This is a genomic window from Pseudomonas sp. O39 (genome assembly GCF_045447295.1).
Classification (GTDB): Bacteria; Pseudomonadota; Gammaproteobacteria; order Pseudomonadales; family Pseudomonadaceae; genus Aquipseudomonas; species Aquipseudomonas antarctica_A.
Window position 1 is genome coordinate 1 of sequence record NZ_JBJGXV010000003.1, and the last position, 56852, is coordinate 56852.

General features: G+C 60.5%; 53 protein-coding genes and 1 pseudogene (1 of these 54 running past the window's edge). 34 read left to right on the plus strand and 20 right to left on the minus strand.

What is annotated here, in order from left to right; all coding sequences use genetic code 11:
• Nucleotides 1-74 precede the first annotated feature (74 nt).
• The 6 genes from recC to ACI77D_RS04825 all read left to right on the plus strand — a co-directional run bounded on the left by recC (nt 75) and on the right by ACI77D_RS04825 (nt 11730).
• Entirely contained in the window at nt 75-3527 is a 3453-nt protein-coding gene (gene recC / locus ACI77D_RS04800; protein WP_407016153.1) for an exodeoxyribonuclease V subunit gamma, read from the plus strand.
• Nucleotides 3524-7198: an exodeoxyribonuclease V subunit beta gene (gene recB / locus ACI77D_RS04805; RefSeq protein ID WP_407016154.1), complete on the plus strand. Its 3675-nt coding sequence runs from the start codon at nt 3524-3526 to the stop codon at nt 7196-7198. Before recC ends, recB begins: the two co-directional genes overlap by 4 nt.
• On the plus strand, nt 7195-9264 hold the full coding sequence (recD, locus tag ACI77D_RS04810; RefSeq protein WP_407016155.1) for an exodeoxyribonuclease V subunit alpha: 2070 nt from the start codon (nt 7195-7197) through the stop codon (nt 9262-9264). Before recB ends, recD begins: the two co-directional genes overlap by 4 nt.
• Before the next feature lie 144 nt (nt 9265-9408).
• On the plus strand, nt 9409-9975 hold the full coding sequence (locus ACI77D_RS04815) for a YfiR family protein (protein WP_064454143.1): 567 nt from the start codon (nt 9409-9411) through the stop codon (nt 9973-9975).
• The gene (locus tag ACI77D_RS04820) at nt 9972-11234 is read left to right on the plus strand and encodes a diguanylate cyclase domain-containing protein (protein WP_064454142.1); all 1263 of its coding nucleotides are present in this window, start codon (nt 9972-9974) and stop codon (nt 11232-11234) included. The genes ACI77D_RS04815 and ACI77D_RS04820 overlap by 4 nt, the downstream gene beginning before the upstream one ends.
• A 4-nt stretch (nt 11235-11238) precedes the next feature.
• Nucleotides 11239-11730 (plus strand): OmpA family protein, encoded by a 492-nt coding sequence (locus ACI77D_RS04825; protein WP_064454141.1) that lies wholly within the window; start codon nt 11239-11241, stop codon nt 11728-11730.
• Nucleotides 11731-11960: 230 nt separating this feature from the next.
• Here ACI77D_RS04825 and ACI77D_RS04830 read toward each other — a convergent pair whose 3' ends face one another.
• The 4 genes from ACI77D_RS04830 to ACI77D_RS04845 form a co-directional block, all read right to left on the minus strand.
• Nucleotides 11961-12320 (minus strand): hypothetical protein, encoded by a 360-nt coding sequence (locus ACI77D_RS04830; RefSeq protein WP_407016156.1) that lies wholly within the window; start codon nt 12318-12320, stop codon nt 11961-11963.
• Nucleotides 12321-12361: 41 nt separating this feature from the next.
• Nucleotides 12362-12721 carry a hypothetical protein gene (locus tag ACI77D_RS04835; protein ID WP_407016157.1) on the minus strand — a complete coding sequence of 120 codons (360 nt, stop codon included), beginning with the start codon at nt 12719-12721 and terminating at the stop codon, nt 12362-12364.
• A gap of 47 nt (nt 12722-12768) precedes the next feature.
• Nucleotides 12769-13059 carry a DUF3077 domain-containing protein gene (locus ACI77D_RS04840; RefSeq protein WP_064454136.1) on the minus strand — a complete coding sequence of 97 codons (291 nt, stop codon included), beginning with the start codon at nt 13057-13059 and terminating at the stop codon, nt 12769-12771.
• Between the two features lie 331 nt (nt 13060-13390).
• The gene (locus ACI77D_RS04845) at nt 13391-14338 is read right to left on the minus strand and encodes a LysR family transcriptional regulator (protein WP_064454135.1); all 948 of its coding nucleotides are present in this window, start codon (nt 14336-14338) and stop codon (nt 13391-13393) included.
• 129 nt (nt 14339-14467) lie between these two features.
• Between ACI77D_RS04845 and ACI77D_RS04850 the strand changes: the two genes are divergently transcribed.
• The gene (locus tag ACI77D_RS04850; protein WP_221295643.1) at nt 14468-15985 is read left to right on the plus strand and encodes a CoA-acylating methylmalonate-semialdehyde dehydrogenase; all 1518 of its coding nucleotides are present in this window, start codon (nt 14468-14470) and stop codon (nt 15983-15985) included.
• Between the two features lie 15 nt (nt 15986-16000).
• Nucleotides 16001-16888 (plus strand): 3-hydroxyisobutyrate dehydrogenase, encoded by an 888-nt coding sequence (gene mmsB, locus ACI77D_RS04855; RefSeq protein WP_064454133.1) that lies wholly within the window; start codon nt 16001-16003, stop codon nt 16886-16888.
• 48 nt (nt 16889-16936) lie between these two features.
• Here the strand turns inward: mmsB and ACI77D_RS04860 are convergent, their stop codons facing one another.
• Entirely contained in the window at nt 16937-17281 is a 345-nt protein-coding gene (locus tag ACI77D_RS04860) for a cupin domain-containing protein (RefSeq protein WP_003230905.1), read from the minus strand.
• A 365-nt stretch (nt 17282-17646) separates the two neighbouring features.
• On the opposite strand from ACI77D_RS04860, the gene kynB reads away from it, so the two are divergent.
• Both kynB and kynA read left to right on the plus strand, forming a co-directional pair.
• Nucleotides 17647-18297: an arylformamidase gene (gene kynB, locus ACI77D_RS04865; protein ID WP_407016158.1), complete on the plus strand. Its 651-nt coding sequence runs from the start codon at nt 17647-17649 to the stop codon at nt 18295-18297.
• Nucleotides 18294-19151 (plus strand): tryptophan 2,3-dioxygenase, encoded by an 858-nt coding sequence (gene kynA / locus ACI77D_RS04870; protein ID WP_407016159.1) that lies wholly within the window; start codon nt 18294-18296, stop codon nt 19149-19151. The genes kynB and kynA overlap by 4 nt, the downstream gene beginning before the upstream one ends.
• Nucleotides 19152-19297: 146 nt before the next feature.
• On the opposite strand, the gene ACI77D_RS04875 is transcribed toward kynA, so the two are convergent.
• The 4 genes from ACI77D_RS04875 to antA all read right to left on the minus strand — a co-directional run bounded on the left by ACI77D_RS04875 (nt 19298) and on the right by antA (nt 23682).
• Entirely contained in the window at nt 19298-20701 is a 1404-nt protein-coding gene (locus ACI77D_RS04875) for an amino acid permease (protein WP_078827307.1), read from the minus strand.
• Between the two features lie 72 nt (nt 20702-20773).
• The gene (gene antC / locus ACI77D_RS04880) at nt 20774-21781 is read right to left on the minus strand and encodes an anthranilate 1,2-dioxygenase electron transfer component AntC (protein WP_407016160.1); all 1008 of its coding nucleotides are present in this window, start codon (nt 21779-21781) and stop codon (nt 20774-20776) included.
• An 18-nt stretch (nt 21782-21799) separates the two neighbouring features.
• On the minus strand, nt 21800-22291 hold the full coding sequence (antB, locus tag ACI77D_RS04885; RefSeq protein ID WP_064454128.1) for an anthranilate 1,2-dioxygenase small subunit: 492 nt from the start codon (nt 22289-22291) through the stop codon (nt 21800-21802).
• A complete protein-coding gene (gene antA / locus ACI77D_RS04890) occupies nt 22291-23682 on the minus strand; it encodes an anthranilate 1,2-dioxygenase large subunit (RefSeq protein WP_221295640.1) in 1392 nt (463 codons plus the stop codon). The genes antB and antA overlap by 1 nt, the downstream gene beginning before the upstream one ends.
• Nucleotides 23683-23995: 313 nt before the next feature.
• Between antA and ACI77D_RS04895 the strand changes: the two genes are divergently transcribed.
• Complete coding sequence (locus ACI77D_RS04895; protein WP_064454126.1) at nt 23996-24988, plus strand: helix-turn-helix domain-containing protein; 993 nt, start codon at nt 23996-23998, stop codon at nt 24986-24988.
• Between the two features lie 133 nt (nt 24989-25121).
• Here the strand turns inward: ACI77D_RS04895 and ACI77D_RS04900 are convergent, their stop codons facing one another.
• Nucleotides 25122-25997, minus strand: coding sequence for a LysR family transcriptional regulator (locus ACI77D_RS04900; RefSeq protein WP_064454125.1), 876 nt, complete (start codon nt 25995-25997; stop codon nt 25122-25124).
• Nucleotides 25998-26111: 114 nt separating this feature from the next.
• Between ACI77D_RS04900 and ACI77D_RS04905 the strand changes: the two genes are divergently transcribed.
• The 3 genes from ACI77D_RS04905 to catA are packed head-to-tail and all read left to right on the plus strand — an operon-like array spanning nt 26112 to nt 28513.
• The gene (locus ACI77D_RS04905; protein WP_407016161.1) at nt 26112-27239 is read left to right on the plus strand and encodes a muconate cycloisomerase family protein; all 1128 of its coding nucleotides are present in this window, start codon (nt 26112-26114) and stop codon (nt 27237-27239) included.
• Between the two features lie 12 nt (nt 27240-27251).
• On the plus strand, nt 27252-27542 hold the full coding sequence (gene catC / locus ACI77D_RS04910) for a muconolactone Delta-isomerase (protein WP_064454123.1): 291 nt from the start codon (nt 27252-27254) through the stop codon (nt 27540-27542).
• A gap of 41 nt (nt 27543-27583) precedes the next feature.
• Nucleotides 27584-28513, plus strand: a complete 930-nt coding sequence (gene catA, locus ACI77D_RS04915) for a catechol 1,2-dioxygenase (RefSeq protein WP_407016162.1) — start codon at nt 27584-27586, stop codon at nt 28511-28513.
• A 156-nt stretch (nt 28514-28669) separates the two neighbouring features.
• Here catA and ACI77D_RS04920 read toward each other — a convergent pair whose 3' ends face one another.
• Nucleotides 28670-29143: an Lrp/AsnC family transcriptional regulator gene (locus tag ACI77D_RS04920; protein ID WP_003176072.1), complete on the minus strand. Its 474-nt coding sequence runs from the start codon at nt 29141-29143 to the stop codon at nt 28670-28672.
• A 144-nt stretch (nt 29144-29287) separates the two neighbouring features.
• Between ACI77D_RS04920 and kynU the strand changes: the two genes are divergently transcribed.
• Entirely contained in the window at nt 29288-30538 is a 1251-nt protein-coding gene (gene kynU / locus ACI77D_RS04925; RefSeq protein ID WP_064454121.1) for a kynureninase, read from the plus strand.
• A gap of 162 nt (nt 30539-30700) precedes the next feature.
• Nucleotides 30701-32107: an amino acid permease gene (locus tag ACI77D_RS04930; protein ID WP_262666268.1), complete on the plus strand. Its 1407-nt coding sequence runs from the start codon at nt 30701-30703 to the stop codon at nt 32105-32107.
• Here the strand turns inward: ACI77D_RS04930 and ACI77D_RS04935 are convergent.
• Complete coding sequence (locus tag ACI77D_RS04935) at nt 32053-32949, minus strand: LysR substrate-binding domain-containing protein (RefSeq protein ID WP_407016163.1); 897 nt, start codon at nt 32947-32949, stop codon at nt 32053-32055. The genes ACI77D_RS04930 and ACI77D_RS04935 overlap by 55 nt on opposite strands.
• 182 nt (nt 32950-33131) lie before the next feature.
• On the opposite strand from ACI77D_RS04935, the gene ACI77D_RS04940 reads away from it, so the two are divergent.
• From ACI77D_RS04940 to ACI77D_RS04960, 5 genes are all read left to right on the plus strand, one after another.
• Entirely contained in the window at nt 33132-33896 is a 765-nt protein-coding gene (locus ACI77D_RS04940; RefSeq protein ID WP_064454118.1) for a sulfite exporter TauE/SafE family protein, read from the plus strand.
• Nucleotides 33897-34020: 124 nt separating this feature from the next.
• Nucleotides 34021-34611, plus strand: coding sequence for an NAD(P)H-dependent oxidoreductase (locus tag ACI77D_RS04945; RefSeq protein ID WP_262666266.1), 591 nt, complete (start codon nt 34021-34023; stop codon nt 34609-34611).
• A 30-nt stretch (nt 34612-34641) separates the two neighbouring features.
• Nucleotides 34642-35538, plus strand: a complete 897-nt coding sequence (locus tag ACI77D_RS04950) for a LysR family transcriptional regulator (protein WP_128590090.1) — start codon at nt 34642-34644, stop codon at nt 35536-35538.
• Between the two features lie 103 nt (nt 35539-35641).
• Entirely contained in the window at nt 35642-36535 is an 894-nt protein-coding gene (locus ACI77D_RS04955; RefSeq protein WP_407016164.1) for an NAD-dependent epimerase/dehydratase family protein, read from the plus strand.
• A gap of 206 nt (nt 36536-36741) precedes the next feature.
• Nucleotides 36742-38187 carry a SulP family inorganic anion transporter gene (locus ACI77D_RS04960; protein ID WP_064454114.1) on the plus strand — a complete coding sequence of 482 codons (1446 nt, stop codon included), beginning with the start codon at nt 36742-36744 and terminating at the stop codon, nt 38185-38187.
• A 69-nt stretch (nt 38188-38256) separates the two neighbouring features.
• Here ACI77D_RS04960 and ACI77D_RS04965 read toward each other — a convergent pair whose 3' ends face one another.
• Nucleotides 38257-38649, minus strand: coding sequence for a lysozyme inhibitor LprI family protein (locus ACI77D_RS04965; RefSeq protein WP_407016165.1), 393 nt, complete (start codon nt 38647-38649; stop codon nt 38257-38259).
• 248 nt (nt 38650-38897) lie between these two features.
• Between ACI77D_RS04965 and ACI77D_RS04970 the strand changes: the two genes are divergently transcribed.
• The 4 genes from ACI77D_RS04970 to ACI77D_RS04985 are packed head-to-tail and all read left to right on the plus strand — an operon-like array spanning nt 38898 to nt 42984.
• Entirely contained in the window at nt 38898-40247 is a 1350-nt protein-coding gene (locus ACI77D_RS04970) for a GntP family permease (protein ID WP_262666263.1), read from the plus strand.
• A 12-nt stretch (nt 40248-40259) separates the two neighbouring features.
• Nucleotides 40260-41120 (plus strand): MurR/RpiR family transcriptional regulator, encoded by an 861-nt coding sequence (locus ACI77D_RS04975; protein ID WP_064454112.1) that lies wholly within the window; start codon nt 40260-40262, stop codon nt 41118-41120.
• Between the two features lies 1 nt (nt 41121).
• Nucleotides 41122-42585: an amidohydrolase family protein gene (locus ACI77D_RS04980; RefSeq protein ID WP_407016166.1), complete on the plus strand. Its 1464-nt coding sequence runs from the start codon at nt 41122-41124 to the stop codon at nt 42583-42585.
• Nucleotides 42586-42615: 30 nt separating this feature from the next.
• The gene (locus tag ACI77D_RS04985; RefSeq protein WP_407016167.1) at nt 42616-42984 is read left to right on the plus strand and encodes a glyoxalase superfamily protein; all 369 of its coding nucleotides are present in this window, start codon (nt 42616-42618) and stop codon (nt 42982-42984) included.
• Nucleotides 42985-43613: 629 nt separating this feature from the next.
• Here the strand turns inward: ACI77D_RS04985 and ACI77D_RS04990 are convergent.
• Nucleotides 43614-44477 carry a methyl-accepting chemotaxis protein gene (locus tag ACI77D_RS04990; RefSeq protein WP_371317720.1) on the minus strand — a complete coding sequence of 288 codons (864 nt, stop codon included), beginning with the start codon at nt 44475-44477 and terminating at the stop codon, nt 43614-43616.
• A pseudogene (locus ACI77D_RS04995) lies at nt 44469-45722 on the minus strand (methyl-accepting chemotaxis protein); the annotation flags it as partial. The gene ACI77D_RS04990 and the pseudogene ACI77D_RS04995, both read right to left, overlap by 9 nt.
• An 87-nt stretch (nt 45723-45809) precedes the next feature.
• On the opposite strand from ACI77D_RS04995, the gene ACI77D_RS05000 reads away from it, so the two are divergent.
• Nucleotides 45810-46427, plus strand: a complete 618-nt coding sequence (locus tag ACI77D_RS05000) for an FKBP-type peptidyl-prolyl cis-trans isomerase (RefSeq protein ID WP_053257950.1) — start codon at nt 45810-45812, stop codon at nt 46425-46427.
• A gap of 147 nt (nt 46428-46574) precedes the next feature.
• On the opposite strand, the gene ACI77D_RS05005 is transcribed toward ACI77D_RS05000, so the two are convergent.
• The 3 genes from ACI77D_RS05005 to ACI77D_RS05015 form a co-directional block, all read right to left on the minus strand.
• Entirely contained in the window at nt 46575-46832 is a 258-nt protein-coding gene (locus ACI77D_RS05005; protein WP_407016168.1) for a hypothetical protein, read from the minus strand.
• A gap of 158 nt (nt 46833-46990) precedes the next feature.
• Entirely contained in the window at nt 46991-47332 is a 342-nt protein-coding gene (locus tag ACI77D_RS05010; RefSeq protein ID WP_017254008.1) for a zinc ribbon domain-containing protein YjdM, read from the minus strand.
• A 171-nt stretch (nt 47333-47503) separates the two neighbouring features.
• Nucleotides 47504-48472, minus strand: coding sequence for a polyprenyl synthetase family protein (locus ACI77D_RS05015; protein WP_053257947.1), 969 nt, complete (start codon nt 48470-48472; stop codon nt 47504-47506).
• Nucleotides 48473-48871: 399 nt separating this feature from the next.
• Here ACI77D_RS05015 and rplU point away from each other — a divergent pair, with 399 nt between their 5' ends.
• From rplU to ACI77D_RS05050, 7 genes are all read left to right on the plus strand, one after another.
• Complete coding sequence (rplU, locus tag ACI77D_RS05020) at nt 48872-49186, plus strand: 50S ribosomal protein L21 (RefSeq protein WP_003176051.1); 315 nt, start codon at nt 48872-48874, stop codon at nt 49184-49186.
• A 34-nt stretch (nt 49187-49220) separates the two neighbouring features.
• Complete coding sequence (rpmA, locus tag ACI77D_RS05025; protein ID WP_003176049.1) at nt 49221-49478, plus strand: 50S ribosomal protein L27; 258 nt, start codon at nt 49221-49223, stop codon at nt 49476-49478.
• Between the two features lie 192 nt (nt 49479-49670).
• Entirely contained in the window at nt 49671-50894 is a 1224-nt protein-coding gene (gene cgtA, locus ACI77D_RS05030) for an Obg family GTPase CgtA (protein ID WP_064454107.1), read from the plus strand.
• 136 nt (nt 50895-51030) lie between these two features.
• Complete coding sequence (gene proB, locus ACI77D_RS05035; protein WP_064454106.1) at nt 51031-52149, plus strand: glutamate 5-kinase; 1119 nt, start codon at nt 51031-51033, stop codon at nt 52147-52149.
• Nucleotides 52150-52165: 16 nt separating this feature from the next.
• Entirely contained in the window at nt 52166-52630 is a 465-nt protein-coding gene (locus ACI77D_RS05040) for a CreA family protein (RefSeq protein WP_064454105.1), read from the plus strand.
• Between the two features lie 101 nt (nt 52631-52731).
• Nucleotides 52732-53214: a glutathione peroxidase gene (locus tag ACI77D_RS05045; protein ID WP_064454104.1), complete on the plus strand. Its 483-nt coding sequence runs from the start codon at nt 52732-52734 to the stop codon at nt 53212-53214.
• Between the two features lie 164 nt (nt 53215-53378).
• Nucleotides 53379-54482, plus strand: a complete 1104-nt coding sequence (locus tag ACI77D_RS05050) for an NADH:flavin oxidoreductase (protein ID WP_407016169.1) — start codon at nt 53379-53381, stop codon at nt 54480-54482.
• 38 nt (nt 54483-54520) lie between these two features.
• Here the strand turns inward: ACI77D_RS05050 and ACI77D_RS05055 are convergent, their stop codons facing one another.
• Together ACI77D_RS05055 and cysZ are read right to left on the minus strand one after the other, a co-directional pair.
• Entirely contained in the window at nt 54521-55699 is a 1179-nt protein-coding gene (locus ACI77D_RS05055) for a glycosyltransferase family 4 protein (RefSeq protein ID WP_407016170.1), read from the minus strand.
• Between the two features lie 54 nt (nt 55700-55753).
• The gene (gene cysZ, locus ACI77D_RS05060; RefSeq protein WP_221295629.1) at nt 55754-56518 is read right to left on the minus strand and encodes a sulfate transporter CysZ; all 765 of its coding nucleotides are present in this window, start codon (nt 56516-56518) and stop codon (nt 55754-55756) included.
• A gap of 293 nt (nt 56519-56811) precedes the next feature.
• Between cysZ and trxB the strand changes: the two genes are divergently transcribed.
• Nucleotides 56812-56852 carry the start of a thioredoxin-disulfide reductase gene (gene trxB, locus ACI77D_RS05065; RefSeq protein WP_025858049.1) on the plus strand. The gene runs 922 nt beyond the window's last position, so the window shows 41 of its 963 coding nt (coding positions 1-41); its start codon is at nt 56812-56814; its stop codon lies off the right edge, out of view.

The window sequence follows — 56852 nt, forward strand, 5'->3', positions numbered from 1 at the left end:
ACAAAGGGGCTTATTGCGGCCGCCTACAGTGCTAAAGTCCATGCCTCGATTTTGCTTTTCCCAAGGAAGCCGTTATGCCGGATGCGACGTCCCTCAGCGCTGGATTTATGGTGGTTCACGGCAACCGTCTGGACGAACTGCGCAGCCTGGTCGTCAGCTGGATGCGTCGTTATCCGCTGGCCCCCCTGGAAAACGAAATCGCGCTGGTCCAAAGCAACGGCATTGCCCAATGGCTCAAGTTGGCTTTGGCCGAAGATCCCGAAGAAGATGATATGGGCGGCTGCGGCATCGCCGCCGCTATCGACGTGCAACTTCCCGGCAGCTTTATGTGGCAGCTCTATCGCATGGTCCTGGGTAAGGATGAAATCCCGCCCAAGTCTCTGCTTGATAAAGCCCCCCTGACCTGGCGCCTGATGCGCCTTCTACCAGAGCTCATCGATCAAGCGCATTTCGAGCCGCTGCAGCGTTTCCTCACCCACGACACTGACCTGCGCAAACGCTATCAACTCGCAGAGCGATTGGCCGACTTGTTCGACCAGTACCAGGTCTACCGCGCCGACTGGCTGGAAGACTGGGCCGCCGGCCGTCACCAACTGCGCAACGGTCGAGGCGAGTCCAAGCCACTAAACCCAGCGAACTGCTGGCAAGCAGAGTTATGGCGTGCACTGCTACTGGATGTAGGTGAAGAGGGCATGGCTGAAAGCCGCGCCGGTGTTCATCAGCGTTTCATTGAACGGATCAACACCCTCGAAAAAGCCCCCCAAGGCCTGCCGTCCCGTGTGATTGTTTTCGGCATTTCCTCTTTGCCCGCACAAGCGCTGGAAGCGCTCGCAGGCCTGGCGAGATTCAGCCAAGTCTTGCTGTGCGTACACAACCCTTGCCGCCACCATTGGTCTGACATCGTCGCCGACAAAGACCTGCTGCGTAACGAGTACAAACGCCAAGCGCGCAAAGTCGGAATGCCGGTCACCATCGACCCGCAAACCCTGCACCAGCACGCGCACCCGCTGCTCGCCGCCTGGGGCAAACAGGGCCGTGACTACATCAGCCTGCTGGACAGTTACGACGACCCCAACAGCTACCGCGCCGCCTTCCGCGACGGGCGCATCGACCTGTTCAGCGAAAGCGAACCGACCACGCTGCTCAACCAGTTGCAGGATGACATTCTCGAACTGCGCCCACTCAACGAAACGCGTGAGCTGTGGCCCGGCGTCGACCTCAATAACGACAGCTCCATCCGCTTCCACATTGCCCACAGCGCCCAACGCGAAGTGGAAATTCTCCACGACCAACTGCTCCAACGCTTCAGTGCCGACCCTACGCTGCGCCCGCGCGACATCATCGTCATGGTCCCCGACGTTGACAGCTACGCACCGCATATTCGCGCCGTGTTCGGCCAACTGGAAAGAACTGACCCACGCTTTATCCCCTTCACCCTTACCGACCAGGGCCAGCGCGGCCGCGACCCTCTGCTGATCGCCGTCGAACACTTGTTGAAACTCCCGGACAGCCGCTTCCCGGTGAGCGAAATTCTCGACCTGCTCGACGTTCCTGCATTGCGCGAACGTTTCGCGATCAAGGAGCGCGACCTGCCCACACTGCACCGCTGGATCGAAGGCGCCGGCATCCGTTGGGGCCTTAACGCCGAGCAACGTGCCGGCCTGGGCTTGCCAAACGAGCTGGAGCAAAACAGTTGGCGATTCGGCTTGCGCCGCATGTTGTTGGGCTATGCCGTCGGCACCGGCGCGGCCTGCGATGGTATCGAGCCCTATGATGAAATCGGTGGTCTCGATGCCGCATTGATTGGCCCGCTGGTCGCCTTGCTGGATGCATTGAATGACGCGCATCAAGCCTTGTCCCAACCAGCGCCTCCAATAGAGTGGGGCGCGCGCCTGCAGCGCCTGATGCAGTTATTCTTCCTGCCCAGCAGTGAACATGACGACTACCTCCTGGGCCAACTCGAACAACTCAGAGAGGCTTGGCTAGAGACCTGCGAGTCCGTCGGCCTGCAAGACGAGTTACCTCTCACCGTAGTCCGCGAAGCCTGGCTGGCCGGTCTGGACCAAGGCCGCCTGTCCCAGCGCTTCCTCGCAGGCGCTGTCAATTTCTGCACACTGATGCCTATGCGCGCCATCCCGTTCAAGCTTGTCTGCCTGTTGGGTATGAACGACGGCGACTACCCGCGCGCCCAACCGCCGTTGGACTTCGACCTGATGGGCAGCGACTACCGCCCCGGCGACCGTTCACGCCGTGAAGACGACCGCTACCTGCTGCTCGAAGCCCTGCTGTCAGCCCGCGACCAGCTGTATATCAGTTGGGTCGGCCGCAGCATCCGTGACAACAGCGACCGCCCGGCCTCCGTACTGATTGGCCAACTGCGCGATCATCTCGCCAGCGGATGGCACAACGCACAAGCAGAAGAACCGCTGCTGGAAGCGATGACCCAGGAGCACCCACTCCAACCGTTCAGCGCACGCTACTTCCATGCCGGCGACCCACTGTTCAGCTACGCACGTGAGTGGCAGTTGCTCCACGAAGCGTCCGATGTCCCCACACAAGAACACGAACTGGCGCCACACCAACAAGAAGAACCTTTGAGCCTTGGCCAGTTGCAGGATTTCCTACGCAACCCAGTCAAACATTTCTTCAGCCAGCGTCTGAAAGTGTTCTTCGAAGCCGCTGAAGTGCCTCTGGCCGATGAAGAGCCCTTCGTCCTCGACGCGCTGCAACGCTACAGCCTCAGCGACAGCCTGCTGAACGCCGCGCTGACCCAGCCCGATCACGTGGATCAGGCCCTACACGCCCAGGCGCTGCGCCTGCAAGGCAGTGGCCTGTTGCCAATGGTCGGTTTTGGCGAGTGCCTGCGTAACGAACTGATCGAGCCATTGCCCGATTTGCTGCAGCGTTATCAACACTTACTGGCGCTGTGGCCTACTCCACAAACAACCGCCGAGCCGATCAGTTTTGAGCACCAAGGTCTGCAGCTGGAAGGCTGGATTAGTGGCCTGCATGGGCGCAGTGATGGCGGGTTGTTAAGTGTGACCACCATTCCCAACAGCATTGGCTCAATCAAGACCCGCAAGTGGCATCGCCTGATTCGCCCATGGGTCAATCACGTCGTTGCCTGCGCCTGCGGCCTGCCACTCAGCACCGGCTTGGTCGCGAGTGACGACACCTTGTTACTGGGCCCACTGGATACATCCAATGCTCAGGAAATCCTCGGCAACCTACTGCTGGCCTGGCACACCGGCATGCGAAAACCGCTCCCCGTGGCCGTGAAAACCGCCTTTGCCTGGCTCGGCCAAACCGACCCCGTCAAGGCCCAGGCCGCCGCGAGCAAAGCCTACGAAGGCGACGGCCTGACCACCGACGGCGAACGACGAGAAACCCCGGCGCTCACCCGCCAGTTCCCCGACTACGCCACCCTGGTAGCCAGCGAAGAATTCGAAGGTTGGTGCGAAACCCTGTATCGCCCGTTGCTCAACGCCCCCTGGCGATCGCTCACCCGTGAGGAGGCCAGCGCATGATCGGCAAACCTTTAGCCCTGGCCTTCCCGCTAAAAGGCAGCCAGCTGATTGAAGCCAGCGCCGGCACCGGCAAGACCTTTACCATTTCCGCCCTGTATTTGCGCCTGGTACTTGGCCATGGGGGTGATGAGTCCGGCTTCGGTCGCGAGCTGCTGCCACCGCAAATCCTTGTGGTGACCTTCACCGACGCGGCCACCAAAGAGCTGCGCGAGCGCATCCGTATCCGCCTCGCCGAAGCGGCGCGTTTTTTCCGCGACGAAATCGACCAGCCTGACGCCCTGATCGCCGACCTGCGCGATCAATACCGCCCCGAGCAATGGCCTGCCTGCGCCAACCGTCTGGACATCGCCGCCCAATGGATGGACGAAGCGGCCGTCTCGACCATCCACAGTTGGTGCCAGCGCATGCTGCGCGAACACGCGTTCGACAGCGGCAGCCTGTTCACCCAGACCCTGGAAACCGACCACAGCGACCTGCTCGGCGAAGTGCTGCGCGACTACTGGCGGCTGTTCTGCTACCCGATGCATGACGACGCACTCAATTGGGTACGCAAAAACTGGAGCGGCCCCGCCGCGCTGATGCCGCGCGTGCGTGCGCTGTTCGGCAGCGAACGGCCTACTGACGAAACCCGCGAGCCAGCCGAGCTGATCAACGCTTGCCTGCAAGAGCGCCGCGAAGCGCTGGTCACCCTCAAGGCACCCTGGCAACAATGGGCCGCCGAGCTGCGTGATATCTGCCTGCAGGCCGTGGCCGCCAAAGCCGTCGACGGCCGCAAGATGCAAGCGCGTTACTTCGAGCCCTGGTTCGAAAAGATCAGTGCCTGGGCCGCTGACGAAACCCTCGAGCAGTTGGACATCGGCACCGGCTTCACCCGCCTCACGCCCGACGGCATGGCCGAAGCCTGGAAGGGCGAACCGCCGCGCCACCCTGGCATTGACGCCATGGCCAGTCTCAAAGCCAGCCTCGATGCCTTGCCAACGCCCGACGCTGCGGTGTTGCAACACGCCGCCGGCTGGGTGGGTAAACGTTTCGAAGAAGAAAAACGCCGTCGCGCCGAAATGGGCTTCGACGACATGCTGATTCGCCTCAACGCCGCCCTGCAAGCCGAAGGCGGCGAGCGTCTGGCCAGTGTGATCCGCGAGCAGTTCCCCGTGGCGCTGATCGATGAATTCCAGGACACCGACCCGGTGCAATACAGCATCTTCGACAGCATCTACCGCATCGAAGAAAACCACCTCGACAGTGGCCTGTTCCTGATTGGTGACCCCAAGCAGGCGATCTACGCTTTCCGCGGTGCCGACATCTACACCTACTTGCGCGCCCGCCAGTCCACCGCTGGCCGCCATCACACCCTGGGCACCAACTTCCGCTCCAGCCATGCGATGGTCGAGGCGGTGAACCACGTGTTCCAACGCGCGGAAACCGGCCGTGGTGCGTTCCTGTTCCGCGAGCCGAATGGCGACAACCCGGTGCCGTTCCACTCGGTGTTATCCCAAGGCCGTAAAGAGCAACTGCAGGTCGATGGTCAAACGCTGCCGGCGATGAACCTCTGGCACCTGCCCACCGACCAGCCGATTTCCAACGCGGTGTATCGCCAGCAACTGGCTGCCGCCTGCGCCACGCAAATCGTCGCGTTACTCAATGGCGGACAGCAACGCACTGCCGGTTTCCTACAAGAGGATGGCAGTTTCAACGGCGTACTCCCGTCAGACATCGCCATCCTGGTGCGCGACGGCAAGGAAGCCCAAGCCGTGCGCGCCGAGTTGGCCGCCCGTGGCGTGCGCAGCGTGTACCTGTCCGACAAAGACTCCGTCTTCGCCGCCCAGGAAGCCCATGACCTGCTGGCCTGGCTCAAGGCCTGCGCCGAACCGGACGTCGAGCGCCCGCTGCGCGCCGCCCTGGCCTGCGTCACCTTGAACCTCTCATTGCCGGAACTGGAACGTCTGAATCAGGACGAACTGGCGTGGGAAACCCGCGTGATGCAGTTCCGTGGCTACCGTGCAATCTGGCGCACCCAAGGCGTGCTGCCGATGCTGCGGCGCCTGCTCCACGATTTCAAATTGCCGCAAACCCTGATCGCCCGCAGTGATGGCGAACGTGTGCTGACCAACCTGCTGCACCTCAGCGAACTGCTGCAACAGGCCGCGTCGGAACTGGACGGCGAACAAGCGCTGATCCGCCATTTGGCCGAACACTTGGCGCTGTCTGGTCAGGCCGGTGAGGAACAGATCCTGCGCCTGGAAAGCGATGAGCAACTGGTCAAAGTGGTCACCATTCACAAGTCCAAAGGCCTGGAATACGACCTGGTGTTTTTGCCCTTTATCTGCTCGGCCAAACCGGTGGATGGCAGCCGATTGCCGCTGCATTACCACGACGAACACGGCAAATCCCACGTCAGCCTGCGGCCCAGCGCCGAGTTGATCGCCCAGGCCGACGATGAGCGCCTGGCCGAAGACCTGCGCTTGTTCTACGTTGCACTGACCCGCGCCAAACACGCTTGCTGGCTCGGCATTGCCGACCTTAAGCGTGGCCATACCAACAGCTCCGTCTTGCACCTGTCAGCGCTGGGTTATCTGCTCGGCGCCGGCGCATCGCTCGGCGAATCCGCCGGCCTGGCGCGCTGGCTGCTGGACTTGCAGGAAGGCTGCGCAGCCACCCACTACGCCCACGTGCCCGACGCGCTAGACATCCTGTTTCACCCGCCGCGCAACGAAGCCACCTTGCTCGCGCCCTTGCTGCCCAAGCGCAAGGCTGCCGAGAACTGGTGGATCGCCTCCTACAGTGCATTGCGCATTGGCGACAGCATGAGCGCCGCCCCCCTCGAAGCGCCGGAAAACCCACAGGCCCAGAAGCTGTTCGATGACGAACGCCTCGACCCTGATGCTCCGCGCGAAGTGGCGGCGTCTGGCGGTGACATTCACCGTTTCCCACGTGGCCCTAATCCGGGGACTTTCCTCCACGGCCTGTTGGAATGGGCGGGTGAGGAGGGCTTCAACGTGACACCCGAGGCCATCGAAAAAGCCGTGGGCGCGCGCTGCAATCGGCGCAATTGGGAAGGTTGGATCGTCACCCTCAGCGGTTGGCTCGGCCATCTGCTGCAAACCCCGCTGCCTGTGGATAACGACCACGTCACCCTGAGCAGCCTGCAGCAGTACCAGATTGAAATGGAGTTCTGGTTCGCCAGCCACAAGGTCGACGTGCTCGCCCTCGACAAGTTGGTATGCCAGCAGACCCACAATGGTGTGTCCCGGGTCGCCGCCGAACCGGTGTTGCTCAACGGCATGTTCAAGGGCTTTATCGACCTGACCTTCGAACACGACGGCCGCTATTACGTGGCCGACTACAAATCCAACTGGCTCGGCCCCGACGATTCGGCCTACACCCAAGACGCGATGGAACAGTCGATCCTCGAGCATCGGTACGACCTGCAATATGTACTTTACCTGCTGGCTCTGCACCGCCAGCTCAAGGCACGCCTGCCGGATTACGACTACGACCGTCACGTCGGCGGTGCGCTGTACCTGTTCCTGCGCGGCACTCAGGCGGCCAGCCAAGGCGCGTATTTCACTCGGCCACCACGTGAACTGATCGAAGGCTTGGACCTGCTGTTCCAGGGCAAACCCATACCGCCCAAAGTCGAACCTGCCTGGGAACAAGGAGTGCTGCTATGAGCCTGTCGCCGTTACCGCTTGAGGAACTGCTGCCGCTCAGCCGCGCTGCCGACTTGCTGCAACTGCTGGAACGTTGGGTCGACCGAGGCTGGCTGCGCGCCTTGGACAAAGCCTTCGTCGGCTTCCTCCACGAACTCGACGCGCAAGCCGATCCGTTGGTGCTGCTGGCTGCGGCATTGACCAGCCATCAATTGGGCCATGGCCACGTGTGCCTCGACCTGTTCGAAACCCTTAAGGCGCCGGACTTTGCGTTGTCACTGCCACCCGAAGGCGACGTGCAAACCGGTGCCATGCTGTTGCCGTCGCAACTGCTCACCGGCCTCGACGGTGCGCATTGGTGCCAAGCGTTGGCCGCCAGTCACCTGGTCGCCCTGGCGGTTGATGGCAGCGAAGCCGCTCACAGCCGGCCATTGGTGCTGTCTGGCAAACGTCTGTACCTGCGCCGTTACTGGACTTACGAGCGGCGTATCGACACGGCGCTGCGCCTGCGCCTGGCGACCCCGGAAAACGTCGCCGCCGATTTGCCCCAGCGCCTGAACCGTCTGTTTGACCAACCGCCACCCGACGGCGTCATCGACTGGCAAAAACTCGCCTGCGCCCTGGCCACTCGCGGTGCATTCAGCATCGTCACCGGCGGCCCCGGCACTGGCAAAACCACCACCGTGGTGCGCCTGCTCGCCCTGTTGCAGGCCCCCGCTGTGGAAGCCGGCAGCCCGTTTCGCATCCGCCTCGCCGCGCCCACCGGTAAAGCCGCCGCACGCCTCACCGAATCCATCAGCCAGCAAGTGCTGTCGCTGAACGTGCCTGACAGCGTGCGGGAAAAAATCCCGACCCAGGTCACCACGGTTCACCGCCTGCTCGGCAGTCGCCCGGGCACGCGGCACTTCCGTCATCACATTGGCAACCCTTTGCCTTTGGATGTGCTGGTGGTGGACGAAGCCTCGATGATCGACCTGGAAATGATGGCCAACCTGTTGGACGCCTTACCGCCCCACGCCCGCTTGGTGTTGCTGGGCGACAAGGACCAACTCGCCTCGGTGGAGGCCGGCGCCGTGCTCGGCGATTTGTGCCGCGACGCTGAAGCCGGTTGGTACAGCCCCGACACACGCCAATGGCTGCAAGCCGTGAGCGGCGAAGACCTCAGCACCAGCGGCCTCCACGAAGACCTCGACGGCAGCCATCCGCTGGCTCAGCAAGTGGTGATGCTGCGCTACTCGCGACGTTTTGGCGAAGGCAGCGGTATCGGCCAACTGGCGCGTTGGGTCAACCAGCAAAACGCCGAAGAGGCGCGCAAACTGCTGGCCGCTCGCAGCCACAGCGACCTCTTCTGCCTCAGCCTCAAGGGCGAACACGACCAGGCCCTGGAGCGGCTGGTGCTGGATGGGCAGGGCGACGACGCCCAAGGTTATCGCTATTACCTCAACCTGCTGCAAAGCGCGCGCCCGGCCCTCGACACCCCGCGCGAAGACGCGGCCTGGACGCACTGGGCGCAACAGCTGCTGCAAGCGTTCGACGCCTTCCAACTGCTTTGCGCCGTGCGCAAAGGCCCTTGGGGCGTGGAAGGGCTGAACCTGCGCATCACCGCCGCCTTGCGCAAAGTGCGGCTGATCGAGGGTGACGACCAATGGTACGAAGGCCGCCCGGTGCTCATGACCCGCAACGATTACGGCCTGGGCCTGATGAACGGCGACATCGGCATCGCGCTTAAACTGCCCGAAAGCGACGATGGCCCACAGGTCTTGCGCGTAGCCTTCCCACGCAACGATGGCCAAGGCGGTGTGCGTTTTGTACTGCCCAGCCGTCTGAACGATGTGGAAACCGTGTACGCCATGACCGTGCACAAATCCCAGGGTTCGGAGTTCACCCACACCGCGTTGATCCTGCCGGACGCGCTGAACCCGGTGCTGACCAAGGAGCTGATCTACACCGGCATCACCCGTGCCAAACGGTGGTTCAGCCTGATCGAGCCGCGGGGGGGCGTCTTTGAGGAAGCCGTGCGCCGCAAGGTCAAGCGCCTGAGTGGTTTGATGTTGGAGCTGCACGCTGCGGATAAAAAAACTGACTGATCGGTCATGAAATATTTCTGATTCGATCGTCTGATTTTTCTGAAAAAATAGCAGGCCTCGCGAAAGCACGCTTTCCCGGGGCTTTGCGCCGCTGTGCTATCGTTGCGGCATCACCTTGAAAAAATACCTGAAGAGAATTGCTGCATGAACGTGGCTGTCTCGCCCACAGAGCGCAGTTTGAGCTGGAGACGCATGTTACTGGTGGCGCTTGTGTGCGTGCTCGCGCCGCGAGCATTTGCCCAGGCACCCAGCCCGGCGGACCAACGCGCCCAGGCGGTGACTCAGGTGGTGCTCGGTATTCTCAGTTATGCACGCTGGCCCGTAGAGCCTGCGCAATTGCGCCTGTGTATTGTCGGGCCGACCCAATACACCGACGACCTGGTCAAGGGCACGACCCAGGCGACCGGCCGTCCGGTTGTGGTGCAGCGCCTGCTGGCCGATCACCCCGATATTGTCAGTGCGTGCGACGCCGTGTACATCGGCAAACTCAGCGCCGATGAGCGCACCCGGCTGTTTACCTCATTGATTGGTCACCCGGTGCTCAGCATCAGCGAAGGTGGCGACCAATGCACTGTGGGCAGCCTGTTCTGCCTGCGCGTGGGTGATCAGCAGGTGTCGTTCGAGGTCAACCTGGATTCCGTTGCCCGCAGTGGCGTGCGCATCCACCCCAGCGTGTTGCAGTTGTCCCGCCGTCGAGCGACGGTGCCATGAGGGCTCATAAAGCGCGCCCCACCCTGCGTTCAGTCATCGGCCGAGGGCATCTGATCCTGGCGCTGGTAGCCGTGACCCTGGCCAGCGTGTCCCTGACCCTGCTCGGCGTGTTGGCGCTGCGCGTGTATGCCGATCACAACCTGCACCTGATCGCGCGCTCCATCAACTACACCGTGGAAGCCGCGGTGGTGTTCAACGACAGTGCCGCCGCCACCGAAGCCCTCAGCCTCATCGCCTCCACCGAGGAAGTGGCCCAGGCCGAAGTGTTCGATGCCAACGGCAAGCTGTTGGCCCAATGGTCACGGCCGGAAACAGGCATGTTGTCCCAGGTCGAACTGGCGCTGGCGCATGCTTTGCTCGAACAGCCCATCAGCCAGCCGATTTTGCGTCAAGGGCAAACGGTCGGCAGCATTCACGTGGTCGGCCATGGCGGCAGCCTGTTGCGCTTCCTGCTCAGCGGCCTGGCCGGCATCGTGATTTGCACGGCCCTCAGCGCCTGGGTAGCGTTGTACTTGGCGCGGCGCCTGTTGCTGGGCATCACCAAACCGTTGCAAAGCCTTGCCGCCGTAGCCCACGCCGCCCGCAGCGAGCGCGATTTCGACCGGCGCGTACCCCCGGCGCAGATCGCCGAGCTCGACAGCCTGGGCAGTGACTTCAATGCCCTGCTCGGCGAGATGGAAGCCTGGCAAAGCCACCTGCAAAGCGAAAACGAAACACTCGCCCACCAGGCCAGCCACGACAGCCTGACGGGGCTGCCCAATCGCGCGTTTTTCGAAGGCCGGCTGATCCGCGCCCTGCGCAGCGCCGCCAAGATCAATGAGCGAGTCGCCGTACTGTTCCTCGACAGCGACCGTTTCAAAGACATTAATGACAACTTCGGCCACGCCGCCGGTGATGCCGTGTTGGTGGCCGTTGCCGAGCGCGTGCGCGCGCAATTGCGTGAAGATGACTTGGTGGCGCGCCTGGGCGGCGATGAATTCGCGATCCTGCTCGCGCCCCTGCACAAGGTGGAGGACGCCCAGCGTATCGCCGACAAGATCATTGCCAGCATGGACAAGCCGATCCCACTGCCCGGCAACACCCAGGTTGTGACCTCCCTCAGTATCGGCATTGCCGTTTATCCCGATCATGGCGCCACTCCCGGCACCTTGCTCAATGCCGCTGATGCGGCGATGTACCAGGCCAAACGCTTATCCCAGGGCGGCCAGCAAACGGCGGAATCGGAGCCCACCGCCGCAAATGTTAACCACAGGAGTTGATCCCTTGTTCTCGAACGCGCGTTTTATGTTTATCACTTTACTGGTGGCCTTCCTTGCCCTCGGCGGCTGCCAGACAGCCCCACCCAAAGGCCTGACACCGGCGCAAGTCGCAGTGCTCAAACAGCAAGGTTTCGAACTCACCGACGAAGGCTGGGCGTTCGGGCTCTCGGGCAAAGTGCTGTTCGGCAGCGACGTTGAAAGCCTCAACAAAGCCAGCACCGACATCGTCGAACGTATCGGCAAGGCCCTGGTGGGCGCGGGCATCGAACGCGTGCGCGTCGACGGCCACACCGACGCCTCGGGCAAAGAGAGCTACAACCAGCAACTGTCCCTGCGCCGCGCCAAAAGCGTGGGCAAAGTGCTGACGGGTGTGGGCATGAAGGAAGAAAACATTAAGCTGCGCGGCTTGGGCAGCAGCGAACCGGTGGCGTCTAACACCACGGTGGCGGGGCGCACGGAGAATCGTCGAGTGTCGATTGTGGTGATCGCGGACTAACCGCTTAACCCGTTCCAATGCTGCAATGCGGTCAAATGTGGGAGCTGGCTTGCCAGCTCCCACACTTATTTGTGCATGACCAAAGTTCTGCGTCCTTCGCAGTTCAAATGTGGGAGCCGGGCTTGCCCGCGATGGCGGTGTATCAGCAGCAGATAAGCTGCCTGACCCACCGCCATCGCAGGCAAGCCAGCTCCCACACTTATCTGTGTCTGACCACAGTTCTGCACCCGTCACAGCTCAAAAATGTGGGAGTGGGCTTGCTCGCGAAAGCGGTGTATCAGCAGCAGATAAGCTACCTGACCCTCCACCATCGCAGGCAAGCCAGCTCCCACACTTATCTGTGTCTGACCAGAATTCTGCGCCTGCCACAGCTCAAAAATGTGGGAGCGGGCTTGCTCGCGAAAGCGGTGTATCAGCAGCAGATAAGCTGCCTGACCCACCGCCATCGCAGGCAAGCCAGCTCCCACACTTATCTGTGTCTGACCAAAGTTCTGCGCCTGCCACAGCTCAAAAATGTGGGAGCGGGCTTGCTCGCGAAAGCGGTGTATCAGCAGCAGATAAGCTGCCTGACCCACCACCATCGCAGGCAAGCTCCCACACTTATCTGTGTCTGACCAGAATTCTGCCCCCGTCACAGCTCAAAAATGTGGGAGCGGGCTTGCTCGCGAAAGCGGTGTATCAGCAGCAGATAAGCTACCTGACCCTCCACCATCGCAGGCAAGCCAGCTCCCACACTTATCTGTGTCTGACCAGAATTCTGCGCCTGCCACAGCTCAAAAATGTGGGAGCGGGCTTGCTCGCGAAAGCGGTGTATCAGCAGCAGATAAGCTGCCTGACCCACCGCCATCGCAGGCAAGCCAGCTCCCACACTTATCTGTGTCTGACCAAAGTTCTGCGCCTGCCACAGCTCAAAAATGTGGGAGCGGGCTTGCTCGCGAAAGCGGTGTATCAGCAGCAGATAAGCTGACTGATCCACCGTCATCGCAGGCAAGCCAGCTCCCACATTTATTTTTGCAGCGTGCTCGCTACAGTGTTCGCTTAACTGCCCGGCGTCATCGCCTGCGTCAAGTCATCCACCACGGCCTTGCCCATCTCACACAGGTAATGCGCAGCCCACGCGTATTGCTCGCCGCGCACATCCATGGCGGCTTCCATGGCGAGTTTCTTGGAGTAAAAAAGCAGGGTGGAGGCGTGTTCCAGGGCTTGCTCAATCGGCATACCGGAATTGACCCGGAACAGGGGTTTTTGGTTTTCGCCGTAATCGCCGAAGGTGACGACGCCGAGGGTGGTGATGGAGGAAAGCGGTGGATCGGGGACGATTTTGCTCATGACGATTGCTCTCTGCTGAAGTAGAGCCGCCACATCACATCGCTAAACATGAAGAGGGTGGCAGCTGTGTGCAGGTTAGCGATCCGGGCCAGAGCGCATCCCGGGTAGACTCGAAAGTCTCCCGCACACAGCCGCCATAAAACGCTAAAAGCTGACGAGAGCCAGCTAATACTGTTGGGGGCAGTGACACGCCTGAAACCCGGATCGCTAAACCCGATCGCTGATGTGCAGCGACCCAGGGAGGCTAGTGACCCAAACAGTAAGGCGCAATAGGGTGGAGAGTCTCTAGGAAACGTCCTGCGATTTAAAGCGAATCGTCGTTGATGGCCCTTTAATCCGCAAACTTGATCTCCCGCGTCTCCCCCATCAACAACCCCTGATTCTGCTCCGTCACTTCCCTGATGTAATCCCACAACAACGTAATCCGCTTCAACTTGCGCAAATCCTCCCGGCAATACATCCAAAACTGCCGCGTAATCGCAATCTCCTCCCCCAGCACCGGCAACAACCGCGGGTCCTGTGCCGCCAGAAAGCACGGCAATATCGCCATCGACCGCCCCTGCTGCGCCGCCACGTACTGTGCAATCACGCTGGTACTGCGCAGGCTGGCGCTGGCGCCGGGCACCACGTTCGCCAGGTACAGCAGCTCCGAACTGAACGCCAAATCATCCACATAGCTGATAAATGGATGCTCGGCCAAGTCTGCCGGGCGGTGGATGGGCGGGTGTTGGTTGAGGTAGTCCTGGGTCGCGTAGAGCTGCAGTTTGTAATCGCACAGTTTGCAGCACACATACGGCCCGTGTTCCGGGCGTTCCAGGGCGATGACGATGTCGGCTTCGCGCTTGGACAGGCTGATGAAGTGGGGCAGGGGCAGGATGTCGACGGAGATCGCGGGGTACGTGTCGACGAAGTGGCTGAGCTGCGGGGTAACGAAAAAGCTGCCGAAACCCTCGGTGCAGCCCATGCGCACATGGCCGGACAGTGCCACGCCGGAGCCGGACACCTGCTCGCAAGCCATGTGCAAGGTGCTTTCGATGGACTCCGCGTAACCCAGCAAACGCTGGCCCTCGGCGGTAAGGACAAAGCCGTTGGTCCGGGATTTTTCGAACAGCAAGGTGCCGAGCGACACTTCCAAAGAGCTGATGCGCCGCGACACGGTGGTGTAGTCCACCGCCAGGCGCTTGGCGGCGACGCTGGCCTTGCGGGTGCGGGCCACTTCGAGGAAAAACTTCAGGTCATCCCAGTTCAGGGAGCCCAATGACGTGATGTTTTTTTGCATATTGGACCGGCTTTTATGTGCGTTCTTATTAGAGATTTGCACATCTATACTCCAAAAACAGTCCGAACGCCTCATTTCCAAGGCGATTCACGCGCCTTGTCTCTGCATAACTACAAGATTGGAGACCACATGAACGCTTCTGCCGATATTTCCGTGCAACAGGTCAAGTTGCTGATCAATGGTGAATGGGTCGAGTCCAAGACCACCCATTGGCAAGACATCGTTAACCCGGCCACCCAGCAAGTGCTGGCCAAAGTCCCGTTCGCCACCGCCGATGAAGTCAACGCCGCCATCGACGCCGCCCACAGCGCCTTCCAGACCTGGAAGCTGACGCCTATTGGCGCGCGCATGCGCATCATGCTCAAGCTGCAAGCCCTGATCCGTGAACATTCCAAACGCATTGCCGTTGTCCTAAGCGCCGAGCAGGGTAAGACCATTGCCGATGCCGAAGGCGATATTTTCCGTGGCCTGGAAGTGGTTGAGCACGCGTGCTCCATCGGCACGTTGCAGATGGGCGAATTCGCTGAAAACGTCGCCGGTGGCGTCGACACCTACACCCTGCGCCAGCCTATCGGCGTGTGCGCCGGCATTACCCCGTTCAACTTCCCGGCGATGATTCCGCTGTGGATGTTCCCGATGGCGATTGCCTGCGGTAACACCTTCGTGCTCAAACCGTCCGAGCAAGACCCGCTGTCGACTATGTTGCTGGTGGAGCTGGCGCTGGAAGCCGGCGTACCGGCTGGTGTGCTCAATGTGGTGCACGGCGGCAAGGACGTGGTGGATGCGCTGTGCACCCATAAAGACATCAAGGCCGTGTCCTTCGTCGGCTCGACTGCCGTTGGCACGCACGTCTACGACTTGGCCGGTAAACACGGCAAGCGCGTGCAATCGATGATGGGCGCCAAGAACCACGCCGTGGTGCTGCCGGACGCCAACCGCGAACACACCTTGAATGCGCTGGTCGGCGCCGGTTTCGGCGCGGCGGGCCAGCGTTGCATGGCTACGTCCGTAGTGGTGCTGGTCGGCGCGGCCAAGCAATGGCTGCCTGATCTGAAAGCGCTGGCGCAAAAGCTCAAAGTGAATGCCGGCAGCGAAGCGGGCACCGATGTCGGCCCGGTGATTTCCAAGCGCGCCAAGGCACGCATCCTGGAGCTGATCGAAAGCGGCGTGAAAGAAGGCGCCAAGCTGGAGCTGGACGGCCGCGACATCAAGGTACCGGGCTTCGAGCAAGGCAACTTCGTCGGCCCGACCCTGTTTTCGGGCGTGACCACCGATATGCAGATCTACACCCAGGAAATCTTCGGCCCGGTGCTGGTAGTGCTCGAAGTTGCGACCCTCGATGAAGCCATCGCGCTGGTCAACGCCAACCCATTCGGCAACGGCACCGGCCTGTTCACCCAAAGCGGTGCAGCGGCGCGTAAGTTCCAGAGTGAAATCGATGTAGGCCAGGTCGGCATCAACATCCCGATCCCCGTGCCGGTGCCATTCTTCAGCTTTACCGGTTCGCGTGGCTCCAAGCTCGGCGACCTCGGCCCGTACGGCAAGCAAGTGGTGCAGTTCTACACCCAGACCAAAACCGTTACGAGCCGCTGGTTCGACGACGACACGGTCAACGATGGCGTCAACACCACCATCAACCTGCGCTGATTCCGGGAGACGACCATGAAGATTGCATTTATCGGCTTGGGCAACATGGGCGCGCCCATGGCCCGCAACCTGATCAAGGCCGGCCACGCGCTGAACCTGTTCGACCTGAACCAGACGGTTCTCAAAGAGCTGGCCGAACTCGGCGGCACTGTCAGCGATTCCCCGCGTGATGCGGCTAACGGCGCTGAGTTGGTGATTACCATGCTGCCCGCCGCGGCCCACGTGCGCAGTGTGTGGCTGAATGAAGACGGCGTGCTCGCCGGGATCGGCAAGGGCGTACCGGCAGTGGATTGCAGCACCATCGACCCGCAAACCATCCGTGATGTAGCGGCGGCGGCGGCGAAGCAAGGTGTAGCCGTTGCCGACGCCCCCGTCTCCGGCGGCACCGGCGGCGCCAGCGCGGGCACCCTGACTTTCATGGTCGGCGCCACGCCAGAACTGTTCGCCACCCTGCAACCGGTGTTGGCGCAGATGGGCCGCAACATCGTGCATTGCGGCGACGTCGGCACCGGCCAGATCGCCAAGATCTGCAACAACCTGCTGCTGGGCATCAGCATGGTCGGCGTCAGTGAAGCCATGGCGTTGGGCGATGCGCTGGGTATCGACACCCAGGTGCTGGCCGGGATCATCAACAGCTCGACCGGGCGTTGCTGGAGTTCCGACACTTACAACCCATGGCCGGGCGTGATCGAAACCGCGCCATCCTCGCGTGGTTACACCGGTGGTTTTGGCGCCGACCTGATGCTCAAGGACCTGGGCCTGGCCACCGAAGCCGCGCGCCAGGCGAAGCAACCGGTGATTCTGGGCGCTGTGGCCCAGCAGTTGTATCAATCGATGAGCCAGCGCGGGGAAGGGGGCAAGGACTTCTCGGCGATCATCAACAGCTATCGCAAGCCCGAATAGGGCGTTTTCCGGGAGCCTGCCGCTGGCGGGCTCCCGGGTTTTTGCGGGTCACGCAAACACAAAATACTTACGCACCGTCTCGACCACTTCCCACGTGCCCTTCATCCCTGGTTCCACCACAAAGATATCCCCAGCCCGCAAGTGAATCGGCTCCATCCCTTCGGGCGTGATCACGCAGTAGCCTTCCTGGAAATGGCAGTATTCCCACTTCACGTATTCCACGTACCACTTGCCCGGTGTGCAGATCCAGGTGCCCATGATCTTGCTGCCGTCTTCGCTGGTGTAGGCGTTGAGGTTGACAGTGTGCGGGTCGCCTTCGAGTTTTTCCCATTTGCAGGCATCCAGGACCGGCAGAGGGTGGGTGTCGCGCAGTACGGTGATGGGCTTGGACATGATGACTCCGAGGCAGTGAATGCAAAGGTGAACCCTAAGGCCTTGGGCGTTGCGTCAGTGGTCTGAACTCGACATCGGGATGCCCAGAAGCGCAGGTGGATGCGATTCCTCTGACACCCATGCAGTCCATGTGGGAGCGGGTTTGCTCGCGATAGCGGTGTGCGGCTATGTAGAGGCAAGCTGTGCCGCCGCCATCGCGGGCAAGCCCGGCTCCCACCGAAGATGTTTGAACGAAAGATTTGTGCATGAATCCGCCATTTCCTCGCAGTAAGTACGAAAGAATTCCCGCCTGGCGCTGGAATTAGCAAGAAAATGCACGTCTGGCCCTCGTATCATTCACCTCAGTTACAACCGAGAGCCTTGAAATGAACCCAATAAAAACGTGGTGGGATATCAGCCCGCCCTTGAGCGCGGCGACCCCGACCTGGCCGGGTGATACGCCGTTCCAGGAAGCGCGCGTGTGGCAGTTCGGCCCGGAGTGCCCGGTGAATGTGGGCCGCGTGACCTTCTCGCCGCACACCGGCGCCCATGTGGATGCACCCCTGCACTACAGCGCGGACGGTGCGCCGATTGGCGAAGTGTCGCTTGATGTGTACATGGGCCCGTGCCGGGTGTTGCATTGCCTGGGTAGTGGCGCGCTGGTGCAGCCGCATCAGTTGGAAGGCCGTGTGGATAACTTGCCCGAGCGGGTGCTGCTGCGCACTTATCCACAAGCGCCGCTCACCGAGTGGGATTCAAACTTTACCGCCATCGCGCCGCAAACCATCGAGCTGCTCGCCAGCCTGGGCGTGCGCCTGATCGGTATCGACACGCCGTCCCTGGACCCGCAACAGTCCAAGACCATGGATTCCCACAACGCGGTGGCCCGCCACGGCATGGCGATTCTTGAAGGCATCGTGCTCGATGACGTACCGGAGGGCGATTATGAGTTGATCGCGCTGCCGCTGCGCTTTGCCAACCTGGACGCGAGCCCGGTCCGCGCCATTCTCCGCCCGCTCAAGGAGCTTACGCGATGAGCCAATGTCCCTTCTCTGCTGACTACCAACCGCCGGAAGAATGGCATAACGCCGAGCTGAATTTTTCCGAGTCCATGAGCTACGGCGACTACCTGGACCTGGGCAAAGTCCTCAGCGCCCAGCACCCGCTGTCGCCGGACCATAACGAAATGCTCTTCATCATCCAGCACCAGACCTCGGAGCTGTGGATGAAACTGATGTTGCACGAGCTCAAGGCCGCCCGCGAACACGTGCGTATGGGCGAGTTGCCGCCGGCGTTCAAGATGCTGGCGCGGGTGTCACGGATCTTTGACCAACTGGTGCACGCCTGGGCGGTGCTGGCGACGATGACGCCGTCGGAGTACAAGGCGATTCGCCCGTTCCTGGGGCAGTCGTCGGGGTTCCAGTCGTTCCAGTACCGTGAGATCGAATTTATCCTCGGCAATAAAAGCGCGGCGCTGTTGCGTCCTCACGCGCATCGGCCGGAGTTGTTGAACGAATTGAAAGTGGCGATCGCCACACCGTCGCTGTACGACGAGGCGATCAAGCTGATGGACAAGGCAGGCTTGGCGATTGATCCCAAGCGCGCCGAACGCGACCCGACGGCAGCGACGGTTCACGATGAATCGGTGGAGGCGGCGTGGCGTGAGGTGTATCGCGACCCAAGCCGGTATTGGGATTTGTATCAGTTGGCCGAGAAGTTTATCGACCTGGAGGATTCGTTCCGCCAGTGGCGTTTTCGACATGTCACCACGGTGGAGCGGATTATCGGCTTCCAGCCGGGCACCGGCGGTACCGAGGGCGTGGGTTACCTGCGCAAGATGCTCGATACGGTGCTATTCCCCGAACTGTGGCGAGTCCGTTCCACGCTCTAAACAAAAAGCCCCGGAATCCCGGGGCTTTCTACATTTGGAATGCCATCAACAAGGTGGGAGGGGGCTTGCTCCCGATGACAGTGTGTCAGCCAATACATCCGGTCTCTGACATACCGCTATCGGGAGCAAGCCCCCTCACACAGGGATCACTGTGCATTCACTACAGCGCTACCCTTTTTGATCCGCATCCGGTAGGCAATGTAGATAATCCCTACCCACACCGGCATCGCATACACCGACTCGCGAATGCCCGGGATTGCCAGCATCACGCTGATGATCATCACCATGAACGCCAGGCACAGGTAGTTACTGAACGGGAACCAGAAGGTCTTGAACGACGGCACCACGCCTTGCTCGCCCATGGCCTTGCGGAACTTGATGTGGGTGAGGCTGATCAGCGCCCAGTTGATCATCAGCGAGGCAACCACCAACGCGAACAGCAACTCCAGCGCACTGTGCGGTGCGACGTAGTTGACCACCACGCACAGCATGGTTACCAACGCCGAGATCGCCAGGGCCCGAATCGGCACGCCTTGCTTGTTCAGCTTCATCAGCGATTTCGGTGCATCGCCTTGCTCGGCCAGGCCGAACAGCATGCGGCTGTTGCAGTACACGCCGCTGTTGTACACCGACAGCGCCGCGGTCAGCACCACGAAGTTGAGGATATGCGCGGCGGTGTCATTACCGATCAACGAGAAGATCTGCACAAACGGGCTGCCGCTGTAGGCGTCGCCTGACGCGCCGAGGGTTTGCAGCAGTTGGTCCCACGGGTACAACGACAGCAGCACGGTCAGCGCGCCGACGTAGAAAATCAGGATCCGGTACACCACCTGGTTGATCGCTTTGGGGATCACTTTGCGCGGTTCGCTGGCTTCGGCGGCGGTGATGCCCACCAGTTCCAGGCCGCCGAACGAGAACATGATGAAGGCCATGGACATCAACAGCCCCATGCCGCCATTCGGGAAGAACCCGCCATGGCTCCACAGGTTGCTCACCGTGGCTTGCGGGCCGCCGGTGCCGCTGAACAGCAGGTAGCAGCCGAGCACGATCATGCCGACAATCGCCACCACCTTGATGATTGCGAACCAGAATTCGGCTTCACCGAAGAATTTCACGTTAAGGGTGTTGATCAGGTTCACCGCGACAAAGAACACCAGCGCGCTGACCCAGGTCGGAATCTCCGGCCACCAGAACTGGATGTACTTACCCACCGCCGTCAGTTCGGCCATGCCCACCAGCACGTAAAGTACCCAGTAGTTCCAGCCCGCCAGAAAGCCTGCGTAACCGCCCCAGTATTTGTGGGCGAAGTGGCTGAAGGAACCGGCCACCGGCTCTTCGACGATCATCTCGCCGAGCTGGCGCATGATCAGGAACGCGATGAAACCGGCGATCGCGTAACCCAGGATCATCGACGGCCCCGCCGACTTGAGCACCCCGGCCGAGCCGAGGAACAAGCCCGTGCCAATCGCCCCTCCCAAGGCGATCAGCTGAATATGCCGGTTCTTCAGGCCACGCTTGAGGCCTACCGGGTTAACCATGTCATCCGCCATTAACATTCCCTTCTACTTGTTTTTCTCAGGGTTGATTGCACGCCGCACCCGCCCCCCAGAACTGCTGAGGGGTCAGATATTACTCTGCGTAAACTTTTCGTAATACAGCTGAACGCCATCAAGTGCCTGATCCGCCAGCCATTGCTGGATGGATTCGACCATTGGCGGGGGGCCGCACACGTACATATCGGCCGATCTGTCCCGCAATTCGGCCAGGTCGAAATGTTCGGTGAGGTAGCCGCGCTTGCCGGGCCACTCCGGCGACGGGTCACTGAGCACTTCGGTGTAGCGAAAATTCGGGATTTTCGCGGCGTAGCCGTGGATGCGCACCGCTTCGCATAAATCCTCGGCCCCGCGCACGCCGTAATACAGGTGTACGGGCTGCGTGCAGCCATTAGCCGCCAGTTCATCGAGCATGCCCAGCAGGGCCGACAATCCGGTGCCACCCGCCACCAGCACCAGCGGCTGGGTGACATGCCGTAGGTAGAAAGCCCCCAATGGCGCTTCCATCCGCACTTCATCACCGACCTGGCAACGCTCGCGCAGGTAGTTGCTCATCACGCCGTCCGGCAGCAGGCGCACCAGGAACTGCAATTGATTGCCCGGCCGATTGGCGAAGGAATAGGAGCGCCAGCTGTCCGTGCCAGGGACCGACAGTCGGGCGTATTGGCCCGGCAGGAAGTCCAGTGGGGCCTCCAACTGAACGTGCAAAATTGCCGTGCTGGCCGAAACCTGCTGCACCTCGCTCACCGTGCCACGCACCTGCACCGGGCCCGGTGCGTTGCACAGGCTTGAATCAAAATCGAAGTAGAACGTCGCGTCGGATTTGACCCGTGTCTGGCAACTGAGCATTTTGCGCTGTTGCAGGTCGAGGCTGGAGAGGGCCTCTTCGTCGACATAATCCTGGCTGTAATCGCCAGACTCGCAACGGCCCTGGCATGTGCCGCACACGCCTTCGCGGCAATCCAGGGGGATTTTTATGCCGTTGCGCAGCGCGGCGTCCAACAGGATTTCATGGGCGCCCACCGGGAAAAACAGGGTCTTGCCGTCGGCAAAACTGAAGGCCACTTTGTGATTCATCTGCAGTGCTCCGGTGCTTTAGAGGTGATAGAAATCCAGCACCGAGTTGATGGTGTCGTTGAGCAGCAAGGCGTGTTTGCGCGTGATCAGCCAGCTGTCGCCATGAGGTTTCAGGTGATACGTGGCAGGCCCATAAAACTGCTCCGACGTGGCCAGCCGATAAAAAAGCGTGTGCCAGTTCAACCGCACCTCCAGCGTGCCATCCGCCTGCTCGGCCACGCGCACGTTATTGATCAGGTGCAAGGTGCGTGGCATGGGCGTGGCCGACGCCGCCTTGCCGGTGCGCAGGCGGAACACGCGGTCTTCAAGGCCTGAACGGTTGGCGTAATAGATCAGTGACATCTCGCGCTTGGGGTCGCGGGTGTAGACGTGCTCGGAGTCCCATTGCGGCAGGTGGAATTCACTCTGCGGGTCGAACAGCTGCACATAGGCGTCCCAGTCCTGGGCGTCGCACAGTTCGGACTTACGGTAGAAAAACTGTTCGATCTGGTACTGCAATTGCGCATTCATCATTTCACCTCCCGCAGTTTCAGTGCTTGCAGGTCCAGGCCCTTGAGCAGGAACTGCTGCCAGTTGCGGTGCTGGTTGACGTACAAGCCTTCATGGGTGAATTCGGTGCCTGTCATGGCCGGTTGAATGCCGATGGCTTCGCTGTTCGGCGTGGGCCCGGTTGCCCAGCGATGGCTGCCACGCGAGATATCGCTCCAGCGTTCCAGGCGGCCCTGGAAACCGCGCTGGGCTTCGCGGAACTCCACCAGGTCATCCGGCGTGCCCATGCCGGACACGTTGAAGAAATCTTCGAACTGGCGAATGCGGTTTTCGCGGTCGGCGTCGGACTCGTTCTTTACGCCCAGGCATTGGCTGATGATCTCGGTCTTGTTCCACGCCACCGGGCGGATGATGCGCAGCTGCGAGCTGATCTGGTCGAGGAAGAACAGGCTCGGGTAAATATTCAGGTTGCGCAGGCGGTGCATCATCCACTCGGCCTTTTGCTGGCCGTGTTCTTCCACCAGGCGCGGCATGATCGTGGCGTAGCCGGAGCGCACGGTCGGGTTGGGCATGTCGCTGAACAGCAGGCTGTGGCCATTGTTGAAAGCGAACCAGCCGTCATCGGTATTCGCGTCGCCGGCGCCGAGCTTGCTGTAGTCCAGCGTGGTGCCCGAGCCCGTGCCGTTTTCAGTATTGACCTGCTGGCGATGCTGCACGGTGGCTACGTAGTTGTAGTGCACGGTGCTGACGTGATAACCGTCCAGGCCGTTTTCGTTCTGCAACTTCCAGTTGCCGTCGTAGGTGTAGGCGGATTTACCTGGCAGCACTTCCAGTTCACCGGTGGCGGACTGCGCGACCATCATGTCGAAGAACACCTTGGCGTCGCCGAGGAAGTCTTCCAGGCTGTCTGTGCCATTCACGTCCAGGCTGATAAACACAAAGCCCTTGTAGCTGTCGATACGCGCCTTTTTCAGGCCGCGGGTGGCTTTATCGAAGCCCTCAGGGTATTCCCCCGGCGCCTTGACCTTCACCAGCCGGCCGTCGCTTTTGTAGCACCAGGCGTGGAAAGGGCAGGTGAAGGTGGATTGGTTGCCCTTGCCGACACGCGTAAGGGTCGTGCCGCGATGCTGGCAGGCGTTGATCAGTGCGTTGAGTTTGCCCTCGCCGTCGCGGGTGATGATCATCGGCTGGCGCCCGGCGCGCATCGTCACGAAATCGTGGTTATTGGCCAGTTCGCTTTCGTGGCAGGCGTAGATCCAGTTCTTTTCGAAGATCAGTTCCATCTCCAGGTCGAACAGTTCGGGCTCGGTGAACATGTCCCGGGCGATGCGGAACACTTCATCCGCCGGGCGAAAGTCCAGGCAGCTTTCGATAAACGCTTTCCACTGCTCGACGCTTCTTGCACCACTCATGGGAGGCACCTTGTTTGATAGGGGCTAATCGGTGGTTTATTAGAGGCAGCATGGCCGGGTGCGGGCTATCCGCTTAATGGGGGAAGGTGGGCCGGAAAGTTGGGCAGCAAATACTCACAACGGTGCAGGGCGGTCGCGCAATGCGCTACTGTCATACAAGGCAAGAGGCGCAAAAGCCTGCCCGTTATCCACATAGTCGACGGTTGCTATCCACTGGGTTGCAATACGGCTGGCGTGGCTTGGAACTTGCTGTCGATCCATACCGACGCGCCGCCAGAGCGCGCAACAGCCTAACCGCCGTGGGTGCACCCTGATGAGTAGCCATACACGCGATATCCATATTCAACGCTTCGACCTGGAGGGCGCCTGCAGCTGGATGTCCGGCATCTGCGGGCCGCATCGCCTGGCGACGGCGACGCCCGAGCGCCTGCGTTTTCACCACAGTGCCAATGTGTTCAAGTCCCGCGCCACCACCTTGGGCGTGATCGAATACGGCACTGATGTGACCATCGACATCGAAGACGCCGAGCATTTCAGCAGTTACAGCCTGAGCCTGCCGCTGGTGGGCGAGCAGGAGTTGAGCAAGAACGGTGTGAGCCTGAGCTCCAATTGCGATCAAGGGGTGATCATTTCGCCCAACGAGCATCAGGTGCTGGCTATTTCCGGTGATTGCCGCAAGTTGCAGGTGGTCATTACGCGGGCGGCGATGAGCGAATCCCTCGAGGGCTTGCTGCAACGGCCGATTGAAGCGCCGCTGCGGTTTGAGTCGGTGATGGATGCGGTGGACGGCGCTTCGGCGTCGTGGTGGCGCATGGCGCGGTATTTCATTGCCGAGCTTGAACGCAGCAGCGAGTTGTATGAGCAGGCGGCGTTTACCCGAGACCTTGAAAGCTCGCTGATCAAGGGCTTGATCCTCGCCCAGCCGAACAACTATTCAGAGGAGTTACGCGACGTATTGGGCGTGAAACTCCCGCATTACTTGATTCGCGCGCGGCAGTACATCCACGACAACGCCCGTGAGGCCGTGCACCTGGAAGACCTGGAAACCGCTGCCGGTGTGTCGCGGTTCAAGCTGTTCGATGCATTTCGCAAATACTTTGCGCTGTCGCCCATGGCTTACTTGAAGAAACACCGGTTGGGCGCCGTGCGCCAGGAAATCCTCGAACACGGCTCTACACGTACCATTTCCGAAATCGCTCTGGGGTGGGGGTTTACGCACTTGGGGCGGTTTTCGGCGGAATATCGAAAGCTATTCGACGAATCCCCCAGCCAAACCCTGCAACGCAAGCGCCTGCGCAGCCTTTGAAGACAATGAGGATCAAACTGTGGGAGCTGGCTTGCCTGCGATGGCGGTGGGCCAATCAGCAAAGATGCCAACTGATCCACCGCTATCGCAGGCAAGCCAGCTCCCACATTGGATATCCAGTGTTTGGGAGATATCAGATCAGCTCTTCCACCAATTGCAGACAATGACTCAGCCCGGGCGACTGATCATTCACCCGGCGGCTCAGAATAATCGGCGAGGTCGCGGTGGTTTCCACAATCGGCGTGTAGCCGATATCCGCGCGGTGCAGCACTTGCACCGAGGCCGGTACCAGGGTCACGCCCATGCCCGCGCCGACCAAGCCGATGGCAGTCTGCAATTCGTTGGTCCACTGCGCCACCTTGAGGCTCAAACCGTGGGCGTCGAACAGGGCGATCACATGGTCGGCATAGCTGGGGCGCGGGTTGCCGGGGTAGAGCACAAAGGGTTCGGCGGCCAACTGGGCGAGGCTGGCGGGGGCGTCGAGCAGCGGGTGGCCGGCGGGCAGCACGGCCACCAGTCGGTCCTCCACCAGCACGCGCTGGACGATGGCCGGGTCGTCGATGCGAATACGCCCGAAGCCCACGTCGATACGCCCAGCCTTCAGCGCTTCGACCTGCTGCAAGGTGGTCATCTCCGAGAGCCCCAATTCCAGCTCCAGCGCTTCATGGTTGCGCAGCCGCCGAATCAACTCCGGCAGTACGCCGTACAAGGTCGATGGCGCGAAGCCGATGCCCAGCCAGGTCTTCTCACCCTGGCCGATTCGCCGCGTGTTGTCGCAGACCTTGCCCAGTTGCTCCAGCAGCACATTGGCGTGCTCATAGAAAAACCGTCCGGCCTCGGTCAGCCGCAGCGGTCGGCCGCGTTCCAGCAAAATCACCCCCAATTCTTCCTCCAGTTGCTGGATCTGCCGGCTCAACGGCGGCTGGGCGATGTGCAGGCGTTCGGCGGCGCGGGTGAAGTTGAGGGTTTCACCCAGCACCTGGAAATAGCGCAGATGACGCAGCTCCATGACGGCTCCTTTCATACCTTGAGGGTATTGTGCGAGACCCATTCTATATTGGATGCCAGGAAAAATACGGCACAGAATCGGCGCAAACTTATAAAGAACCCAACGGGTATAGCCATGCCGATTTGCGCCATCGAGTCGATCGAGACCATCATCGTCGACCTCCCTACCATCCGTCCGCATAAGCTGGCGATGCACACGATGCAAAACCAGACCCTGGTGATTATCCGCGTGCGTTGCGCCGACGGCATCGAAGGTATCGGTGAGTCCACCACCATCGGCGGCCTGAGCTACGGCAATGAAAGCCCCGACAGCATCAAGATCAACATCGACCGGCACTTCGCGCCGCTGTTGATTGGCCAGGACGCGAGCAATATCAACGCGGCCATGTTGCGTCTGGAGCGCAGCATTCGCGGCAATACGTTTGCCAAGTCCGGCGTCGAAAGCGCCTTGCTCGACGCCCTCGGCAAACGCCTTAACCTGCCGGTCAGCGAACTGCTCGGCGGCCGCGTGCGCGACGCTTTGCCGGTGGCCTGGACGCTGGCCAGCGGCAACACCGAACAGGACATTGCCGAGGCCGAAAAGATGCTCGACCTGCGCCGCCACCGCATCTTCAAATTGAAGATTGGCGCCGGTGAAGTCGGCCGCGACCTGGCCCATGTGATTGCGATAAAAAAGGCCTTGGGCGAGCGCGCCAGCGTGCGCGTTGACGTCAACCAGGCGTGGGACGAAGCCGTGGCCCTGCGTGCGTGCAAAGTGCTCGGTGATAACGGCATCGACTTGATTGAACAACCGATCTCACGCAATAACCGCAGCGGCATGACGCGGCTCAACCTGTCGAGCCCGGCGCCGATCATGGCGGACGAATCCATCGAGTGTGTGGAAGACGCCTTCAACCTCGCCCGCGAAGGCGCGGCCTCGGTGTTCGCCCTCAAGATTGCCAAAAATGGCGGCCCGCGCGCCGTATTGCGCACCGCCGCGATTGCCGAAGCCGCGGGCATTGGCCTCTATGGCGGCACCATGCTCGAAGGCGGCATCGGCACCCTGGCCTCGGCCCATGCCTTCCTCACCTTGAACAAACTGGCGTGGGACACCGAACTGTTCGGCCCACTGCTGCTGACCGAAGATATCCTCACCGAACCGCTGGTGTACCGCGATTTTGAGCTGCATGTCTCGCGCTTACCGGGCCTGGGCCTGACTATTGATGAAGAGCGTTTGGCGTTCTTCCGTCGTGACAAACATTAAGAGGCGCCTGCCATGTTGTTCCACGTAAAAATGACCGTGAACCTGCCCATCGACATGAACCCCGAACGCGCGGCGGCCCTGAAAGCCGAAGAGAAAGCGCTGGCGCAGCGCCTGCAACAGGAAGGCAAATGGCGCCACCTGTGGCGCATCGCCGGGCACTACGCCAACTACAGCGTGTTCGATGTCGACAGCGTGCAGGCACTGCACGACCTGCTGATGCAACTGCCGCTTTTCCCCTATATGGCCATCGAAATAAACGCCCTGTGCCGGCACCCTTCGTCGATCCGTGAGGACGACCGCTGAGCCTGTTTTGCACCCAATAATTACAAGATGAGGATTGCACCATGTCCATCCGACTTTCCCAGACTGCCCACGCCCAACAGTTTCTCGAAGAAGCCAGTGGCAACCTCAACGACGGCGGCAACCCACGCACCAAGGCGTTGATTTACCGGATCCTGCGGGACACGGTGAACATCATCGAAGACCTGGAGGTGACCCCGGAAGAGTTCTGGAAGGCGGTCAATTACCTCAACGAATTGGGCAAGAACCAGGAAGCCGGTTTGCTCGCTGCCGGGTTGGGCCTGGAACATTACCTGGACCTGCTGATGGATGCCGCCGACGAAGAGGCCGGCAAATCCGGTGGCACACCGCGCACCATTGAAGGCCCGTTGTATGTGGCCGGGGCACCGCTGTCGAAGTACGAGGCGCGGCTGGATGATGGCAAGGACGACGCGGTGCCGCTGTTTATGCGCGGGCAAGTACGCGACACCGACGGCAAGCCGTTGGCGGGGGCGATTGTCGATGTGTGGCAGGCCAATACCGGCGGCACGTATTCGTGGTTTGACCCGACGCAATCGGCGTTCAACCTGCGCCGGCGTATCGAGACCGATGCCCAGGGCAACTACCGTTTTCGCAGTATCGTGCCGTCAGGGTATGGCTGCCCGCCGACCGGGCCGACCCAGCAGTTGCTCGATCAACTGGGGCGTCATGGGCAGCGGCCGGCGCACATTCACTTCTTCATTTCGGCGCCGGGATATCGGCACTTGACCACGCAGATCAACCTGTCGGATGACCCGTACCTGCATGATGATTTTGCCTATGCGACGCGCGATGAGTTGATTGCCGAGATTCGCTTCAGTGACGATCAGCAACTGGCGCGGGAGTTTGGCGTGGAAGGGCGGTTTGCGCAGATTGATTTTGATTTTGAGCTGCAATCGTCGGGTACGCCGCAGGAGCAGAAACGCATGCAGCGCGTGCGCGCCCTGGAAGACTGATTTTAACGCGGTTAAAAAATGTGGGAGCGGGCTTATGTGGGAGCTGGCTTGCCTGCGATAGCATCAACTCGGTGTACCTGATGCACCGAGGTGTCTGCATCGCAGCGGTTCGGCGGTCCAGCAAGCCAGTTCCTACAACGTTCTGTGGTGTTCTGGTTATTTGCGTACGACCAAGTCCAGCACCTCATCCCGATCCTTGATCTTCTGCAACACAATCTCCGAGCGAATATCCATCACCCCGGCCGTGCGGTTCAGGTGGTTCACGATAAAGTCCGAAAAGTGCTTGAGGTTGCGTGCCTGCACCCGCAACACATAGTTGCTGGCCCCGGTAATTACATACGCACTGGCCACCTCCGGCCAGCCTTGCACCTTCTTGATAAACGTCTCATGCCAATCCTCTACATCCTGGCGTAATGACAGGTGGACGATGGCCTCCAGCTCGATCCCCAGCTGTTCGGCATTCAACACCGCGCGGTAGCCGCTGATGATTCCCTCGCTCTCCAGCAGGCGCAAACGACGCAGGCAGGCGGAGGGCGACAGGGCGACTTTTTCCGCCAGTTCCTGGTTGCTGATACGGCCATCCTGTTGCAAAAAATGCAGGAGGCGCAGGTCGGTGGCGTCAAGAATCATGCTTAGAATAAATCCGCGTGTTTTGGAGTTAAATTCGAATTTCCTACAGCTTAATTAGCCTGTTGCCCGTCACTTTGCACGAAAATTCTCTAAAGTTTCGTTCATTATTTTGTCCATCGTCACTTATAAGAATCAGGACAGACCATGACCACTCGAAGCCACTGCCAAGCCCTCGACGCCCAGGACCCGTTGGCGCCACTGCGTCGCCAGTTCGCCTTGCCCGAGGGCGTCATCTACCTCGACGGCAACTCCCTCGGTGCGCGTCCGGTGGCGGCGTTGGCGCGGGCGCAGTCGGTGATTGCAGAGGAATGGGGCAATGGCCTGATTCGCAGTTGGAACAGCGCCGGCTGGGCGGCGTTGTCCCAGCGCCTGGGTGACCGCCTGGCGCCTCTGATCGGTGCCCGCGACGGCGAAGTGGTGATTACGGATACCACCTCCATCAACCTGTTCAAGGTGCTCAGCGCCGCATTGAGCGTGCAGCGCCAACGTGCGCCTGCGCGCAAGGTGATTGTCAGCGAGGCGAGCAATTTCCCCACCGACCTGTACATCGCCGAAGGCCTGGCCGAGCTGTTGCAACAGGGTTATTCCCTGCGATTGGTCAACAGCCCGGACGAGCTGCCGCAGGCTATCGACCAGGACGTCGCGGTGGTGATGCTCACCCACGTCAACTACAAGACCGGCTACATGTACGACATGCAGGCGCTCACTGCGTTGAGCCACGAGTGCGGCGCGCTGAGCATCTGGGACCTGGCCCATTCGGCCGGGGCGGTGCCCGTCGACCTGCATAAGGCCGGTACCGATTACGCGATTGGCTGCACCTACAAATACCTCAATGGCGGGCCGGGCTCCCAGGCATTTGTGTGGGTCAACCCGGCGTTGGTGGACGTGGTGCGCCAGCCGTTGTCGGGCTGGTTTGGGCATACCCGGCAGTTCGCCATGGAAGCTCAATATGCCCCGAGCAGCGGCATCGCGCGTTACCTGTGCGGGACGCAGCCGATCACCTCGCTGGCCATGGTCGAATGCGGCCTGGAGATTTTTGCCCAGACCGACATGGCCAGCCTGCGCACCAAATCCCTGGCACTGACTGACCTGTTTATTGCATGGGTGGAAGCCCGTTGCGCCGCCCACGGTCTGGTGCTGATCACCCCGCGTGAGCACGCCAAACGCGGTAGCCATGTGAGCTTCGAACACCCTGAAGGTTACGCAGTCATTCAAGCCCTGATCGCCCGTGGCGTGATCGGCGATTACCGCGAGCCGCGCATCATGCGCTTTGGTTTCACCCCGCTGTACACAAGCTTTACCGAGGTGTGGGATGCGGTGGAAATCCTCGGCGACATCCTCGACAACCACACCTGGGACCAGCCTCAATTCAAAGTGCGCAACAGCGTCACCTAAGAACACTGCAAGACCAATGTGGGAGCGGGCTTGCTCGCGAAAGCGGTGTATCAGAAACATATTCTGTAACTGACCCACCGCCTTCGCGAGCAAGCCCGCTCCCACAGTGGATCTGTGTCTATATCCAAACCGTGCAATCACAATAATAAAGGGGCACACCACGTGACCACGCCAGACAACGGCTTTGCAGAGATCACCCATCGCGAACTGGGCCTGAGGCGCCAGCTCACTTCCGGCCAGATGAGCATGATCGCCATCGGTGGCGCTATCGGCACCGGGCTGTTCATGGGCAGCGCCTATGCCATCGGCTATGCCGGGCCCAGCGTGCTGGTGAGCTACGCCATCGGCGCGTTGATCACTTTGCTGCTGATGGGCTGCCTGGCGGAGATGACCGTGGCGCATTCCACCTCAGGCTCCTTTGGCGCCTATGCCGAGTTCTATATCAGCCCGCTGGCCGGTTTCCTGGTGCGTTATGCCTACTGGGCGGCGATTGTGCTGGCGGTGGGCGCCGAGGTCACGGCGGTGGCGATGTACATGAAGTACTGGTTCGCCAACGTGCCGGAGTGGGTCTGGATCGTGTCGTTTTCCAGCGTGCTGGTCCTGCTCAATGCGATCAGCGTGAAGACCTTCGGTAATTTTGAATACTGGTTCTCGACCATCAAGATCAGTGCCATTGTCGGCTTTATCATCCTGGCGGTTTACGTGGTGTTCGGCTCCGGCAACCCGCAATACGGGGTGCAGAACTACACGGCCCACGGCGGCTTTTTCCCGCATGGCTTGAGCGGCATGTGGATCGCCGTGATCGTGTCGATCTTCAGCTACCTGAGCGTGGAGATGATCGCCGTGGCCGCCGGTGAAGCTGCCGACCCGGAACAGGCAGTGAAGAAAGCCTTTCGCGCGACCATCGTGCGCCTCGTGGTGTTCTACCTGCTGACCCTGGCGCTGATGTTGGCCATCGTGCCGTGGAACCAGTCCGGCCAGACCCAGAGCCCGTTCGTTACGGTGATGCAGACCATCGGTATTCCCGGTGCCACCGGGGTGATGAATTTCGTGATTCTGATTGCGGCGCTGTCGGCGATGAACAGCCAGCTCTATATCACCACGCGCATGATGTTCAGCCTGTCCCGCGCCGGGTTTGCGCCTGCGTCCATGGGCGCCTTGAGCAAGAGCGGGATTCCGCTGAATGCGTTGCTGCTCTCCAGTTCAGGCATTGCCCTGGCGACCTTACTTAACGTGGTGTACCCGGAAAGCTCGTTCACCTTGATGATGGCGATCTCGATGTTTGGCGCGATCTTCACCTGGTTCATGATCTTCCTCACACACCTGTTTTTCCGTCGCTATCGCAAGCGTCACGGCGGGGCAAAGCTGTCGTTTCAACTGCGTCTGTTTCCCTACAGCACATCGCTGGGCCTGGTGCTGATGGGCGCGGTGATGATCACCACGTATTTCACCGAGGCGTTCAAAATGACCCTGGTGTTCGGCGTGCCGTTCCTGCTGATTCTGTCGGCGGTGTATTACGGGTTTTTTCGCAAGGGCAGGGCCAAGGCGTCGAACAAGGCCTTGGCATAACCGGGCAATTGTTCGAACGAACGCGCGCATAACAGCAGCTTGCGCCGGGCCCACTCTTCTTGCAGAGGCTGGGCCTTGATCGTGCGCTCCTGTGGCCAACGCTCCAATGCTGCTTGGGGCACAATCCCCAGGCCCGCGCCCCGGGCGACCATGCGAATGACCCCATCAAAGCCATCGGCGCGAATGCGTGTTTGCAGGCGAAAGCCGCTGTGCAGCGCTTGTTCTTCCAGGTACACCGCCAGCGCACTGTTGGCGGCCAGGCCTACATAGTCGTGTTGCAGGCTGTCGATAAAACTCACCGAGCCCGTCGCCAGCGGATGCTCCAGGGGCATGATCAGCACCAGCGGGTCGTCGCGAAAGGGCGCGGTCTGCAAGCCGTGGGTGTCCACGGCGTCGGAAATAATCCCCAAGTCCGCCGTGCCTTGGCGCAAGGCATGGGTGATGCGCAGGCTCGGCAGTTCCTGCAGGTCGATCTCAAGGTTGGGGTGCTCGCACAAAAAATCCGCGAGCAGTTCCGGCAGGTATTCGCTGAGGGCTGTTGTGTTGCACAGCAGGCGCACCTGGCCTTTGACGCCATTGGCGTATTCCGCCAGTTCCTGTTGCAGGTGCTCGGCTTGTTGCAGCAGCAAGCGCGCGTGCCGGGCCAGCGCGTTGCCGGCGGCGGTGGGTGTAACGCCACGGCGGCCGCGTTCGAGCAACTCAATGCCCAATGACGCCTCCATCGCGCGAATGCGTGCGCTGGCGGCGGCCAGGGATAAATGGCTGCGGCTGGCGCCTGCGGTGATGTTGCCGGTGTCGAGGGTGTGCAGGTAGAGGCGCAGGTCGATCAGGTCAAAGTGCATGGCTGGAAATTTCCTGTGACTGGGCTGGCCCCATCGCGGGCAAGCCCACATTTTGATGTGTGAATACAGTAAATGTGGGAGCTGGCTTGCCGGCGATGGCTATCTAAGCCTCACGCAAAACAAGAGGCTGCCTCAGTATATGGCGAATTTCAGAGCCCATTGAAAAGCCCCACAATCGGCCCATGTCTACTTTCCTCGCGTTCTACCAAAACCTCGGCCCGGCCTTGACACTGCTGGTGATTGGCACCTTCCTGCTGGCCGGCACGGTCAAAGGCATCATCGGCCTGGGCTTGCCCACGGTCGCCATGGGCATGCTCGGCCTGGCTATGCTCCCGGCGCAGGCTGCCGCGTTGCTGATCATTCCTTCAACGGTGACAAACCTCTGGCAACTGGCATTCGGTGGACACCTGAGCGCATTGCTCAAACGCCTGTGGCCGATGCTGTTGCTGATTTTCCTTGGCACCGGGCTCGGCACCTTGTGGCTGGGCATGGACGGCGGGCATTGGGTGGTGCGCGCGTTGGGCGGCGCCTTGCTGGTGTACGCACTGAGCGGGCTGTTGTTGCCCACGCTCAAGGTGAAGCTTGAAGCCGAGCGCTGGCTGGGCCCGGTGTGCGGGCTGATCACCGGCATCATCACTTCGGCCACGGGTGTGTTCGTGATTCCAGCCGTGCCGTACCTGCAAGCCTTGGGCTTGAACCGCGATCAGTTGGTACAGGCCCTGGGGCTGTCGTTCACCGTTTCTACACTGGCGCTGGCCGCAGGGTTAGCCTGGCGCGGCACCTTGGGCGGCGGCGAAATAAACGCCTCGCTACTGGCGCTGGTGCCCGCACTATTGGGTATGTGGCTGGGCCAGGCGCTGCGCCGGCGCATCAGCGCGGTGCTGTTCAAACGCGTATTTTTTATCGGCATGGCCCTATTGGGCGGTCATCTATTGATAAGCGGGTAAGTCAAAAGTACTGGTGCAATTCGTGCGTTTTGGTCAAATGTATTTTGCGGCGCCGCTGCTTATTCCGAGGGTTCAATGTCGATAGCCTGCCGGCAGACATTTTTAACCCTCTGGATTCCCTCCCATGAAAAAAGTCCTCCTGCTGAACGGCGGCAAGAAATTCGCCCACTCCGAAGGCCGTTATAACGCCACTTTGCATGAAGCCGCCGTCGCCGTTCTCGACCGTGGTGGCCTCGACGTCAAAGTCACGCATATCGACGAAGGCTACGACGTGGCCGAAGAGGTCGCCAAATTCCTTTGGGCCGACGTGATCATCTACCAGATGCCCGGCTGGTGGATGGGCGCGCCGTGGATCGTCAAGAAGTACCTCGACGAAGTCTTCACCGAAGGCCACGGCAGCTTGTATGCCAGCGACGGCCGGACCCGTTCCGATGCCTCGCAGAAATACGGCAGCGGCGGCCTGATCCAGGGCAAACAGTACATGCTGTCGCTGACCTGGAACGCGCCGCAGCAAGCCTTCGACGACCCGACTGATTTTTTCGAAGCCAAGGGCGTAGACGCCGTGTACTTCCCGTTCCACAAGGCCAATGAGTTTCTCGGCATGACTGGCCTGCCGACCTTCCTTTGTGTGGACGTGATGAAACGCCCGGCCATTGAGGTCGACGTGGCGCGCTACGAGCAGCACCTGGCGCAGGTGTTCGACCTGTCGGTGTAAGCTGCGGTTAACCGATAAAGAGGACAGCCTGTGAAAGCCCGATCCGATGAGCTACAGATCTTCGTCAGCGTGATTGAGTGCGGCTCGATTTCCGCAGCGGCGGAGCAGGTCGGGCAGACGCCGTCGGCGGTCAGCCGCACCTTGTCGCGCCTGGAAGCCAAGCTCGACACCACGCTGATCAACCGCACCACGCGGCGCATGGACCTGACCGAGGAGGGCAAGTACTTCTTCGAGCAGGCCAAGGTGATTCTGGCGCAGATGGATGACCTGGAAGAACGCCTGTCGTCACGCCAGAAAAAACCGGCGGGGCGCTTGCGCATCAATGCCGCCGTGCCGTTCATGCTGCATGGAATCGTGCCGTACATCGCTGAGTTTCGCCGTTTGTACCCGGATATCCAGCTGGAGCTGAACAGCGATGACCTGATCATCGACCTGCTGGAGCAGAGCACCGACATTGCCATTCGCATCGGTGTCCTCGCCGATTCGACCTTGCATGCCCGTTCCCTTGGCTGCACACCGCTGCATATCCTGGCCAGCCCCGAATACCTCAAGCAATACGGTACGCCCAGCACGGTCGCCGAGTTGGCGGATCACACGTTGATGGGGTTCACGCAGACAGAAACGCTCAACCATTGGCCATTGCGGCACGTGGAGGGCGATCGGTGGCTGATCCAGCCCGGCATTGCTGCGTCCAGCGGCGAGACCTTGCGCCAGTTGGCGTTGGAAGGGCAGGGCATTTGCTGCCTGTCGAACTTCATGACGGTTGAAGATATCAACGCCGGGCGCCTGGTGCCGGTGCTGGAGGCGTTCAACAGTGGCTATCGCCAGCCGATTCACGCGGTGTTCTACCGCAACTCGCAGTTGGCGTTGCGCATTCAGTGCTTCCTGGACTTCATTCAGGCCAAGCTGGCGCGGTATGCCTACTGATTCGTGACCTGCGCGCAAGATTGAATTGGGCAACAGGGTCTTATTCGACACGGATGAACCCTTGATACTGGGACCATCACTTACCCAGTCAGGAGCACTCTCCATGAACGTATTCATTACCGGCGCCGCAGGTTTTATCGGTGGCTCCATCGCCACCGGCCTGGTCAACGCCGGGCACCACGTCACCGGCCTGGTGCGCAGCGCCGAACAAGCCGCTGAAATGACCGGCCTGGGTATTACCCCAGTGATCGGCACCCTTGACGACGCCGCGGTGTTGACCGAGCAAGCGCAGAAAGCCGATGCGGTGATCAACGCCGCGAGCAGCGATCATCGTGCTGCCGTGGAAACCTTACTGGCCGCCTTGAAAGGCTCGAACAAGCCGTTCCTGCACACCAGCGGTTCGAGCATCGTCGGTGATGCGTCGGGCGGCAAAGCCAGCGATGTCATCTACGTTGAAGACAACCTGCCGGAGCCGACCGTCGACAAGGCCGCGCGCGTGGCCATCGACAACCTGATCCTGGCGGCCGCCAAGGACGGCGTGAATTCGGCGGTGATTTGCAACACCCTGATCTATGGCCACAGCCTGGGTGTGAAACGTGACAGCGTGCAATTGCCGCGACTGCTCAAGCAGGCGCGCAAGAGCGGCGTGGTGCGCCATGTGGGTACCGGGCAGAACATCTGGTCCAACGTGCACATTGAAGACGTGGTTGCGCTCTACCTTCTGGCGCTGACGAAAAACGTTCCGGGCACGTTCTACTTTGTGGAAAGCGGCGAGGCGTCGTTTATAGACATGACCACCGCCATTGCTCAAGCGCTGCACCTGGGCGCGCCGCAGGATTGGCCGTTGGCTGACGCGGAAGCCGAATGGGGCTATGAAATGGCTAACTACGGCCTGGGTTCCAACAGCCGGGTACGGGGCAAGCATGCCCGTGAGCTGCTGGGCTGGGCGCCGAAGCGTACGTCGGTGGTGGAGTGGATTCGCAACGAAATGGTGTGATGTTCGCTTAACACCGGAGTGCGGCCATCGCGGGCAAGCCCGGCTCCCACATCGACCGAGTCGTTCAAGCAACACGCGGTCAACGTGGGAGCTGGCTTGCCTGCGATAGGGGCAACTCGGTCTACCTGACCTGACACTTCACTGGCCCCACCCGCCGCAATTCCGTACCATTCCCCGCCTAATTCCCCGCAACGCCCTGGTACCTCATGAACCTCACCCGTCTGCGCGCCGATGCCCTGGCCGGCCTCACCACGTCTTTTGCGCTGCTGCCCGAATGCATCGCCTTTGCGTTGGTCGCTCACCTCAACCCGTTGATGGGGCTCTACGGCGCCTTCATCATTTGCACCCTCACTGCGTTATTCGGCGGCCGTCCTGGCATGGTCTCGGGCGCGGCAGGTTCGATGGCAGTGGTGATCGTCGCGCTGGTGGTGCAGCACGGCGTGGAGTATTTGCTGGCGACGGTGCTGTTGGGCGGGCTGATCATGGTTGCGTTCGGCCTGTTGCGCCTGGGCAAGCTGGTGCGCATGGTGCCGCACTCGGTGATGCTCGGTTTCGTCAACGGCCTGGCGATCATTATCGCGCTGGCGCAACTGGAGCATTTCAAGAGCGGTGAACGCTGGCTCAGCGGCACGCCGTTGTATGTGATGACGGGCCTGGTTGTGCTGACCATGGCGATTGTCTACCTGTTGCCACGCCTGACCCGCGCCGTGCCACCCGCGCTGGTGGCGATCCTCGGGGTCGGCCTGGCGGTGTACCTGCTTGGCCTGCCGACCCGTACCCTCGGCGACATGGCTCACATTGCCGGTGGCCTGCCGACCTTTGCGTTGCCGCAGATTCCCTGGACCCTGGAAACCCTCACGATCATCGCGCCCTACGCGTTCCTGATGGCCATGGTGGGCCTGCTGGAAACCCTGCTCACCTTGAACCTCACCGACGAGATCACCGAGACTCGTGGCTACCCCGACCGCGAAAGTGTGGCCCTGGGCGCGGCGAATATGGTCTCTGGCCTGTTCGGCGGCATGGGCGGTTGCGCGATGATCGGGCAAACCGTGATCAACCTCAGCTCCGGCGGGCGCGGGCGCTTCTCCGGGGTATTTGCCGGGGTGATGATCCTGTTGTTCATTCTGTTTCTGTCGCCGCTGATCGAGCGAATCCCGCTGGCGGCGCTGGTGGGGGTGATGTTTGTGGTGTCCCAGCAGACCTTCGCGTGGGCGTCGCTACGGGTGATCAACAAGGTGCCGTTCAACGACGTGCTGGTGATTCTCGCGGTGACGGTGATTACCGTGTTTACCGACCTGGCCACGGCCGTACTGTGCGGCATTGTGATTGCGGCGCTGAACTTTGCCTGGCAACAGGCGCGTGAGCTGTATGCCGATGAACACCTGGAAGCCGACGGCAGCAAACTCTATCGCCTGCACGGCACGCTGTTTTTTGCGTCAACTACACCGTTCTTGAACCGGTTCGACCCGGCCAATGACCCGGCCGAGGTGACGCTGGATTGCCGTCACCTAAGCTTTGTCGACTACTCGGCGATTGCCGCGCTGATGACTCTGCGTGAGCGTTACAGCAAGGCCGGCAAACATCTGCGTGTGCTGCATTTGTCGGAGCGCTGCAAGAAGCTGCTCAAGCGCGCGAAGGTTCATCACGACTGATCGGGCTGAGTCCCAGCGAGTCCGTGTCATCGTTAAAGAATATCGCGAGCAAGCCCGCTCCCACCGGGATCACGGCCCGACCAGGTCTTCGAGTTCCTGGGCGCGGGTCTGCGTCATGTCCAGCAGGCAGCCGGAGCCATTGACCTGGTCGATGGTGCCGCCGGTGGCACTGCCTGCGAAGCCGCAATTGGCGTCGCGGTATTTGATCCACAGGCGCTGAACATCCTGCAATTGTTGCTTGCGCGCACCTTCCTGGGCGGCGAGGGCGGTTTTGTAGGCCTTGTTCAGGCGCTCGTCCTGCACTTTGGCTTCCTTGGCGTTGCAATTGACCATGTCGGCAGTGGTGTTGGCGCCGTCCATGCATTTCTTCAAGGCAGCGTTGTCGGCGGCCGAGGCGTTGCCACACAGGGCCAGCAGCAGCGCGCTGGCGGCGAAGGGAACAAGCAGGGTCTTGCGATTCATTGGGGGGATTCCTGATCGTAGTTGAGGCCGCCATCTGAGACTCGGCCCTGGCCATTGAGTTTCCGCGCCGCACAAAACTTCATGTAAGAACGCCCTACGAATTTTCATGCGCCGGCGTAGGGCATATCCCCAAGCGACAGCGCTTATCTGTGGGCGAAAATTACTTTCATAAAAATTGAAAATACTCCTCGGTAATGATTTATGAGTTTCACAACCAATTCGACGTGACCCTTTCCGAGGAGTACCGCATGGCCGCACCACTGGGCTTGGGGCTGCTGGCATACGCTGCCATCGCCATCATTGCATTGATCGTGCTGATTGCACGTTACCGACTCAACCCGTTTATCGTCATCACCCTGGTGTCTATCGGCCTGGCGCTGATGGCCGGGATGCCCGCCGATACCATCATGGGGTCGTATGAGGCGGGTGTCGGCAAGACGCTGGGGCATATCGCCCTGGTGGTAGCGTTGGGCACCATGCTCGGCAAAATGATGGCCGAATCCGGTGGCGCCGAGCAGGTAGCGCGCACCTTGATCAACCGTTTCGGCGAGCGCAATGCGCATTGGGCGATGGTGTGTATCGCTTTCCTGGTGGGGCTGCCGCTGTTTTTCGAGGTCGGTTTTGTGTTGCTGGTGCCGATCGCCTTTACCGTGGCGCGGCGTGTGGGCGTGTCGATCCTGATGGTCGGCTTGCCGATGGTCGCCGGTTTGTCGGTGGTGCATGCCCTGGTGCCACCGCACCCGGCGGCGATGATGGCGGTGCTGGCGTATAACGCGTCAGTGGGGCAGACCGTGCTGTATGCGATCTTGATTGGTATCCCTACGGCGATCATCGCCGGTCCGCTGTACGCCAAGTTCATCGTGCCGCGCATTCACCTGCCGGCGGAGAACCCGCTGGAGCGTCAGTTCATCGAGCGTGAGCCGCGTACCCGTTTGCCGAGCTTTACGCTGACCATGGGCACCATCCTGTTGCCGGTGGTGCTGATGATGATCGGCGGCTGGGCCAACGTGATTTCTACACCGGGGACCGGTTTTAATCAGTTCCTGCTGTTTATCGGCAACTCGGTGATCGCGCTGCTGGTGGCGACCTTGGTGAGCTTCTGGACCTTGGGGCTGGCCCAGGGCTTTAACCGTGAAGCGATCCTCAAGTTCACCAATGAATGCCTGGCGCCGACGGCCAGTATTACCTTGCTGGTCGGCGCGGGCGGCGGGTTGAACCGCATTCTGGTGGACGCGGGCGTGACCAATGAGATCCTCGGCTTGGCCCATGCTTTTCATTTGTCGCCACTGGTGATGGGTTGGTTGTTCGCCGCGCTGATGCGGATCGCCACGGGCTCGGCCACCGTGGCCATGACGACGGCGTCCGGTGTGGTCGCGCCCGTTGCCATGGGCCTGGGTTATCCACACCCCGAATTGCTGGTGCTGGCCACTGGGGCGGGTTCGGTGATCTTTTCCCACGTCAACGACGGCGGCTTCTGGCTGATCAAGGAATACTTCAATATGACAGTGATCCAGACCTTCAAGACCTGGACCGTGCTGGAGACCCTGATTTCGGTGGTCGCCTTCGGTCTGACTTACGGTCTGTCCTGCATCCTGTAATTCGGAGACCTCATGGACATCCTCTACCAGATTCGTGCTCGCCAGGATTCCTTCAGCGCCGGCGAAGGGCGTATCGCCAGGCTGATGCTCGATGACGTGGGCTTTGCCGCGTCGGCCAGCCTGGAAGAGTTGTCGCAACGGGCCGAGGTCAGCACGGCGACCTTGTCGAGGTTTGCGCGCAGTGTGGGTTGCCGCGATCTGCGGGATTTGCGCCTGCAACTGGCGCAGGCCAGCGGGGTGGGTAGCCGGTTTCTGGACCCGGCAGGGTTGCCGGAACAGTCGGCGTTTCATCGGCAGATTCTCGGCGATGTCGAAGCGACGTTGCGCCAGCATTTGTCAGGCTTTAACCAGGCGAGTTTTGTCGATGCAGTCAGCCTGTTGGGCAAGGCGCGGATGATCCACGCCTTCGGCATGGGCGGCCCGTCGAGTCTGTGCAGTGAGGAACTGCAGGTGCGACTGGTGCGTCTGGGTTACCCGATTGCCGCTTGCCGCGACCCGGTGATGATGCGTGTCACGGCCGCGACGTTGGGCCCTGAACATGCCTTGATCGTTTGCTCGCTCTCCGGCCTCACTCCCGAATTGTTGGACGTGGTGAGGCTGGCGCGCAACTACGACACGCCCATCGTTGCCATCACGCTGGCCGACTCACCGCTGGCCCAGTTGGCAGACGTGTTGTTGCCATTGCAGCCGGCCGAAACCAGTTTTATCTACAAGCCGACCGCAGCGCGCTACGGCATGCTGTTGGCCATCGACTTGCTCGCCACCGAGCTGGCGCTGGCCATGCCGGACGACAACCAGGAACGCCTGCGCCGGATCAAGCTGGCCCTGGACGATTATCGCGGCGGCCCCGATAGCCTGCCGCTTGGAGATTGATATGAAGTACGACACGCTGATTCGCCAGGCGCTGATCATAGATGGCAGCAACTCCCCGGGTTATGTCGCTGATGTAGGTGTGCGGGCAGGGCGGATCGAAACGATTGGCGACCTGTCGACCGCGCAGGCTGAGCACGAAATCGATGCGAATGGCCGTGTGTTGGCGCCGGGCTTTATCGACGTGCACACCCACGATGACACGGTGGTGATCCGTCACCCGCAGATGTTGCCCAAGCTCAGCCAGGGTGTGACCACGGTGATTGTCGGCAACTGTGGCATCAGCGCGTCGCCGGTCAATTTACGCAGCGACCCGCCGGACCCGATGAACCTCTTGGGGTCGCGTGAAGCGTTCGTTTATCCGCGCTTTGCCGATTACCGTGCTGCCGTGGAAAGTGCGCATCCGGCGGTGAACGTTGCCGCGCTGATCGGCCATACGGCCCTGCGCAGCAACCATATGGACGACCTGCACCGCACCGCCACGCCCGACGAAATCGCCGCCATGCGCACGCAATTGCAGGAAAGCCTGGAGGCGGGTGCCCTTGGTTTATCCACAGGCCTGGCCTACGCCAGCGCATTCAATGCCAAGACCGATGAAGTGCTGCAACTCAGTGAAGAACTGACGGCCTTCGGTGCGGTGTACACCACCCATTTGCGCAGCGAATTCGAACCGGTGCTGGAGGCGATGGACGAGGCGTTTCTCATCGGCCGACATGCCAAGGTTCCGGTGATTATTTCCCACCTCAAATGTGCGGGGGCGGGTAACTGGGGGCGTAGTCCGCAGTTGTTGGCGTCGCTGGAAGCCGCAGCGAAAACCCACCCGGTGGGGTGTGATTGTTATCCCTATGCGGCCAGCTCTTCGACGCTGGATCTCAAGCAGGTCACCGATGCCTTTCGTATCACCATCACCTGGTCCACGCCGCACCCTGAAGTGGGTGGGCGCGACTTGCAGGCTATCGCCGCCGAATGGGACGTTTCGCTGATGGACGCAGCACGCCGTCTGCAACCGGCGGGGGCGGTGTACTACGGGATGGATGAAGCGGATGTGCGACGTATCCTGGCGCATCCGCTGTCGATGGTGGGGTCTGACGGGCTGCCTGAAGACCCGTTTCCTCACCCGCGTTTGTGGGGCGCGTTTCCCCGGGTGCTGGGGCATTTCAGCCGCGACGTTGGACTGTTCCCGTTGCACACGGCGGTGCACAAGATGACGGGGTTGTCGGCAGCCCGATTTGGTTTGGCTGATCGGGGCGAAATTCGTCAAGGCTACTGGGCTGACCTGGTGTTGTTCGACCCATTGCGGGTGCGTGATGTAGCGGATTTCAAAGCGCCGCAACGCGCGGCTGAGGGCATTGATGGTGTGTGGATCAACGGGGTGTTGAGCTACATCGATGGCCAGGCCAACGGTCAGCGACCGGGGCGGTTTCTGGCGCGTAATGGGGATTTGCGCGGTGGTTTTTCGTCTCTATAGTGGGGCGCTCTCTTACACGGAGTTGTTGCCATGCACTTAGGAAAGGTCACCCCCATCTTGCGTATTTTCGACGAGGCCAAGGCGTTGGAATTCTACGTCGAGTTCCTCGGGTTCAAGGTCGACTGGCAGCATCGTTTTGAGGCGAATTTTCCGTTGTATCTGCAGGTGTCGCTGGGGGAATGCGTGCTGCATTTGTCCGAGCATCATGGCGATGCTTCGCCGGGGGCGGCGGTGCGGATTCAGGCGCACGGGGTGGACGCGTATCAGCAGCAGTTGTTGGCCAAGGATTACCGGTATGCCAAGCCTGGGGTTGAGGAAACGCCTTGGGGCTCGCGTGAGATGAGTGTCAGCGATCCGTTTGGCAATCGGCTGGTGTTTGTTGAGGAAGGCGACGGCTGATTGGCAAATCGCAGGCAATAAAAAACCGCCTTAGTAGGGCGGTTTTTTATTGCGAACCCAGTTTGTGGCTGGGGTTGCTATCTCATTGGAAGCAATGATGTGCAACACTGATACTACTGCCGGTTATTGCATCAGGCAAGACTTGACGACGGTCGGTGCTTTTCATTTTGTATGCACAATTAGCAGTAAAGTTTGGCAATGAATTTGCTGATCTTGAAGTAGGTTTTATCATCGCTCGTCACACCTTTTGCCGGGATGTTGGTTAGTATCAGCTCCGTTCCAAGTGCGTCGTTTTGTAGGTGGCTGGGTACGCGCGCAGAATAATGGACCGAACGCCACGGGCTAGTAATCCGTGCCGGATTCATGCGGGAGGAACCAAAGCCCGGCCGCCTCAGAGGAAGCAGTGATGTGCATCCCAAGGCTCACGTGTTCCGGTAAGTGCGCTGGAGGTAAGGCCCAACTCAGGGAGGGCCGAGTATGTCCAAGTTTGCACGACGTACGTGGAACCTCGTAGTGAATGCCTTGCGTGTTTATCACGTGTGGACATTCCTGCGGGACAGCTTTGATGACCTGTAAGGTCTGAGAAGTGGAGCCGCCTCGGCTTAAGTCGAGGCGGCTTTTTTGGTTTTTTAAACCCGGAAGTGGCTGACCATCTGCTGCAACTGGCTGCCCAAACGCGCCAGTTCCACGCTCGACTTGGCCGTCTCGTCACTCGCGGTGGCGGTCTGCTCCGACACATCCCGCACGTTGACGATGCTGCGGCTGATTTCTTCGGCCACGGCACTTTGCTGTTCCGCCGCCGCTGCAATCTGCTGGTTCATCGACTGGATGTTCGACACCGTACGGGTGATGTTTTCCAGCGATACGCCGGCCTTACGGGTCAGCTCGACGCTGCTGTCGGTGAGGCTGCGGCTGTTGTTCATCACAGTGGCCACTTGCTGGGTGCCGTTCTGCAAGCCGGCGACCAGGCCTTCGATTTCTTCGGTGGATTTTTGGGTACGCTGGGCCAGGCCGCGTACTTCGTCGGCAACCACGGCAAACCCACGACCGGCTTCACCGGCACGCGCCGCTTCAATCGCTGCGTTGAGCGCCAGCAGGTTGGTCTGCTCGGCTACGGCCTTGATCACGTCCATCACGCTGCCGATCTTGTTGCTCTCTTGTTGCAGGTGCGTCATGGCGTCGGTAGAGCGCGCCACTTCGGCGGCCAGGCGCTCGATCTGGGCGATGGCCTCGGCCACCACTTTGTCACCTGCGCGGGCTTGACCGTCAGCGTCGGCAGCGGCCAGGGACGCCTGCTCGGCGTTGCGCGCAACTTCTTGCACGGTAGCAGTCATTTCATGCATCGCTGTGGCGACTTGATCCGTCTCGATCTTCTGGCTGTTGACGCCGGCACTGGTCTGCTCGGTAACGGCTGACAGTTCTTCGGCGGCGCTGGCGATCTGAGTCACGCCGTCGCGAATACCGCTGATCAATTCACGCAGGGTGGTGCCCATGCGCTGGATGCCTTGTTGCAACACACCCAGTTCATCGCGACGGGTCACCTGGATGTTGTGGCTCAGGTCACCGGAGGCGATGCGTTCCACCACGGCCAGGGTTTCCTGGATCGGGCGCGTGATCTGGCGGGTAATCACCAGTGCAGCAATGATGCCGACCAGCAGGGCGAGCAATGTGCTGATCAACTGCAGACTGCGGGCCTGGGCGCTTTCGGCGTCGCGGCGATCAAGCTGAATGTCATACAGCTTGTCGCTGATGGTGACGATATCGGCGCCTTGTGTGGTCATTTCGGCACGGGCGCTGACGATGTTGGCGTTGGCCGCCTTGTAGCTCTGCACAGCGCTGCGATAGGCACCCAGCGCGGTTTCCAGCGAGGTCAATGCGCTTTGTTGGCTGGTGCCGAACGCGGCGTTGAGGCCTTTCAAGCCACCGATGGCTTTCTCGATTTGCGCAGCGGCGCGGGCTTCGGTTTCTGCGTTGACCGTGTTGGTGTAACCGCGCACTTCATAGCGGGCCAGCTGGAATTCTTCCTTGGCGTGGGTGATGGCCTGGTATTGGGTGTAGCGCTCCGGGCTGTCGGGCATCTGCTGCACGCTGGTGTCCAGTGCGTCGATCTGGGTGTTGGCAATATCAGCCTTGTCGCCCATGACTTGGCGTGCGGCGTTGCCGTTACGGTAGGCCTCACGCATTTTGTTCAGCGACTGCTGGTAGGCGGTGATGACGGCTTTTTGCTCAGTGAGCAGCTTGAGGTTTTCCGGGCTTTTGAAACTGTCCAGCAGCTTCTGTTGCTGGGCTGCAAAGGCGTCCAGGCTAGTCTGTACGTTCTGTGCCACGGCTTCATCGCCGTTTGCCAGCATGTATTGCAGGCGCACGATACGCAGCTTGGTCAGGGAGGCGTTGAGCTGGGTGATGTCGCTCATCCAGTTGCTACGGTCGATCAGGCTGCCCAGGCTGGTCCAGCCGGTCAGTGCCAGGATCGAGGTGAGGACCAGCACCAGGCCGAAGCCCAGGCCGAGTTTAAGGTTGACGCTGATGTTGCCGAACCAGCTATTCATCGAATGCTCCGCAAGAATGATGTTTGTCTGCTGGGCGGTGTTGTTGTTTGAGCCAGCCAAAGTGTGTAGGGCTTTATCGGCGGCGGGGGATGAATCTGAAATACTTTTCTTACCGGTTCGACGAAGGGTGGCTATCACCGTATGGCAATGCTGACCTGTCGGGTTTGCGGCGCGGGGCAGGGGGCTCATCACGGGCCGGTCTTGTGTGCTAGTCTGCGGGCCCTTTTAGTTCTGGATGGCACGGGAAATCGTGCTGTCCTACAGCGGAGCCTCTTCATGTCCGAAGTTAATCTGTCCACCGACGAAACCCGCGTCAGCTACGGTATCGGCCGTCAGTTGGGCGACCAGCTGCGCGACAACCCGCCACCGGGCGTTAGCATCGACGCCATCCTGGCTGGCCTGACCGACGCTTTCGCAGGCAAGCCAAGCCGCGTTGATCAAGAGCAAATGGCTGCCAGCTTCAAAGTTATCCGCGAAATCATGCAAGCCGAAGCGGCTGCCAAGGCTGAAGCGGCTGCTGGCGCTGGCCTGGCGTTCCTGGCTGAAAACGCCAAGCGTGATGGCATCACTACCCTGGCTTCCGGCCTGCAATTTGAAGTGCTGACCGCCGGTGATGGCGCCAAGCCGACCCGTGAAGACCAGGTGCGTACTCACTACCACGGCACTCTGATCGACGGCACTGTGTTCGATAGCTCCTACGAGCGTGGCCAGCCTGCAGAATTCCCGGTTGGCGGCGTGATCGCCGGTTGGACCGAAGCCCTGCAACTGATGAATGCCGGCAGCAAATGGCGTCTGTACGTGCCGAGCGAACTGGCTTACGGCGCTCAAGGCGTTGGCAGCATCCCGCCGCACAGCGTTCTGGTGTTCGACGTTGAGCTGCTCGACGTTCTGTAATACTCGGTAATGTCGGCCCCGGCTTTGTGTGGGAGCTGGCTAGCCTGCGATGGCATCAACTCGGTAGCCGGTATGACCGAGTCATTGGTATCGTGGGCAAGCCCGGCTCCCCCATAAAGCCGGGGCAATCAGTTTTTGCGTGGTGTCTCATGGATGGAACTTGCCATTGAGCTCCGTGGCCGGGCGCAACGCTCGGGCATAGCAGAACAGAAACAGATTGCGCACCACCTCCTTAAGCACTCCAGGTTCACTGGAACTCAGGCCGCTCACGTCCAGGTCGCCCTGGTCCTGCAGCTCATTGAGCGCTTCTTCTTCCAGCACGGCACAGACTTCACCGGTTTCCCGATGCAGGATCCGCAGGTAAAGGTGTGGTCGGTCCAGCCAGGCATCTATCAAATAAGTCATGGTCATTCTCCTTGAGGGATTCAATGAGAATAATTCTTATTAGCAGAATAGCAAGTGCCTATTGGCGATTTGCTGATTTTTCTGTGGGGATAGTGCGTTCGATCAACGGGGAGGGCGAAACGCCATCCCGCGGCGGGCGCGGGATGGATGTAGCAGATTCAGACTTTGCGGACGAACTCTGACTTGAGTTTCATCGGGCCGATACCGTCGATCTTGCAATCGATATCGTGGTCGCCGTCGCACAGGCGGATGTTCTTGACCTTGGTGCCCACTTTGACCACCAGGGAAGTGCCTTTGACCTTGAGGTCCTTGATGACAGTGATGGTGTCGCCGTCTTGCAGGACGTTGCCTACAGAGTCTTTCTTCACGGTTTCATCACCGGCCGCTTCGGCCTCGCCATTGGCGGACCACTCATGGGCGCATTCCGGGCAGATCAGCTGGGCGCCGTCTTCGTAGGTGTATTCGGAATTGCATTTCGGGCAGGGTGGCAACGTGCTCACTAAAGCTCCTTGAAAGTCAGGATGGCTAAAAGTCGCACATTATATAGGGATTTAGAGTGTGGCGGGGGCTTGGATCTAATGGGGGAGCTGGCTTACCTGTCATGCTATCCACTCGGTGTGTCTGTTGTTCCGAGTTGACGCTATCGCAGGCAAGCCAGAAGCGGAGCAGAATCAGTGAGTACGCGCGACCGCAAACTCACTCAGCTCAACCAGGGCATCCCGGTATTCGCTGGCGGGGAGTGCTTCCAGGCACTGGATGGCACGGGCGACGTAGTCACGCGCCAACTGTGCGGTGTAATCCAGGGAGCCCGAGGCTTCCACGGCAGCGCGAATGCTTTCCAGGTCTTCAATCCCGCCTTTCTGGATCGCTTTGCGCACCAGTGCAGCCTGTTCCGGCGTGCCTTCGCGCATGGTGTAGATCAGCGGCAAGGTCGGCTTGCCCTCAGCCAGGTCGTCACCGACGTTCTTGCCCAGGGTTTCGGCGTCGCCACGGTAGTCGAGCAGGTCGTCCACCAGTTGGAACGCCACGCCCAGGTGATCGCCAAAGGTGCGCAGGGCTTCGGCCTGTTCGGCAGTGGCGCCACACAGGGCGGCGGCACTGTGGGTGGAGGCTTCGAAAAGCATCGCGGTTTTGCCGCGAATCACTTCCATGTAGGTTTCTTCGGTGGTGCTGGCATCGCGGACCTTCGACAGCTGCAACACTTCGCCTTCGGCGATGATGCGCGTGGCTTGTGAAAGAATCTTCATCACCGGCATCGAGCCCAGCTCGACCATCATTTCGAACGAGCGTGAATACAGGAAGTCGCCTACCAATACGCTAGGGGCATTGCCCCACATGGCATTGGCGGTTTCACGGCCGCGGCGCATGCCCGACATGTCGACCACGTCGTCATGCAGCAGGGTGGCGGTGTGCAGGAATTCGATAGTAGCTGCCAGCAGGCGCAAGTCATCGCCTTCGCGGCCAAGGGCCTTGCCGCACAGCAACACTAATAAAGGACGCAGGCGTTTGCCGCCCGCCGACGTAATGTAGTCGCCAATTTTGGAGACCAGCGGCACTTTAGACGTCAGCTGCTGCTTGATGATGCCGTCGACGGCGCTAAAATCGTCCGCGACCGCGCGGTAGAAAGCTTGGGGTTGCATCAGCGACAGTCGCTCCAGAAGGGTTGCGCGGCATGCTAGGACCCTCACCCGCGGGTGTCAAGGCGCGCCCAATCACCGTGAAAGCTACTGCAGGCTGGGAGCCTTCGGCTCTACGCGCGTAATCCTGCGTCAAAAACAGGCTCGGAATGCTCATTTACAGCCAGTAAACTCCGCTTCCTCGCCTGTTTTTTCCTTGTCTTCGCTTCGCTCGCTACGCTTTCACGGCGATTGGCGGCTACTTGCATCACCCATTTACCTTGCGTACAATCGCGCACCCTGAACTTCCTGGGCAGCACCTGCCTTACGCAATTGCATTCGGGACGTCCATCCCATGCAGCCATGCCAGCCAATACCTCTTCTTATAAAGCGCTGGGTGAGCAGGATTATCGGAGAAATACCATGTCGTACGCAGTAATTGTTACTGGTGGCAAGCAATACAAGGTCGCCCCAGGTGAATACCTGAAGATCGAAAAACTGGAAATCGCTACTGGCGAATCCGTTACTTTTGATCGCGTTCTGTTGGTCGCCAATGGCGATGACGTGAACATCGGCGCTCCAGTGGTTGCTGGCGCTACCGTTGTGGCTGAAGTGATCTCCCAAGGTCGTCACGATAAAGTCCGCATCATCAAGTTCCGTCGTCGTAAGCACCACATGAAGCGTATGGGCCACCGCCAGTGGTACACCGAGATCAAAATCACCGGTATTCAGGCTTAATTTCAGCCTAATTCCTCACTAGGAGAATTGACTCATGGCACACAAAAAAGCTGGTGGTAGTACCCGTAACGGTCGCGACTCAGAAGCCAAACGCCTTGGCGTTAAGATGTATGGCGGCCAGAAAATCATTCCGGGCAACATCATCGTGCGTCAGCGCGGCACCCAATTCCACGCCGGTTACGGTGTTGGCATGGGTAAAGATCACACCCTCTTCGCGAAAATCGAAGGCGTGATCAAGTTTGAAGTAAAAGGCGCGTTCAACCGCCGTTACGTGAGCGTTGTCGCCGCTTAATTGCGCGATCGCTGGAAAAGCCCTGTCTCGCGACGGGGCTTTTTCGTTTGTGGAGTGAGTCTCTTGCAAAGCTGTTTGTAATGGGCTCAGGCGCTGGATTTGCGGTCGTTATTGAGGTCGCTGCGCTCATTTTTGCAAGAGTCTTATGTCTTGGTTTCTTAAGCTCGTCCATGCGACGAGAGGCGTTTTGTTATGAAGTTCGTTGATGAAGTTTCCATCCGAGTAAAAGCAGGCGACGGCGGTAACGGTTGCATGAGTTTCCGTCGCGAAAAATTCATCGAAAACGGTGGCCCCAACGGCGGTGACGGCGGTGACGGCGGTTCCATCTACATGATGGCCGACGAAAACCTCAACACCCTGGTCGACTACCGTTACACCCGGCACTTCGATGCCGAGCGTGGCTCCAACGGCGGCAGCACCGACTGCACCGGTAAAAAGGGCGAAGACCTGGTACTGCGCGTACCGGTCGGCACCACGATCATCGACTCCGCTACCCAGGAAGTGATTGGCGACCTGACCAAGGCCGGCCAGAAGCTGATGGTTGTGCAGGGCGGCTGGCACGGTCTGGGTAACACCCGATTCAAGTCCAGTACCAACCGGGCTCCGCGCCAGACCACGCCGGGCAAGCCGGGCGAGCAGCGTGACCTGAAGCTGGAAATGAAAGTATTGGCCGACGTAGGCCTGCTGGGCCTGCCGAACGCCGGCAAAAGTACCTTCATCCGCTCGGTCTCGGCCGCCAAGCCGAAAGTCGCCGACTACCCGTTCACCACCCTGGTGCCGAACCTGGGTGTGGTCAGCGTCGATCGCTGGAAAAGCTTCGTGGTCGCCGACATTCCTGGCTTGATCGAAGGTGCTTCCGACGGCGCAGGCCTGGGGATTCGCTTCCTCAAGCACTTGTCGCGTACCCGTTTGCTGCTGCACCTCGTCGACATGGCGCCGCTGGATGACACCAGCGCACCGGACGCCGCCGAAGTGATCGTCAGCGAACTGACCAAGTTCAGCCCGGCCCTGGCCGAGCGTGATCGCTGGCTGGTACTGAACAAGTGCGACCAGATCCTGGAAGAAGAGCACGAAGAGCGCGTCAAGGAAATCGTCGATCGCCTGGAGTGGGAAGGTCCGGTCTACGTGATCTCGGCCATCGCCAAAGAAGGTACCGAGCGTCTGTGCCGCGACATCATGCGCTACCTGGAAGACCGCGCCGACCGCTTGGCGGCTGACCCGGTATTCAAGGCCGAACTGGCCGAACTCGATCAGCAGATCGAAGACGAAGCCCGTGCCCAACTGCAGGCCCTGGACGACCAGCGTGCCCTGCGCCGCAGCGGCGTGAAGTCGGTCCATGACATCGGCGACGATGATTGGGACGAAGAAGACGTGGATGATGAAGACGGTCCGGAAATCATTTACGTGCGCGACTGATTCGTTGCAGTAAACTTAAGCGCCGCTCACTCGAGCGGCGTTTTGGTATCTGGGTTTTATGCAGTCAGGAATGTAGTCACGAATAACGTTATGGGCGGCGCTGGGTCGCGCGGCCCTCACTCTAAGGTTGAAGATGATGCGGAGCAAAGTGACAGGTGCGCAGCGCTGGGTCGTAAAGATCGGAAGTGCGCTGTTGACGGCAGATGGCAAAGGTCTGGATCGCGCAGCCATGAGCGTCTGGGTCGAGCAGATGGTGGCCTTGCATGAGGCCGGTGTCGAGTTGGTGCTGGTGTCGTCCGGGGCCGTTGCCGCCGGGATGAGCCGCCTCGGCTGGACCGCGCGACCCAGCGCGATGCACGAACTGCAAGCCGCCGCCGCCATCGGCCAGATGGGCCTGGTGCAAGCCTGGGAGTCCAGCTTCGCCGAGCACGGCCGCCACACGGCGCAGATCCTGCTGACCCACGACGACCTGTCCGACCGCAAGCGCTACCTCAACGCTCGCAGCACCTTGCGCGCGCTCGTGGAGCTCAAGGTGATCCCGGTGATCAACGAGAACGACACGGTGGTCACCGACGAGATCCGTTTTGGTGACAACGACACCCTGGCCGCACTGGTGGCCAACCTGGTGGAGGCTGACCTGCTGGTGATCCTCACCGACCGTGACGGCATGTTCGACGCCGACCCGCGCAACAACCCCGACGCCCAGTTGATCTACGAAGCCCGCGCCGATGACCCGGCGCTGGACGCCGTGGCCGGCAGTGTCGGCGGCGCCCTGGGCCGTGGCGGTATGCAGACCAAGCTGCGTGCAGCGCGCCTGGCTGCGCGTTCCGGCGCCCACACCATCATCGTCGGTGGGCGCCTGGAGCGGGTGCTGGACCGCCTCAAGGCCGGAGAGCGCATCGGTACGCTGCTGTCGCCGGAACGTGGCATGTTGGCGGCGCGCAAGCAGTGGTTGGCCGGTCATCTGCAAACCCGTGGCACGCTGGTGCTGGACGAAGGCGCCGTGTCGGCGTTGTCCCAAGGCAACAAGAGCCTGCTACCGGTGGGCGTCAAATTGGTGCAGGGCAGCTTCCGCCGTGGTGAGATGGTGGTGTGCGTGGCGCCGGACGGTCGTGAGATCGCCCGTGGCCTGGCCAACTACAGTGCCCTGGAAGCGCAGAAAATAATTGGACAATCGTCTGAAGCGATTGTCGGACTCCTGGGTTACATGGCGGAACCGGAACTGGTGCACCGCGATAACCTGATTCTGGTCTAAACAAAGGAACTACACGATGCGAGTCATGAAGGGTTTGCTCGGCCTGCTGCTGGTCATGCCGCTGCTGGCCAGCGCTGAAGAAATCGGCCAGGTGTCAACGGTATTCAAATTCGTCGGCCCCAACGACCGGATCGTGGTCGAGGCGTTCGATGACCCCAAGGTCGACGGCGTGACATGCTACCTGTCGCGCGCCAAGACCGGCGGCGTGAAAGGCGGGCTGGGCCTGGCCGAAGACCGCGCCGAAGCCTCGATTGCCTGCCGCCAGGTTGGCCCGATTCATTTCAAGGGCGAGCTCAAGGATGGCGACGAAGTGTTCAAGGAGCGCACCTCGCTGGTGTTCAAGACCATGCAGGTGGTGCGCTTCCTCGACAAGAAGCGCAATACCTTGGTGTATCTGGTCTATAGCGACCGTCTGATCGAAGGCAGCCCGCAGAATGCGGTCACCGCTATTCCAATTTTGCCCTGGCCAACGGCGCAGTAACCGGCGGGCGAGTTTTTCAATCGGCGTCTATGATTGCAGGCTTGCGGTCTGTAATCTCGAACTGCCGCAATGCGAAGAACATGGGATATCTGGAGTTCGTCATGAGTGCTTTCCACGATCTGAAACTCAAAGCTTTAGACGGACAAGACCTGCCGCTGGCGCCCTACAAAGGGCAGGTTGTGCTGGTAGTCAACGTCGCCTCCAAATGTGGCTTGACCCCGCAATACGCGGCGCTGGAAAACCTCTACCAGCAGTACAAAGGCCAGGGTTTTACCGTGCTTGGCCTGCCCTGCAACCAGTTTGCAGGCCAGGAGCCGGGCAGTGAGGAGGAGATCCAGGCGTTCTGCAGCTTGAATTATGGCGTGACGTTCCCGTTGGGCAGCAAGCTTGACGTCAATGGCCACGACCGTCATCAGCTCTATCGCTTGCTGGCTGGCGAGGGCGCCGAGTTTCCAGGGGATATCACCTGGAACTTCGAAAAATTCCTGCTGGGCAAAGACGGGCGAGTGCTCGCGCGATTCTCGCCCCGCACGGCGCCGGATGATCCAACGGTCGTCCAGGCCATCGAAAAAGCCCTGAGCTAAATCGGTCCTGCCGAAGGTGAGGGAGCAAACGCCCTCGCCGCAGGTTAGCGGCACCTGACTTCCCTCGCTTTTACCCCTTAATCACCCAGATCAATAGTGCTACCCAGCACTGTGCACTCTCCATATTATCCACATCATAAACACCTCTTCTGTGGAGTGCTCCCATGCCTGTCCAAGCCTTGTTCAAACCGTTCCAGCTCGGTGCACTGCAGCTTTCGAGCCGTGTGGTGATGGCGCCGATGACCCGTTCGTTCTCGCCGGGTGGCGTGCCGAATTCCAAGGTCATCGAATACTATCGCCGCCGCGCCGCCGCCGGCGTCGGGCTGATCATCACCGAAGGTACTGTGGTCGGCCATCAAGCCTCCAACGGCTACCCGAACGTCCCGCATTTTTACGGTGAAGCCGCGTTGGCCGGCTGGAAGAAAGTGGTCGATGCCGTGCACGCAGAAGGCGGCAAGATTGTCCCGCAGTTGTGGCACGTGGGCAGCGTGCGCCGTATTGGTACCGAGCCTGATGCCAGCGTGCCGGCCTACGGTCCGATGGAAAAGCTCAAGGATGGCAACGTGGTGGTCCACGGCATGACCACCCAGGACATCAAGGACGTGATCAACGCCTTTGCCCAAGCCGCCAAGGATGCTCAGAGCGTCGGCATGGACGGCGTGGAGATCCACGGCGCCCACGGTTACCTGGTCGACCAGTTTTTCTGGGAAGGCAGCAACCAGCGCACCGACGAATATGGCGGTAGCCTGGCCAATCGTTCGCGCTTTGCCATCGAGTTGATCCAGGCCACCCGCGCTGCCGTGGGCCCGGATTTCCCGATCATCCTGCGTTTCTCTCAGTGGAAGCAGCAGGATTACACCGCACGCCTGGTGCAAACCCCTGAAGCCCTGGGGGAATTCCTCAAGCCGCTGTCTGACGCCGGTGTCGATATTTTCCACTGTTCCACCCGTCGTTTCTGGGAGCCGGAGTTCGAAGGTTCCGAACTCAACCTGGCGGGCTGGACCCGTCAGCTCACCGGGAAACCGACCATCACTGTCGGCAGTGTCGGTCTGGATGGTGAGTTCCTGCAGTTCATGGTCAACACCGACAAGGTTGCGCAGCCGGCCAGCCTGGAGAAACTGCTGGAGCGCCTTAACAACGACGAATTCGACTTGGTGGCTGTAGGCCGTGCCTTGCTGGTGGACCCGGACTGGGCCGTGAAGGTGCGTGAAGGTCGTGAAGGCGACATTCTGCCGTTCAGTCGTGAGGCGTTGACGACGTTGGTGTAAGTGGCACCCGCGAGCGTGATCTGACAGCCAACACCCTGTCAGATCAAACGCGACTGCGCGGCAATCACCGGCTGCTCGCCGCACACCCCGCGCAGGTGGCGCTCGAACTGCTCAATAATCGCCGGCCAGCCCTGGCGGCTGGCATGTTGGCGAGCATTCAAGCGCATGCGGCGCAAGCTCTCGGCATCCTCCAGCAGCCAGTTGGCGGCATCGCAAAACGCATCCTCATCCCCTGGCATCGCCAGCACGCCGTTGTAGCCATGGCGAATATGCTGGGTCGCGGCGGCCTGGTCGTAGGCCACCACCCCCAATCCCGAGGCCATGGCTTCCAGCACCACGTTGCCGAAGGTTTCGGTCAGGCTGGGGAACAGGAACACATCACCGGACGCGTAATGCCGGGCCAGTTCTTCGCCGCGCAGGGCGCCGCAGAAAATCGCCTCGGGGAGTTCCTTTTCCATCATTGCCCGCTGCGGGCCATCACCCACGATGATCAGTTTCATCTGGCGCAGTGGGTAAGTGTCTTGCAAGGTTTCGAAGCAGCGTTTGAGCAACCCCAGGTTCTTTTCCTGCGCCAGTCGGCCCACATGCAGCACGGCGATTTGATCACTGTTCAGTACCCAGCTTTCACGCAGCGCGTTATCGCGCTTGGCGGGGTGGAACAATTGGCTATCGACCCCGCGAGACAGCATCCCCAAACGCTCGAAATTTCGACGCTCCAACTCCAGGCGTTGGCTGGCGCTGGGAACCAGGGTCAGGCTCGAGCGGTTGTGAAACCAGCGCAAGTAGTGGGTCACCATACGGCTCAACATGCTCAAACCGTATTGGTTCGAGTACTGCTGGAAATTGGTGTGAAAACCGCTGACCACGCTGATCCCCAGACGACGCGCTGCGCGCAACGCGGATAAACCCAGTGGCCCTTCCGTGGCGATGTACAGCACGTCCGGGCGTTGGCGAGTCCAGCGTCGCAGCAATTTGTGCATCGACGACTGGCCCCATTGCAGGCCGGGGTAGCCTGGCAGCGGCCAGCCGCGGCACAACAGCAATTCGTCGTCGCTGGGGCGGCTCTGGTCGGCACCCTGGCGCGGGCGCACCAACTCCACCTGATGGCCGCGCGCGCGCAAACCCTCACACAGGCGGCCAAGGGTATTGGCCACCCCGTTGATTTCCGGCGGGAAGGTTTCGGTAATCAGGGTGATGTGAAGCGAAGCTGTCGTCATGACCCACAGTGTCACTGTGGGCCATGTCGTCATTGTGTCACTGGGATGATGGATTTATGACGTGGCCACATTTTGCCGTGCCATGGCCTCAGCACCTTGCTCGCGCACCCAGAACAGTGTGGCCCCGGCCACCGCCGCCGGCATCATCAGCAGGTTCACCACCGGCACCAGCAGCACCAGATAGACGATGCCGCCGAAGCTCATGCTCTGCCAGCGTTTCTGGCGCAGCCAGGCGAGCATTTCGTTCCAGCCCAGCTTGTGGTTGTCCGCCGGGTAGTCGATGTACTGGATCGCCATCATCCACACGCCAAACAGCAGCCACAGCGGTGCGGCGATCAGGTTGACCACCGGAATGAACGACAGGATAAACAGGCCGATGGCCCTGGGCAGGAAGTAACCCAGCTTGCGCATTTCCCGCGCGAGGGTGCGCGGGACCATGGCAATCAGCTCACCCCAACTGAAGGGCGGGAAGTCATCGGTGCCGCGTACTACGACCTCAACCTTCTCCGCAAGAAAACCGTTGAACGGTGCGGCAATGACATTGGCGAGCATGGTGAAGGTGAAAAACACCATCAACACCACGAGCACGACAAACAGCGGCCACAAGATGTAGCTGAGGAAGCTCAGCCAGCCAGGCAGTGTCGGCATCAAGGTGTCGACCCAGAGGCTGAACTGATGACCGGCGAAATAGATCAAACCGACGAACAGCACCAGGTTGATCGCCAATGGCAGCAGCACAAATAGACGCAGGCCAGGGCTCAACACCAGTTTGAGGCCTTCACGCAGGTATTGCGGGCCGGAAAGAGCAGGGGCGGGCATGGAGAACTCCGAGCAGGATGACGAACGGGCCGACCTTACCGGCTTTGCATTCAACGCGAAAGCGCGGTCGGTGTGACGAAATCAAAGGTAACAAAGGTGTCGATTAACCGAGCCGACTGCATAGAGACCGCCTATGAGCTGGATTGTTATTCCGTATTTCCTTAATCTTGCCCCCCTCGATACGCTGCACCCATTATTTTTCAGGACCTGCGAGTTCAAGCCTTCCCCAAGTGCTTCGCGGTCCTTTTTTATTCCAGCCGCCTTGTTGTCCGGGTGGTCGATAGGAGTGAGTCATGTCTGATACCCGTCATTCGCGAGTGATTATTCTCGGTTC

Bases quoted from the DNA above. Each gene is read 5' to 3' on its own strand.
- recC (WP_407016153.1), top strand. From the start codon at position 75: ATGCCGGATGCGACGTCCCTCAGCGCTGGATTTATGGTGGTTCACGGC.
- recB (WP_407016154.1), top strand. From the start codon at position 3,524: ATGATCGGCAAACCTTTAGCCCTGGCCTTCCCGCTAAAAGGCAGCCAG.
- recD (WP_407016155.1), top strand. From the start codon at position 7,195: ATGAGCCTGTCGCCGTTACCGCTTGAGGAACTGCTGCCGCTCAGCCGC.
- ACI77D_RS04815 (WP_064454143.1), top strand. From the start codon at position 9,409: ATGAACGTGGCTGTCTCGCCCACAGAGCGCAGTTTGAGCTGGAGACGC.
- ACI77D_RS04820 (WP_064454142.1), top strand. From the start codon at position 9,972: ATGAGGGCTCATAAAGCGCGCCCCACCCTGCGTTCAGTCATCGGCCGA.
- ACI77D_RS04840 (WP_064454136.1), bottom strand. From the start codon at position 13,059: ATGAGCAAAATCGTCCCCGATCCACCGCTTTCCTCCATCACCACCCTC.
- ACI77D_RS04845 (WP_064454135.1), bottom strand. From the start codon at position 14,338: ATGCAAAAAAACATCACGTCATTGGGCTCCCTGAACTGGGATGACCTG.
- ACI77D_RS04850 (WP_221295643.1), top strand. From the start codon at position 14,468: ATGAACGCTTCTGCCGATATTTCCGTGCAACAGGTCAAGTTGCTGATC.
- mmsB (WP_064454133.1), top strand. From the start codon at position 16,001: ATGAAGATTGCATTTATCGGCTTGGGCAACATGGGCGCGCCCATGGCC.
- ACI77D_RS04860 (WP_003230905.1), bottom strand. From the start codon at position 17,281: ATGTCCAAGCCCATCACCGTACTGCGCGACACCCACCCTCTGCCGGTC.
- kynB (WP_407016158.1), top strand. From the start codon at position 17,647: ATGAACCCAATAAAAACGTGGTGGGATATCAGCCCGCCCTTGAGCGCG.
- kynA (WP_407016159.1), top strand. From the start codon at position 18,294: ATGAGCCAATGTCCCTTCTCTGCTGACTACCAACCGCCGGAAGAATGG.
- ACI77D_RS04875 (WP_078827307.1), bottom strand. From the start codon at position 20,701: ATGGCGGATGACATGGTTAACCCGGTAGGCCTCAAGCGTGGCCTGAAG.
- antC (WP_407016160.1), bottom strand. From the start codon at position 21,781: ATGAATCACAAAGTGGCCTTCAGTTTTGCCGACGGCAAGACCCTGTTT.
- antB (WP_064454128.1), bottom strand. From the start codon at position 22,291: ATGAATGCGCAATTGCAGTACCAGATCGAACAGTTTTTCTACCGTAAG.
- antA (WP_221295640.1), bottom strand. From the start codon at position 23,682: ATGAGTGGTGCAAGAAGCGTCGAGCAGTGGAAAGCGTTTATCGAAAGC.
- ACI77D_RS04895 (WP_064454126.1), top strand. From the start codon at position 23,996: ATGAGTAGCCATACACGCGATATCCATATTCAACGCTTCGACCTGGAG.
- ACI77D_RS04900 (WP_064454125.1), bottom strand. From the start codon at position 25,997: ATGGAGCTGCGTCATCTGCGCTATTTCCAGGTGCTGGGTGAAACCCTC.
- ACI77D_RS04905 (WP_407016161.1), top strand. From the start codon at position 26,112: ATGCCGATTTGCGCCATCGAGTCGATCGAGACCATCATCGTCGACCTC.
- catC (WP_064454123.1), top strand. From the start codon at position 27,252: ATGTTGTTCCACGTAAAAATGACCGTGAACCTGCCCATCGACATGAAC.
- catA (WP_407016162.1), top strand. From the start codon at position 27,584: ATGTCCATCCGACTTTCCCAGACTGCCCACGCCCAACAGTTTCTCGAA.
- ACI77D_RS04920 (WP_003176072.1), bottom strand. From the start codon at position 29,143: ATGATTCTTGACGCCACCGACCTGCGCCTCCTGCATTTTTTGCAACAG.
- kynU (WP_064454121.1), top strand. From the start codon at position 29,288: ATGACCACTCGAAGCCACTGCCAAGCCCTCGACGCCCAGGACCCGTTG.
- ACI77D_RS04935 (WP_407016163.1), bottom strand. From the start codon at position 32,949: ATGCACTTTGACCTGATCGACCTGCGCCTCTACCTGCACACCCTCGAC.
- ACI77D_RS04940 (WP_064454118.1), top strand. From the start codon at position 33,132: ATGTCTACTTTCCTCGCGTTCTACCAAAACCTCGGCCCGGCCTTGACA.
- ACI77D_RS04945 (WP_262666266.1), top strand. From the start codon at position 34,021: ATGAAAAAAGTCCTCCTGCTGAACGGCGGCAAGAAATTCGCCCACTCC.
- ACI77D_RS04955 (WP_407016164.1), top strand. From the start codon at position 35,642: ATGAACGTATTCATTACCGGCGCCGCAGGTTTTATCGGTGGCTCCATC.
- ACI77D_RS04960 (WP_064454114.1), top strand. From the start codon at position 36,742: ATGAACCTCACCCGTCTGCGCGCCGATGCCCTGGCCGGCCTCACCACG.
- ACI77D_RS04965 (WP_407016165.1), bottom strand. From the start codon at position 38,649: ATGAATCGCAAGACCCTGCTTGTTCCCTTCGCCGCCAGCGCGCTGCTG.
- ACI77D_RS04970 (WP_262666263.1), top strand. From the start codon at position 38,898: ATGGCCGCACCACTGGGCTTGGGGCTGCTGGCATACGCTGCCATCGCC.
- ACI77D_RS04975 (WP_064454112.1), top strand. From the start codon at position 40,260: ATGGACATCCTCTACCAGATTCGTGCTCGCCAGGATTCCTTCAGCGCC.
- ACI77D_RS04980 (WP_407016166.1), top strand. From the start codon at position 41,122: ATGAAGTACGACACGCTGATTCGCCAGGCGCTGATCATAGATGGCAGC.
- ACI77D_RS04985 (WP_407016167.1), top strand. From the start codon at position 42,616: ATGCACTTAGGAAAGGTCACCCCCATCTTGCGTATTTTCGACGAGGCC.
- ACI77D_RS04990 (WP_371317720.1), bottom strand. From the start codon at position 44,477: ATGGGCACCACCCTGCGTGAATTGATCAGCGGTATTCGCGACGGCGTG.
- ACI77D_RS05000 (WP_053257950.1), top strand. From the start codon at position 45,810: ATGTCCGAAGTTAATCTGTCCACCGACGAAACCCGCGTCAGCTACGGT.
- ACI77D_RS05005 (WP_407016168.1), bottom strand. From the start codon at position 46,832: ATGACTTATTTGATAGATGCCTGGCTGGACCGACCACACCTTTACCTG.
- ACI77D_RS05015 (WP_053257947.1), bottom strand. From the start codon at position 48,472: ATGCAACCCCAAGCTTTCTACCGCGCGGTCGCGGACGATTTTAGCGCC.
- rplU (WP_003176051.1), top strand. From the start codon at position 48,872: ATGTCGTACGCAGTAATTGTTACTGGTGGCAAGCAATACAAGGTCGCC.
- rpmA (WP_003176049.1), top strand. From the start codon at position 49,221: ATGGCACACAAAAAAGCTGGTGGTAGTACCCGTAACGGTCGCGACTCA.
- cgtA (WP_064454107.1), top strand. From the start codon at position 49,671: ATGAAGTTCGTTGATGAAGTTTCCATCCGAGTAAAAGCAGGCGACGGC.
- proB (WP_064454106.1), top strand. From the start codon at position 51,031: ATGCGGAGCAAAGTGACAGGTGCGCAGCGCTGGGTCGTAAAGATCGGA.
- ACI77D_RS05040 (WP_064454105.1), top strand. From the start codon at position 52,166: ATGCGAGTCATGAAGGGTTTGCTCGGCCTGCTGCTGGTCATGCCGCTG.
- ACI77D_RS05045 (WP_064454104.1), top strand. From the start codon at position 52,732: ATGAGTGCTTTCCACGATCTGAAACTCAAAGCTTTAGACGGACAAGAC.
- ACI77D_RS05050 (WP_407016169.1), top strand. From the start codon at position 53,379: ATGCCTGTCCAAGCCTTGTTCAAACCGTTCCAGCTCGGTGCACTGCAG.
- ACI77D_RS05055 (WP_407016170.1), bottom strand. From the start codon at position 55,699: ATGACGACAGCTTCGCTTCACATCACCCTGATTACCGAAACCTTCCCG.
- cysZ (WP_221295629.1), bottom strand. From the start codon at position 56,518: ATGCCCGCCCCTGCTCTTTCCGGCCCGCAATACCTGCGTGAAGGCCTC.